A 56,729-nucleotide genomic window follows, 5' to 3' on the forward strand; every position below is an offset into this window, starting at 1 on the left:
GAATCAGGCAGCGAGACAGCGGCCCTGACAGCATCGGGAAGGGGCGTTTCCAGCGTCGCGGCCGGTTCCGGAGACCCAACCATGGAACCGTGGTCTTTCATGCGGAACTCCTAGCGGGTTCAGGTCTAGATGGAAACGAAGTCGGTTCCGGGGACCACCTGGATGGCCAGGTGGGCACCCTCGTGGAACGGGACGTCTTTCGGGAGCAGCATCGAGGTCGAGCGCACGCGCTGGTCCGTGGTGTCGATGCCCGGGAGGGCCCCGTCCTCCATGGTGTCCAGCGCTGCGAGCAGACGGCGCCGCGCCAGGATGATGGCGGCGTCGGAGGTGCCCAGCCGCTCCTTGGTGCGGTCCGCGATGTCGCCCATGCTTTCCTGCAGGGAGAAATCCTGCGCGGCGATGCCCTCGATGCCTGAGAAGGTTTTGTTCTGCTTCTGGGCCTCGCGGTCCATGAGGTAGTCATTGTCCTTGTTGGCGAGGGTCCGATAGGTTCCGGGGATGTATTTGGCGTGGATGCCGTCGCCATTGCGCATCTGCTCCAGTTCGTCCTCGCGCAGGTCGCGGGTCGGGTGGTAGTTCCACGACCAGGCCCAGCACGTGGTGTCGTCGATCGGGACCCAGGCGTGGCCGCCCATGGGGTTGTGGGTGCCGAAGGGGGGAATGATCGTGTAGAAGGGCATGATCCACTGCGTGATGCGCCAGTAGAACTCTTCCTCGTTCGCGTTGCGCCGGGCTCCGATCAGCAGGCCGCCGTCACTTTCGGCGACCTCGAACTTCGGGCGGGTGTCAGCCTTGATGTACTCATTGCCGGCCGTTCCGGAGTGCATCGGGTCATCGTCAAGGTTGAAACGGTGGGCGAAGGAAACGTGGCTGGAGTCGATGCCACCCTCCATGGCCTGGAGGTAGTTGGTTTCCTGGAGGCGCTTGGAAATGAAACGCTGCCCATCACCGAGCAGGGCCCATTCGAGTTCCGGAAGGTCCGGCATCTGCTCCCCGGGACCCATGTATGCCCAGAGCACGCCTCCCCGTTCCACGAGGGGATACGACTTCTGTTTGATCCGGCACTTGAACTTGGAGTCTTCCGGTTCGGACGGCATGTCCGTCAGGTTGCCCTCCACGTCGTACTTCCACCCGTGGTAGGCGCACCGGAGACCGTTTTCCTCGTTGCGTCCGAAGTACAGGGAAGCGGTCCGGTGTGCGCAGAACTCGTCCAACAGGCCCAGCCGGCCGGACGTGTCTCGGAAGGCTATGAGCTTCTCTCCCAGGAGCTGGACGCGCACCGGGGGGCAGTCTGCCTCGGGAAGTTCCTCGGCGAGGAGAGCAGGGAACCAATACCGCCGGAACAGACGCCCCATGGGCGTTTCCGGGCCGGTCTGGGTCAGCAAGACATTCTGATCTGAGGTGAGCACTGTGGGGCCTTCCGATGTAAGTCGAAATCTCTGAAATATCCGATATGCGCGCATCAGCGCGTTATTCGGTCAGTGAAGTGTTGCATGGGTCTCGTTCGTCCGTCAAGCGATGCGCAGCGGCGGCGCCTCCACCCGCCGGACGGGAGATGGTCTAGATTCGACAGTGTGAATGCATCAATGCCGGCCGCCGGAGAGCTGGCGACCACAGACCCGGATTATGTGGACTCTCTGGAACGGGGCCTGTCGGTCCTCCGGGCATTCAGTGCGCGGGAAGAGGCGCTCTCCGTCGCAGACGTGGCATCGCTTGTGGGTATTACCCGCACTGCGGCGCGCAGGTTCGCCCTGACCTTGGAGTACCTGGGTTACACGGGCCAGTCGGCTGAGGGGTACACGCTGACCCCCGGGGTGCTCGAGATCGGCGACGCCTACCTTCGCAGCAGTCCGCTGCCGGACGCAGCCCACCCCCATCTGGACGAGCTCGTCCGGGCGGTTGGGGAAACGGCTTCCCTGACCGTGCTCCACAAGCGTCGCGTCTACTACGCCGCCCGGGTGGCCGCCGACAGGATCGTTACCGCAAACATCACCGTCGGCACCAGCGTCGCCGCACACCGTACGGCCACCGGCCGTGTTCTGCTGGGCGATCTGGCTCCCGATGAACTCGAGGACTACCTTTCGTCGATTGACTCCGGGCCTGGTTTCGAGCCGGACTACGTGCGGGAGCGGATCGAGGAAGCCCGCGGGCGTGGGTGGACCGTGGCCGATCAGGAGCTGACGCCGGGAATCCGGTCAGTGGCCGTTCCCCTGCATGACCCGGAGGGCCGGATCGTCGCCGCCCTGAACATTGCCGCTCACGCCACGCGCGTGGACACCCAGGTACTCGAGAACGACTTCGTTCCCTTGCTCCAGTCCGCCGCGCTGCGGACTGCTGCCGCCCTCTGGCCGGCTTCCGGACCAGCTCCCGTCAGGTCCGTGATGGCACGTGCCACCCCCACTCGCCCCAAGGTGCGTCCATCAGATGTAATCCAATCGGTAGAACGAGGGTTGTGCATTCTCACCGCCTTCGATGAGGGCCACCCGGCCATGAATTTGGCACAGATATCCGAGCGGTGCCGGCTCCCGCGCTCGGCGGCGCGTCGCTTCGTCCTGACCCTGGCCTCACTTGGCTACCTTGAACAGCAGGGGCGCAGTTACGCCCCGACTCCCCTGGTCCTGGAGTTGGGGTACTCCCTGCTGTCCCGGCTTTCGCTCGCAGACGTGGCCAGACCCCGTCTCGAAGCATTGGCGCGAAAGCTCGGAGCCTCGGTTTCCATCGGCGTTCTGGATGGCATGGACCTGCGCTACGTAGCCAGGGCCAGTGCGCCGAGTCCCTTGATAGTGAACATTCGCCCGGGCACGCGGGTTCCAGCAGAGCGCACGGCGATGGGCCAGGTTCTCCTGTCCCTTCTGCCCGCCGCCGCCCTCAAAGACGTCAAGCGTTCGGCGGGCAGGGACAGGGCCGCCAATGGCCTGGCAGACCTCGGGGTCACGCTGGCGGCGGTTCGAGAGCAGGGCTGGAGCTACGTTGACCAACTGCTCGAGGCCGGAATACGCGCCGTTGCGGTCCCCCTTCGGAACCGGCGCGGTGAGGTTGTGGCGGCCATGAGCGCCTCAGTCCACGAAGCCACTACCGCTGACCGGGACATGTCCGAGAATTTCCTGCCGGCCTTACGCGACGCCGCCGATGAGTTCATGATGGATTTGAGGGATGGGTTGAACATCTAGACCGTCCGTCTTACGCGCAAAAAGACACTATGCGGACAAAAAAGGTTGATATCCGGTGCGAGGGATGGTTATATTCATCACACGCAAATTCTTGTTTTCGCGACGTCCCGCGGCAACGACGCCTCCTCAGAATGGGATAAATATGACTGCCCTTGACCGTGCCCGCGTCTCCACTGATCTCGATTCATCCAGGCGCCCCTACCGCTGGCTGGTCCTAGTCCTTTGCTGGCTGGCCTTCACCATGACTTCCGTTGACCGTTCGACGTGGGGTCCGGCATCCATCTTCATTGGAGAAGACCTCGGCGTGCCCCTGGCAAGCCTTGGGCTTTTCGCCACCTTCTACTACATCGGCTACGTCGTCTCGAACGCGGGCACCGGCTTCCTCACCGACAGGGTTGGCGGGCGCCTGCTTATTTCGGTTTCCCTCATAGGCGCCGGGGCGTCCATGATGCTCTTTGGGTCCACGACGTCCGCCTGGATCGGTATGGCCATCCAGGCGGTCATCGGCCTCTTCGCCGGAGCCGAATATGCCGCCGGCATCAAATTGATATCCAGCTGGTTCCATCCCGAGGAACTCGGCAAGGCAATGGGGATCTACACGTCGGCAACTTCGCTGGGGGTCGTGGTGGCGAACACCGCCGTGCCCTACCTCATCGAGCACTATTCCTGGCATGCCTCCTATCTGCTTTTCGGTGGCGTTTCCATCGTGGCCGGCATCGCCTGCTACCTCGTGCTGAGGCCTGGCCCGGTCGTAGCCAAGAGGGCCAACCGCGCGGAGGGCCGGTCCGTCCTTATCGAACTGGGACGCAACAAGAACCTTCTTCTCCTGGCGCTGGCAGGATTCGGCGGCTTCTGGGGGACCTATGGATTCATCACCTGGTCCAACGCCCTCATGATTAAGGGGCACGGCATTGACCCGACGGTCGCCGGCGGCATCGTGGCTATCTATGCAGCCCTCGGCGTTCTCGGCAAGCCTCTCATCGGCTGGATCGCCGATAAGTTCAACGGCGCCCGCAGGGTTCCTGCGATGGTCGTCCTCGGCTGCTTCGCCGTCATGCTCGTTGTCTTCGGCATGCTGGACAACGCCGTGGCCTTCTTCATCGCCGCTCCGCTGCTCGGACTCGGGGCCTACTGCTACCTCCCGCTCATCGTGGCCCTCGTGCCCCGGCTCGTGAGCAGCCGCGTTCTCGGCGGCGCCGCAGGCATAACCAATGCCATGTGGCAGATCGGAAGTGTCCTGGTCCCGTTGGCGGTGGGCGCCGTCTTCGCTGCAACCGACAATTCCTTCATGGCCGCCCTGATCACGCTCGCTGCCGGACCCTTCCTCGGCATGATCATCATGTACTTCGTCAATGAACGCCCCGACGACGTTGAAATCGCTGTGACGGACCCGGAAAAAGCCTAGCGTCCTGTAGCACCCTGCGGCCCATCCCTCGTCCACCCGGGACAGGGGTGGGCCGTCGGCTTTGCGGTCCGGGCGGTCAGCCACCTGCTGGCCCAGCTGTTGGAATAGATGCCAGTACCGCACAGCGAGTGGCGGCCTTAAGGGCCGGTGTGCTTGGGGAAATTGCGGTTGAGCTGCCAGCTTTTTTGGGCGGGGGGCGGGACAATTCGAGCGTGGTCTGTGGGGTTCACGGGCGAAGCAGCTTGGGCAGGCGAAGCGATTTGTTCCGCCGACACCCGGTCCATGAATACCCGTGCATGCCAGCTATAAACGGTCGCGATGTCACGCCAAAAGGAGTGGTCTGCTTCTGGTTTCAGGGAAAGTGAAGGAGAGCCGCAGGCGGTCGGATTTTCAGCGGCTGCAAGTTCCTGTCGGTGCCGGGCCCCGTGCCGCCCACCTGCCGGGCAGGCAGGAGCCTCAAGGGGCCCCTGCCTGTTGTGGCTCGCTAGGAGAAGCGGCCGGGGCGGAAGGTGGCCAGCATCGGGTGCTTCTGTCCGGTCATGATCTCTCCGGAGAGAAGTTCGCCGGTGATGAGACCGAGGGTGGCGCCGGAGTGGGTGAAGGCGACGAAGCAGCCGGGGACTTGGCCGAGTTCACCGAGGACAGGTTCGCCGTCGCCGGGAATGGGTTTGTAGCCGATTTTCCAAGAGGCGGGCTTGAGGTCCGGGTTGCCGGCAATCAGTTTCGATGCTTCGTTGGCGAGTTCCTGGACCACATCGTCAGGGATGGTGAAGGAGCCGTCAGTGTGTTCGGTGATGTGTTCTTCGTACCAGTCGTGGTCCAGTGCAAAGGTGTTCCCCGGGTTGGGCCGGACCGCGGCGCGGGGGGTGTTCATGACGGCCTTCACGTTGTGGTCCACCGGTTTGGTTAGCACCAGCATTGAGACGGGCGAACCATTGGGGATGTTCACGCCGAGCGGGGCGACGGCGGCGGGTGTTGCGGCTCCGCAGGCCACCAGCACGGCGTCCGCCTCGTATGTTCCGCCTGCCGCCGTCTCGACGCCGGTGGCGCGTCCGCCGTCGACCATCACGGAAGCTTTGCCGGCGTTGAGGACGAGCTCACCGCCGCGGGCGTGGAATTCCTCCATCAGGAAATCGATCAGGTCTGGGAGGCTGACCCAGCCTTCGCCGGGGTTGAAGATGGCGTTCTCCGGCACGGCGGTTGCATCGATGCCGGGAGTGGCGGATGCGATGTCGGCCGGCTCGAGCAGCTTGGAGTCGTACCCGATGGACTTCTCGTAGGCATGCCGGGCTTCGGTGGCCTCGCGGTGGCCAGCGGCGTTCCACATCAGTCCGCCGCCGAACTGGAGCCATTCGCGGCTGGGATCGGCGGCGAAGAGGGTGCGATAGCGGTCGATGCCGGCGACGCGGAGCTGGTGGTAGGGGGTAGACCGTTCACCGGCGGAGTTCAGCCAGGACAGCGAACGGCCGCTGGCTTCGCTGGCCAGGCCGCGTTCGCTCAGCAGGATGACGGAAGCGCCTTGGCGGAGGAGGTGCACGGCGGTGGAGACGCCGAGGATGCCACCGCCGATGACGGCGACGCGCTTGGTGCTTGCTGCGGAGGACATGGGTGTCCCTTTCTGTGGGATTTGAACAGAGTTGAAGAGGATGTGCTGACGCGTCGTGGGAATGAAGAGGCTTTGGGCGGGGTGTTACGCGAGGGCGTGGATGCCTTCGATGATCTTGAGGACCTGCAGCGGATCGGCAGGGTCGACGGGTAGCGGCCCTTCTCCGCGGAGGGCTGCAGCGAGTTCCGTGTAGAACCGGGGATAGGCCCCCCGCTCGGCAGGAACGGGGGCTGTGGCGCCGTCCACTCCCAGAAGCCCCCAAGACTCCTGGGGATCGACGCCGTATTTGGGATCCGATGGTGTCATGCCGGCGGCGAGGGCGGGCTCCTGGCTGTCCAGGCCCCACTTGGTGTAGCCGGCAGTGGACCCCAGAACGTGGAAGCGCGGACCTACCTGCGCGGCCATGCCGTTCATCCACAGTCTGGTGCGGACTCCGGACTCGTGGAGCAGGGACACGAAGGCCTCGGTGTCGGCGCCCTCCAGGGCCGGGCTGTGGTTTGCTGTCTCGCCATAGCTTGTCTCCACCGGGCCGAAGAGCTGGATGGCCTGGTCGATCAGGTGCGCGCCGAGGTCGTGGAGGATGCCGCCGCCCTGGGCGAGGGAGGCACTGTCACGCCAGTTGCCGAAGCCCTCGGGCCGCCACCATTCGAACCGTGATTCGAAGGTTCGGACCTCGCCCAGGGCACCATCGCGGACGAGCTTTTGCAGCGTCAGGAAGTCCGCGTCCCACCGGCGGTTCTGGAACACCGTGAGCTGCACGCCGGCGTCGGACGCCAGCGCGATCAGCTCGGCCCCTTGGGGGGAGGTTGGCACGAAGGGCTTGTCCACTACAACGTGGAGTCCGTGCGCAATGGCGGTGGCGGCGAGGTCGAAGTGGGTGTGCGGCGGGGTGCCCAGGATGACGAGGTCCAGGTCCGGCGCCAAGGCGAACATTGCTTCGGGCGTCGGGACGGTGCGGGCCTGCGGGTAGAGCCGGGCTGCCTCCGCGGCCCGCGCCGGGTCCGCCGTCACGATGATGTCCAGTGAGTAGTTGGGATCCGCTTCTATGAGCGGGGCGTGGAAGACCTTGCCGGAGATTCCGAAGCCGACGACGGCGGTCCGGATGGGTGCCGCTGTACCGTTCACCATCACAGCACCTCGGAGAGGAAGCGCTGCAGGCGTTCGCTGCGCGGGTTGTCGAAGAGTTGGGTGGGTGTGCCGGCTTCGACGACTTCTCCTTCGTCCATGAAGACGACCTGGTCGGCGACCTTGCGGGCGAAGCCCATCTCGTGGGTGACGACGAGCATGGTCATGCCGCGGCGGCCGAGCCCGGCCATCAGGTTCAGGACGCCTTTGACCAGTTCCGGGTCCAGGGCGCTGGTGGCTTCGTCGAAGAGCATGACCTCCGGTTCCATGGCCAGGGCACGGGCGATGGCCACGCGCTGCTGCTGGCCGCCGGACAGGTCGCGGGGGCGGTGGTCGGCGCGCTCGGCGAGTCCCACTTCGGCCAGGCTCCGCTGGGCCCGTTCCCTTGCTGCGGCCTTGGACATTCCTTTCACGCTCCATAGCGCGAGGGCCACGTTTTCCAGCGCGGTGTGGTCCGGGAAGAGGTTGAAGTGCTGGAACACCATGCCGATGCGGGCGCGCAGGATATCCGGTTTGACCTGCAGGGCGCTTTCGCCGGCCAGGAGCACGTCACCGCTTTTGGGTTCATGCAGCCGGTTGACGCCGCGCAGCAGGGTGGACTTGCCTGAACCCGAGGGGCCGATGATGCAGGTGGTGGTGCCCGGCGCCACGTTCAGGCTGACGTTGCGGAGCACCTCGACGTCGCCGTAGGCCATGGTCAGGTTCCGCAGCTCGAGGCTCGAGCCGTGGAAGGTTTGGACACCTGCGGCGGTGGTGTTGCTTGCGAGGCTCATGTGTTGCTCCCGGTGATCAGCGGCGAGGCCGCATCCAGTTCTGTGACTTCCTTCAGACCGCTGGTGGGCGGGGTGGGCCGACGGCGGCCGGTGCGGAAGCGGCTGTCAAAGTAGTTCACCAGGTGCGTCAGGGGCACGGTGATGACGAGGTAGAAGATGCCGGCCATGACCAGGGGTGAAAGGTTTCCGGAGAGGACTGCAGCGTCCTGGCCCACCCGGAACAGTTCGCGTTCGCTGACCAGCAGACCCAGGAAATAGACCAGGGAGGAATCCTTAACGATGGCGATGAACTGGTTCACCAGGGCCGGCAGGACACGGCGGACGCCTTGCGGCACGACTACGAGCCGCATGGACTTGGCGTAACTCATGCCCAGGGCGCGGCAGGCCTCGCCCTGGCCCTTGTCCACGCTCTGGATGCCGGCGCGGAAGATTTCCCCGATGTAGGCACTGGCAATCAGGCTCAGCGCAATGATCCCGAGGGGGTAGGGTGAGGGCCCGAAGACCGACTGGCTGAGCCTGGCGAAGCCCTGCCCGATCAGCAGAATGGTGAGGATCGCCGGCAAGCCCCGGAAGAGGTCGGTGTAGACGCGGGCGGGAACGCGCAGCCATTTGGACGGGGAGATGCCCATGACCGCCACGATCATGCCCAGCGCCACACCGATGATGGTGGCGGCGACGGAAATGATCAGCGTGTTGAGAAGGCCAACCCCAAGGAGTTGGGGCAGGACTTCGGCCATTGCGCCGAAATCGAAGAAGGTACGGATGATGGTGTTGAGCCAGTCCATGGTTGCTCTCAGACGTAGTTAGCTGTCGGACGGGCGGGCGGACCGCCGGTGGGTGGTCCGCCCGGCCGCAAGCCGGGTGGCTTTACTTGCTTGGCGCCGGGCTTGCCGTCTGCTCGGCCTTGGGAAGGTACTGCTTCGGCATTGGGGAACCCGGGAACCACTTCTGGTAGAGCTTCTTCCAGGTTCCGTCCTCCATCGCGGCGGCCAGGCCCTTGTTCAGGGCCTCCTTGAAGGCTGTCTTGCCCTTGGCAACTGCGAAGCCCGCCGGGGCATCAAAGGACGGAATGTCCGCGGCGCTGACCAGGCCATGCTGCTTCTCGTAGGCCTTGGCTGCTTCATAGTCCAGGAAGTGTGCGTCCACTGAGCCGCTGTTCACCGCGGCGATGGCGGTGTTGTTGTCCGGGAAGCGGACAAGGTTGGCCGAGGTAAAGTTCTTGACGGCATAGGCTTCCTGAAGGGTTCCCTGCACGACGCCCAGACGCTTTCCGTTGAGGCCGCCAACGTCCTTGATGCCCGAGGTCTTTGTGGTGATGACCGTCAGGTAACCGGCGAGATAGCCGTCGGAGAAGTCCACGGTTTCCTTGCGTTTGTCCGTGATGCCAATGGCGGCCACGCCGACGTCGAACTGGCCGTTGGCCACGGCGGCCAGCAGCCCGGAGAAGTCCTGACCGGTGAAGACCACGTTGTCCACCCCGGCACGGTGGGCCACGTCCTTGAACAGTTCGACGTCGAAGCCGGTGAAATTGCCCTGCGCATCGGCGAAGGTATACGGCTTCGCATCCCCCAGGCTCGCCACCCGGACAGTGCCCGGCTGGATCAGCCCATACGGGTTGTCCTGCGTGGACGAGGACGCGGGAGCGCCGCCACAGCCCGACAATGCCACAAGAGCCGCGACGGCTGCCGCGACGGCCACTCCGGGGCGCACGTTCTTTCGTTTGATCACTTCATCATTCCAATCGTTGGAGCAGGCCGCCTTTGGCCCTAGGGTCTGAAATCCCTTGTTGAGTCCGGTCTCAGCCTGTACGATGAGACCGGACTCACATCGGGGTTGCTAAAAATGTAACCCAAGCCACAACGGCCGTCAAGGCCCTCCGAAAGGCAGCACATGAGCAGCACCAGTTCGAGGCGACGGGACGTCACGGTCGCGGATGTTGCGAAGGCCGCGCAGGTCTCCAAGGCCCAGGCCGCCCGCGCGCTGGGCAACTACGGCGCCGTCAGCGACGACGTCCGCGAGCGTGTCCTGGCCGCCGCGGAGGAGCTGTCTTACCGCCCCAACGAGCTGGCGCGCAGCATGAACACCGGCAAATCCCACACCATCGGGGTGGTCGTGGGAGACATCGAAAACCCCCACTTTGGGCTGGCGACCAGGGGCATCACCGACACTGCCAAGAAGAGTGGCTTCAACGTCATCCTGGTCAATACCGATGAGGACCCGGCAGCTGAAATCGACGCTGTCCGCGTATTACTGGACAAGCGCGTGGACGGCCTGATTGTCGCGCCGGCCTCCTCGGTGGAAACGCAGCATCTGCAACGCGTGCAGGATTCCGGCCGCCCCCTGGTGCTGCTGGACCGAGAGGCCGGACAAATGAACGTGGAGACCATGGCAGTCAACATGGCCGAGATCTCCTACGAGTCCACCCGGTACCTGCTCCAGGCCGGACACCGCAGAATCGCCTTCATCTCCACGATCAGGACCGAATCCCCCTACCGCGCCGGCATGGTACTGGATTCGTCGCAGATCGCCGACCGCCTCGACGGCATGCAGCAGGCGTTCCGGGAGGGCAGTTTTCCCTTCCCGGAGGACCTCGTACGGCTAAACGCCGGCGATGAAGACTCCATCCGCCGCACTACCCGCGAGGTGCTCCGCCTGCCGGACCCTGCCACCGCCATCATCGCTTCCGACGGGCTCATCGCCCTCAGCATCGTAGAAGCGATCCAGGAACTGGGCCTCACCATCCCGGCAGACGTCTCGTTCCTCATGTACGACGACCTGGCTTGGACGCGCCTGACAACCCCGCCTCTGACCGTCATCGCACAGCCCGTCTACAACATGGGCGTCGCCGCGGCGAAAGCACTCATCCGTCAAATCGAAGGCCTGCCCCCGGTGAGTCCCGCACCCAACTTCACCGCGACGCTCGTTCGCCGCGGTTCGGTAGGGACCCATCGGGCCGCCGAGGCCTACAGCTAGCACGGCCGCGTAAGGGTTCCGCGGCCTGGCACCCGACCCACAGCGCCGTCGCCGCCACCCGAGAACACTTATCCCGCCGCCCACGCGACAACCAGCAGCGCCCCCACGCACAGGATGGTGGTGCAGAGGATCACGTCGCGGGCCACCGTCATGCCGCGGCCGTAGGGGGAGGCGAAGAGGAACACGTTCTGCGCGGTGGGCAGCGTCCCCATGATCACGCTGGCCAGCAGGTGCTGCCCCTCCAGGCCGAAGACAAAGCGCCCCAGCAGCCACACAATCAAAGGCATGCCGGCGATCTTCAGGAACGTGGCCACCAGGGTCTCGGTGCGGCCGTCGTCCTTCTGCAGCGGCGCCCTGCCGGCCAGCGACAGGCCAAAGGCGAGAAGCACCATCGGGACAGCGCCGCCGGCCAGCATATCGACCGGTTTCGCCAGCAGGTCCGGCTCCTGCCATCCGGTCAGTGCCACGACGACGCCAAGCGCCGAGGCGATGATCATCGGGTTGGACAGCGGCTGAAGCAGCACCTTCCGCCACGAGATCCGGGAGCCGGAGAACAGCCCCAGCAGCGTGAGGTAGAACGGTGCCATGACCAGGAGCTGCACCAGCAGCACCGGCGCCACGTGCTGGGCCGTTCCGACGGCGTACAGCGAGACCGGGATGCCGATGTTGTTGGCGTTGGCGTAACTGCTGGCCATCGCGCCGACGGCGGTCTCCGCAGCCGGGCGGCGAAAGAACAGGAAGCTCAGCAGCCAGTAAAGAAGCCCCACTGCCGCTGCTGAAAGCAGCGCCAGCGGGGCGTCCGTTCCGAGGGCGGCCCGGATATCGGAACCGGCCACCACGGTGTACAGCAGGGCAGGGTTGGTGATGTAGAAAGCAGTGCGGGTCAGCGCCGCCTGGACCTCGGGCCCCAGAATGCGGAACCTGGCGGCGAAGTAACCCACGGCGATGACTGCAGAAACAATGAGTATTCCGGAGACAACGCCGCCCACTCTTGACCCTTCTGTATATGTGCACTCCGCACGGCCGTCTCCTGTTGCGGAGGGAGGGCCGGCCGTGCGGACGTCTACTGAGCTACCGAACCAGGCAGGGCCGCTTCGGGTCGAAAGACCAGCCGTCGATGTAGTACTGCATGCCGATGCTGTCGTCCCGGGCGTCCAGGCCATGCTGCAGGTACAGCCGGTGCGCCTTGTCCAGGGCCTCGCGGTCGAGCTCGATGCCGAGCCCGGGTGCGGCCGGAACCTCAATGGCGCCGCCCTTGATCTGCAGCGGGTTCTTGGTGAGGCCCTGCCCGTCCTGCCAGATCCAGTGCGTGTCCAGTGCCGTGATCTCGCCCGGGGCCGCCGCGCCGGTGTGGGTGAACATGGCCAGCGAGATGTCGAAGTGGTTGTTCGAGTGCGAGCCCCAGGTCAGGCCGAACTCGTGGCACAGCTGCGCCACCCGGACTGAACCATGCATGGTCCAGAAGTGCGGGTCCGCCAGCGGGATGTCGACGGCGTTGCTGCGGATGGCATGCGCCATTTCGCGCCAGTCCGTGGCGATCATGTTGGTGGCAGTCTTCAGGCCGGTGGCCCGGCGGAACTCCGCCATGACCTCGCGTCCGGAGAAGCGGCCTTCAGCGCCGCAGGGGTCCTCCGCGTAAGCCACAACGCCCTCCATCCGCTTGCCCAGCCGGATGGCCTCCTCGAGCAGCCAGCCACCGTTCGGATCCAGCGTGACGCGGGCATCGGGGAAGCGCTTGGCCAGTGCCTTGACCACGTCCACTTCGTCGTCGCCGGACAGCACGCCGCCCTTGAGCTTGAAGTCGCTGAAGCCGTAGCGCTCCTGCGCCGCTTCGGCCAGCGCGACGACGGCTTCCGGGGTCATTGCCTCCTGGCGCCGCAGTTCCTCCCACCGGTCCGACGGCGCGTCCTCCACGAGGTACGGAAGATCCGTCCGCTTGTGGTCACCGACGAAGAACAGGTAACCGAGCATCGGCACGGACGTGCGCTGCTGGCCGTCGCCCAGCAGCTCCGCCACGGGGACGCCCAGGAACTGGCCGTGCAGGTCCAGCAGCGCGGACTCGACGGCTGTGACGGCGTGGACCGTGGTGCGCAGGTCGAAGGTCTGCAGGCCCCGGCCGCCGGCGTCGCGGTCGGCGAACTCCGCGGCGATCTCCCGCAGCAGCGAGCGGTAGCGGGCCACTGGCTTGCCGGCGATCAGCGCGCCGGCTTCCTCGATGGTGGTGCGAATCTTCTCGCCGCCGGGAACCTCGCCAAGGCCGGTGCGGCCGTCGGAGTCGGTCACGATCACCACGTTCCGGGTGAAGAACGGCCCGTGGGCGCCGCTGAGGTTCATCAGCATGCTGTCGTGGCCCGCCACCGGAACTACTTCCACGCGGGCAATTGTCGGCTGCGCAGTCATGCGTTGACCTCGGCTTTCTCTTCAACAGGAACAACTTCGCCGTCGATGCGGCGGTTCAGCTGCCAGGGGTTGGCGTCCTTGAGCGGTGCGGGGAGCAGTTCCTGGGGCAGGTTCTGGTAGGCGACCGGGCGGAGGAACCGGTTGATGGCCAGCGTACCCACGGACGTGGTGCGCGTGTCGGAGGTGGCGGGGAAGGGTCCGCCGTGAACCATGGCGTGGCCGACTTCGACGCCGGTGGGCCAGCCGTTCACGATGATGCGTCCCACCTTCTGTTCCAAGGCGGGGATCAGTTGTGCCGCCGTCGGGTAGTCCTCTTCGGTGAGCTGGAGGGAAGCGGTGAGCTGTCCTTCCATCCGGTTGATGGCCTCGATGAGTTCCGCGGGGCTGGAGTAGCGGATCACCAGGGATGCAGCACCGAAGATTTCCGCGTGCAGCACCTCGTTGCTGATGAAGTCGCGGATTTCGGTGCCGTAGATGGCCGGGGCCGGGGCGTTCTCGGTGGGCCCGGGGGCTCCGGTCCCGACGACGGTCACGTTCTCGGCGGCGCCGAGCGCCGCCGAGGCGGAGGTCCAGGAGCCGGCGATCCCCGCCGTGAGCATGGTCTGGCCGGCGCAGGCGGAAACCGCGCGTCCGACGGCGGCAGCCAGTTTGTCGCCCGCCTCACCGGCGGGGGCGAACAGCAGTCCGGGAGAGGTGCAGAGCTGGCCGGAGCTGCCGGTCACGGCGGTGACGTACTGCTGCGCCAGCGCGTCGATCTGTTCGGCGGGGCCGTTCAGGGCGCCGGGGAAGACGAAGACCGGGTTGAGCGAGGACATCTCCGCGTAGACGGGGATGGGCTCAGGGCGGGCGGCGGCGGTGCGCATCAGGGCGACGCCGGCGCTCTGGGAACCGGTGAAGCCGACGGCCTTGATGGCCGGGTCGGCGACGAGGGCCTGGCCGATGCTGCTGCCCGGGCCGTAGATCAGGGAGAAGACGCCCGGGTGCAGGCCGAGGTCGGCAACAGCCTTGGCGATGGCCTGGCCCACGAGTTCGCTGGTGCCGGGGTGGGCGTTGTGGGCCTTGAAAACCACCGGGCAGCCGGCGGCGAGGGCCGAGGCGGTGTCTCCGCCCGCCGTCGAGAAGGCCAACGGGAAGTTGCTGGCACCGAACACGGCAACCGGGCCGAGCGGGATCTGGCGCTGGCGGATGTCGGCGCGGGGCAGCGGGGTGCGGTCCGGCAGGGCCGGGTCGATGCGGACGCCGCGGAAGTCGCCCTGCCGGACCACGTTCGCGAACAGCCGCAGCTGGCCGGTGGTGCGGGCCCGTTCACCCTGCAGCCGGGCCGCGGGCAGGCCGGTCTCCTGGCCGGCGCGCGCGGTCAGTTCGTCGCCGATTGCTTCGATGTTGTCCGCGATTGCATCCAGGAACGCGGCGTGGGTGTCGGGGTCAAGGGTGCTGAAGGACTCGAACGCCCCGGCCGCGGCAGCGGTGGCGGCCTTGAGCTGCTCCTCGGTGAGCAGGGTGTAGGCGGGCTCAAGCTGTTCGTTGGTGGCCGGGTTGAACGCGAAGGCGGTCTTGCCTTCGCCGGCAACGGTCTGTCCGGCGATGAGTGAGTGTCCGGTGAGGGTCACGGTTTGTTCCTCCTGGGATAAGGTGTGGGCCGGCGGCTAGGAAACCCTGGCGATGAGTGCCTTGAGGTCGGCCAGGTCCTGTTCCGCCATGTTCTGCAGCGGGGGACGGACGCCGCCGGCGGAGCGGCCGATCGCGTCGAGGCCGCCCTTGACGATGGAGACGGCGTAGCCCTTCACGCGGTCGCGGATGTCCAGGTAAGGGATGACGAACTCGTTCAGCTTCTGGTTGACGGCCACGCGGTCGTTGTTGCGGACGTCCTGGTAGAAGTCGAGGGCGAACTGCGGCACGAAGTTGTACATGGCGCTGGAGTAGGTGCTCATGCCCAGCTGCAGCAGCGGGAGCGCGAACGTCTCTGCCGTGGGGAGGCCGCCCAGGTAGAACAGGCGGTCCCCGAGCTTGGCGTAGACGCGGGCATCGTGCTCGAGGTCGCCCACGCCGTCCTTGAAGCCGATGAGGTTCTCGTGGCGGTCTGCCAGGGTGGCCACCGTGGTGTCCTTGTAGATCGCGTTGGCACGGTTGTAGATGATGACGCCCAGCGAGGTGGCGCTGCAGACGGCGCTGACGTGGTCGATCAGCCCGCCCTGGTCGGCTTCGGTCAGGTACGGCGGCAGAAGCAGGATGCCCTCGGCGCCCGCGGCCTCGGCAGCCTTGGCGTTTTCGATGGCCTGGGCCGTGGAACCGCCGGCGGACGCCAGGACGGGAACGGTGCTGCCGACTTCCTCGACGGCGGCCCGGACCACACGGGCCGACTCGGCGGGGGTGAGCGAGAAGCCCTCACCCGTGCCGCCGGCGGCGAAGAGTCCGGCAACCGGATAGCTGGCCTGCCACGCCAGGTGCTTGCGGTAGTTTTCCTCGTCGAACTGCAGCTCTGCGTCGAAGGAGGTGACGGGGAAGGACAGCAGCCCGTCCTTGAGGGTGTTGGCGAGTTCCTGGGGTGAAAGTTTTGCCACGGGATGTCCTTGGAGTCGGTGCCGGGAGCGGCGAGGGTGGTGTGGTTCCTTTTCAGGTTAGGGACGCCCTTCCATGCCTGTCCAAGTGCATTTTTGTATCTATTGATACCCTCGGCGCATTGAGCGGCGAGGCCGCAGGCTAGCCGGCTGCAAACTCCAGATCGCGCAGCAGCCGCATCAGCGCCGGGTTCTTGGCGTCCCGGTTCCAAATGGCGTGCAGCTCCACAGGTTCTTCTTCGCTGCTGGCCAGCCGCAGGAACGACACCCCGCGGATGCCCAGCGCTGTTGCCGAGTGCGGCACGAAGGCCACGCCGCGCTTGGCGGCTACCAGCGAGACCATGGTGAGGATCTGGCTGACGGTGTGCACCACGTTTTCGTGCCGGACGGCGTGCAAACGGACCACGAGGTCGTAGAAGTACCTGGCCTGGGTGGGGGAGTGCATGATGAGCGGCTCGTCCTTCAGGTCCTCGCTCTGGATTTCCCGCTTGAGGTCCGCGAGGGGGTGTGATGCAGGAACCGCCAGCACCATCGACTCGCGGTACAGCAGGTGGGAGTCGAAAACCTCAGTATCGAACGGCGGGCGCGCGAGGCCGAGATCCAGTTCGCCGGTGAGCAGGCCCTGGATCTGCTCGCCTGTGACCAGCTCCTGGAGGTCTATGTCCACATCGGGCACGACGGCGCCGATCTCCTCCAGCAGGGGGCCCAGGATGCTGAACCCGCTTGCGGCCGTGAAGCCGATGCGGAGATGGCCCTGCCGGCCGGAGGCTATACGCCGTGCTGTCACCGGCGCCCGGCTGGCCAGTGCCATGAGCCTGCGGGCCTCGTCGAGGAAGGCCCGCCCGGCGGCGGTCAGCTCAACCCGGCGGTTGTCCCGCTCGAGGAGTTCGGCCCCCACCGTCTTCTCCAGTTTTTGGATCTGGCGGCTCAGCGGCGGCTGCGTCATGTTGAGGCGCTGGGCGGCCCGGCCAAAGTGCAGTTCCTCGGCTACGGCGATGAACCCCGTCAGCTGGTCGAAGGTAAACGTGATGCCCTCCCGGTATTATTCGATGCATATTTGGGCTTAGACATGCATCATAACGCCTTCCTACACTCGACCTAGCGAACCGGCAGTGACCCGGTTCACACAGACCTACGGGCTGAGGCAGCCCGCAGTGCAAACGAGGAGTTTCAATGATGCACTTCCCCACCCGCCGCGCCGTTCTCGGAGCGGCCTCCGCCATCACCCTGCTGGCCATGACCGCATGCGGCAACGTTGCCGGCGGCAGCAGTGATTCGTCGAAGTACCCCAACGGCCCGGTCACCCTGACCGTGGGACAGGCGCCCGGCGGCAGTACCGACCTCATCGCGCGGGCCGTCTCGGAAGGCGCGGCCAAGACGCTCGGCGCCCCGGTTCCCGTGGTCAACAAGCCCGGTGCCAACGGCGCACTCGCCAGCAAAGAGGTCGCCGGCAAGCCTGCCGACGGCCAGAACCTGCTGCTCCTCACCGCTTCCCTGATCACCATCACGCCGCTGGCCGTGACCCAGGACGAGGCTGTCAACATCGATGACTTCGACATCATCACCGGCCTGTCCCAGGACGACTACGTTCTGGTCGCCAGCGAAAAGTCCGGCTTTAAGTCCATCAAGGACCTGACCTCGGCCGGCCGCAACATCACCTACGGCACCACCGGGGTCGGCACCGGCAGCCAGCTCGCCCAGACCGTCCTGTTCAAGCAGGCCAACGTGAAGGGCACCGACGTTCCGTTCGACAGCGGCAAGCCTGCCCTGACCGCCGTCCTCGGCAACCAGGTGGAAGTCACCACCATCCAGCTTGGTGAAGCGATGCCGCAGATCCAGGCCGGTAAGGTCTCCCCGCTCCTTGTCTTCTCGGAGGCCCGCAACTCCTTCCTGCCGGACACGCCCACCGCCAAGGAATCCGGCTATGACGTTCCGGTCGCCCAGTACCGCGCCGTCGCCGCACCCAAGGGAACCCCCAAGGAAGTCAAGGACAAGCTCCTTGCCGCCATCCAGGACACGCTGAAGTCGGACTCGTACAAGGAATTCAACAAGAAGAACATGCTGACTCCGAAGGAAATCCCGGGTGAGGAAGTTGTCAGCCAGTGGAAGGACTACGCAGCCAAGTACAAGTCCCTGGTGGAGAAGTACGACATTAGCCTCGCCGGGAACAAGTGATTCCAGTGCAGGCAGAATCACCGGTCGAGCCCGACGACCTGACCCCGGAACAGCTGGCGGCCCAGTGGGAGGAAGAAAAGCCGCCGGCCGCCGGTGCGCTGGCCAACGTGGGATCCTCCCTGGTGGTCACCGGCGTCGGCGTCGGAGCCGTGATCCTGTCCATCGCCATGGGCCTGGGCACACCGTCCGCCCCGCAGCCGGGCCTGTGGCCGTTCATGATCAGCTGCATCATGGTGGCCCTCGGGCTGTTCCAGCTGATCATGGGCCGGCACAACCGGGACGCTGAGAAGTTCACCCGCATGTCCATGGCCCCGCTGACCGGCCTGGTCACCCTGGCCGCCATGGTGGCCCTCATGCCGGTCGCCGGCTTCGAACTGCCGGCCCTGGTGCTGTGCATCATCTGGATGCGCTTCCTGGGCGGCGAGACCTGGCGCTCCACGCTCCTGGTGAGTGCCGTCGTCGTGGCAGCCTTCTACGGCATCTTCGTGACTGCGCTCAACACTTCCATCCCCCACCTCTTCTAGGAGACCACAGTGGATTTCCTGAATCCTGTGATCAACGGATTCGCAGTCGTCCTGGAGCCAATGAACCTCCTGTACTGCCTGATCGGCGTCGTCATCGGCATGCTGATCGGCGTATTGCCCGGTCTGGGGCCCGCGGCAACCATCGCCATCCTGCTCCCGCTCACCTACAACGTTGAGCCCGTCACCGCCATCATCATGCTGGCCGGCATCTTCTACGGTGCCCAGTACGGCGGCACCATCACCTCGGTGCTCCTGCGCCTGCCCGGCGAGGCGTCGTCGGTGGTGACGGTCTTCGACGGCTATCAAATGGCCAAGCAGGGACGGGCCGGCACGGCCCTCGGGTTGGCATCGATCGGCTCGTTCATCGGAGGCACCGCGTCGATTGTCGGCCTGACCTTCCTCGCGCCGGTCGTGGCGAGCTTTGCCTTGGACTTCGGTCCCGCCGAATATACCGCCCTGGCACTGCTGGGCATCCTGCTGGTGGCCACCATCAGCAGCGGCTCCAAGACCAAGGCACTCATCGCGGCCGCCCTCGGCCTGCTGCTGGCGACCGTCGGCCGGGACATCTTCACCGGTGAAAACCGGTTCACCTTCGGCAATCTGGAACTGGCTGACGGCATCGACTTCGTGCCGATCGCCATGGGCATCTTCGGCCTCGGCGAGATCATGTACAACCTCGAAGAGCGCCACCGCGCCGCGAAGGCGCCCTCCGCCGTCGCGAACGTCTGGCCCTCCCGGGGCGACCTCAAGCAGGCGTCCGGCGCCATCGGGCGCGGCTCGGTTCTCGGCTTCTTCCTGGGCATCCTGCCCGGCGGCGGCGCCACCATCGCCTCGATGGCCTCCTACGCCATGGAGAAGAAACGTGCCAAGCAGCCCGAGCGCTTCGGCAAGGGTGCGCCGGAAGGCGTGGCCGGCCCGGAAACCGCCAACAACGCCGCGGCGACGTCCTCGTTCATTCCGCTGCTGACCCTCGGCATCCCGGCCAACGCCACCATGGCCCTGATGTTCGGCGCGCTGCTGATCCAGGGCGTCACACCCGGTCCGCAGCTTGTGGAGCAGGATCCGGGACTGTTCTGGGGCGTGGTGAACTCCATGTACATCGGCAACATCCTGCTGCTGATCATGAGCCTGCCGCTGGTGGGGATCTTCGTGAAGATCCTCCGGGTCCGCGCCGCCATCCTGGCGCCGATCACCGCGCTGATCACCCTGCTCGGTGCGTACACGATCAACAACAGCATGTTCGATGTCACGCTCGTGGTGGTCTTCGGAATCGTGGGCTACCTGATGAAGAAGTTCGGCTTCGAACCGGGCCCGCTGGTGCTGGCATTCGTGCTCGGTTCCCTGCTGGAAAGCTCCCTGCGCCGCGCGCTGCTGGTGTTTGGCGGTGATCCGCTGGGCTTCTTCAGCCGGCCCATCTCCGCCACGCTCCTCATCGTGTTCGTCGTCGTGGCCGTTCTGCCGGGCATCCGCTCCGCGCTGGCCGGGCGCAAGGCCACCGTCCCCGCGGGACCCGCCGTCACTGAAATCAAGGAGAAGGTATGAGCATCATCGTTGGATTCGTCCCCACTCCGGCGGGGGAGGCCGCTCTCGCAGCCGGCATTGCGGAGGCCCGCCTCCGCAACCAGGATCTTGTGATCGTCAACTCAGCCCGTGAAGGCGCCCTGGTGGACAAGTCGGTTGCTCCGGACGAAGTGCTGGCCAAGGCCTCCAAGCAGGCAGCGGACGCAGGCGTGACGGCCCGGGTGATCCAGCCGCCGTATCAGAATGACCTCGCGGACGAGTTCCTCGACGTAGCCCGGGATGAAAACGCCTCGCTGATCGTCATCGGGCTGCGCCACCGCACCCAGGTGGGCAAGTTCATCCTGGGCAGCCACGCCCAGCGCATCCTCATGCAGGCTGACCGCCCCGTTTTGGCCGTGAAGGCCGACGGCGGCCAGTTTTAGTTCCAGAATCACCGCTTGGTAAGAGGCGGGCCGGGCTCCCGTTCAGGATTCCGGCCCGCCCCAGCCGTATCCCGGGACGCGCACGTTCCGGCAGGCATAAGCTATGTGAAGAAGGTCCCTTCCAGCGTCGGGGAGCTCTGCATGGACGACAATGAAACCGCAACCGTGATGGGTCATGACGTCACCACCATCACCTGTGTCTGCGGCAACACGGTCAGCCAGGCGGGATTGATACAGGCCAATTCAGACGGCGTCCCCGTTTACGCCGGCGGAGACACTCCCATCCCGGAAAGCCTGGCCGGGTGGCCCTCGGACGAGGATCTCTATACCCTCTGTCCCTCATGTGGCCGCGTGTACCGCGATGCCACCATTGAAGAGACCGGGACCGCGCCCGTTGCTTTCCGGGTGGATGTCACCGCTGCGCCCATTGCAGAGGCAATTCGGGCCCACTGGAATCTCAGTACGTAGGTCCGGCTATCCCCACTCTCCTCTGTGACACATGGGGCGACGAACTGCGGGGACATCTGTGGCCCAACCCCGTGCCGCACCGTTGAGAACTGTTGTTTCCCGCCGTCGTCGGCATAGGGTGGGCGGAGCGGACAAGCGTGAATACTCTCGAAATGCCGGGGTACGGAAAGACTGAAGAACACCCCGGGGGACGTGCCACGCAGGAACCACCGATAAAGGAGCAGTCTGTGCGGGAAGCAAGCTTCAACCAGAGCGTTTCAGCAGCCGACGAGTTTGACGGCGGGACGAACGGATTCGAACCCGGCGCAGGAGCGGTCCCGGCCGGGGAGGTGGACCCGGCTGACTCAGCAGCCGGGGCGGCCGAAGCGCCGGAGGTGGCTGACACACCGGAGGTCGCCGAAGCCAGTGACATCACCTACGACGAGCAGTTCTATCCCGCCCGGCCCAAGGCACTCAGGCCGATCGCCCGCCGTCGGCAGTTCTTTGCGGACCGTCCATCGCTGGAATTCGACGGGCGCAACGCGGCCTATGTTGAGTGGCTGCGCAACCAGGCAATGCTGGGCGACGCGAACGTCATGGCACGGCAGCTCTCCGGCCAGGCCAGCATGTGGCAGAACTCGTATGCCCACCCGAACCCGCGGGCTGCCGTGGAACGCGCCCCCGTCTGGTTTACCGCCTACCCGCTGTCCTTCATCACACGCCCAGGCCAGTCGTTCCTCTCGGCCCTGGGGGACCCTGAGCTGTGGGACGCGTTCCGGGAGATCGGGATCAGGGGGCTCCACACCGGACCCGTCAAGCTCGCCGGCGGCATCAGCGGCTGGTCCCAGACGCCGAGCGTGGACGGGCACTTCGACCGCATCAGCATGGCGATCGACCCGGTGTTCGGGACCGAGGACGAATTCCGCAAGATGTGCAAGGTTGCGGCCGACCATGACGGCACCGTCATCGACGACATCGTTCCCGGCCACACAGGGAAGGGGGCCGACTTCCGCCTGGCCGAGATGAACTTCCGCGACTATCCCGGCATCTACCACATGATCGACATCCCGGAGGAGGACTGGCACCTGCTGCCGGACGTTCCCGAAGGCGAAGACTCGGTCAACATCAGCCCCGACGCGGAGCAGGCGCTGCAAGAGGCCGGATACATCATCGGCCGGCTCCAGCGGGTGATCTTCTACGAGCCGGGCGTCAAGGAGACCAACTGGAGCGCCACGCGGCCCATCGTGGACACGGCCGGCAAGACCCGGCGCTGGGTCTACCTGCACTACTTCAAGGCCGGCCAGCCGTCCATCAACTGGCTGGACCCCACCTTTGCGGGCATGCGCCTGGTGGTCGGGGATGCGCTGCATTCGCTGCTCGACCTGGGCACGGGAGCGCTCCGGCTGGACGCGAACGGGTTCCTGGGCGTGGAGAAGAGCGCCGAGGAGCAGCCGGGCTGGTCCGAAGGGCACCCGCTGTCCGAGGCCGCGAACCAGCTGATCGGGTCCATGATCCGCAAGGTGGGCGGGTTCTCCTTCCAGGAACTGAACCTGACCATCGACGACATCAAGGCCACGTCAGAGGCGGGCCCGGATCTTTCCTACGACTTCGTCACCAGGCCGGCGTATCACTACGCGCTGGTGACTGCGGATACCGAATTCCTGCGCCTGACCCTGCGGCTCGCCATGGAGATCGGCGTCGACCAGGCGTCACTCGTCCATGCCCTGCAGAACCACGACGAACTGACCTATGAGCTGGTCCATTTCGCCGCCGGTCACAAGGACGATGTCTTCGAACTTAACGGCCAGGAGCTCACCGGGGCCGAAGTCGCCGAGCATGTCCAGCAGACCCTGCGGGAGCGGCTGACAGGACCGGACACTCCGTACAACGCCCTGTTCACCACCAACGGCATCGCCTGCACCACCGTCAGCTTCATCATGGCCGCCCTCGGCATCCAGGATCCGGAAAACCTCACGGAGGAACAGCAGGCCCAGGTCCTGGACGTCCACATTCTGCTGTCCATGTACAACGCCCTGCAGCCCGGCGTCTTTGCCCTCTCCGGCTGGGACCTCACCGGCGTTGCCGCCCTTGACCGCCAGAAAGTCCGGGAGCTTACCGCGCAGGGCGATACCCGCTGGATCAACCGGGGTGCCCACGACATCATGGGCACCAGCCCCGCTGCCCAGGCTTCCTCTGCCGGCATGCCGCGCGCCCGCAGCCTCTACGGCGCGCTGCCCGACCAGCTCAAGAACCCGGGTTCCTTCGCCCGCCGGCTGCAGAAAATCCTCGCGGTGCGGGAAGAGAGCGGAATCGCCACGAGCACCCTGCTGGACGTGCCGGACGTTTCCCAGCGCGGCCTGCTGGTCATGGTCAACCGGCTGGGGGACGGGAACCTTCAGGCCACCGTGCTCAACTTCTCCGGCCAGGACATCGCGGGCAGCATCCAGTCCACGCACCTGGTCCCCGGCAGCAGCGTCCACGACCTCTTCAGCGGTGAGCCTGTGGGGCAGGTCGATGACCTGCACAGTTTCTTCCTCGAACTGGGCGCCTACCAGGGTACGGCGCTGGTCCTCAAGGAGGGCGAGAAGGACGACGACGGCGACGCCGAGTAAGCCGGGCTGGATCCGGTTCTCCCCGGACGCCGAGCTGGATGACTGGTTCACCGCGTCCCGGCTGGACAGCGGACTGCCGTTGGCGTGTCCCCTCAGCCGCCGGCTGCGGCCGGTGTCGCAGAGGTCGGTGCTTGAGCGGTCGGTGCTTCAGCAGTTGGCGTTGCAGCACTTGGTGCTGCAGTCGGAGTGGACGACGGCGGCGGGTCCAGTGTGACGGTCACGGTGCCGTCCGCGGCGATGGCAATCCGACCGTGCTGGTAGTCCTGGACGGTGCCCGCTGCGGTGCTGCCCGATGCCGCCTGCCGGGCGTCACCGGTGGGGAAGCCCAGCGGTCCGGTTTCGGCGCCTGCGGTGATCCACGCGGCGCGCAGTGCGGCCGGGGAGATGTGAGCCCCGGTTGTGCGGTGCCAGATGATGAAGCCGTTCCGGAATGCCTGATAGCGGCCGCCGAGCCCTGTGGACAGCTCATTCGTTGTGGCATTCCCAAGGGGGCGGGCAGAGTTGAACTTCGCGCCGATGGCACCGGCAACGATCCGCGCCCCGGTCTGGGCAGTCCACGTGACGGTGCCGCCCTGGAAGTTCTGTGCCGCGCCGCCGCTGAAGGCGTACTCATTGCTCGTGGGGTAGCCGAGCGCCCCATGTTCTGAGCCGGACGCGGCCCAGGCGGTGCGGATGGCACCGCGGGTGATGCGGGCGCCGCTGGCCGGGGACCAGTGGACGATCCCGCCTTGGAAGGTCTGGTAACTGCCGCCGTCCTTCAGGCCGCCGATCTCGTCCGACGTGGGGTAGCCGAGCACCCCGCGCTCGTAGCCGGACGCGGCCCAGGCCGACAGGATTCCACCCCTGGTGACGTGCGCGCCGGTGGCTCGCGACCAGTGCATCCGGCCGCCCTGGAAGGCCTGGTAGGCGCCCCCGTTCCTGAGGCCGCGCCCCTCGTCCGAGGTGGGGTAGCCAAGCCTGCTGTTCTGCGCACCCGTGGAGGCCCATTTGCTGCGGACCGCGCCGCCAATCGTGTGCGCACCTCCCGCCGCCGACCAGTAGATCGACCCGCCCCCGAACACCTGGTACGCCCCGCCCCCACGCAGCCCTGTCACTTCAGGGGAGGCGGGGCTTCCCAGCCAGCCGGCCGGTCCGCCGGTCCGGGCGTATTTGGCGGTGATGGCGCCGAACGGGTTGCTCGAGTACGGCGTGAACACGTCATCCACCGCCCCCATGATGATGCGGTCTCCCGGCCGGCTGGTCCGGAGCAGCCGTGTGACCGCGGCCAGGCTCGTGGAGACGCAGCCGGCGCTGGGGGCGCGGCCGGCGTGGAAGAAAATGGCGTACGAGGCGCCGAGGACGGTCTTTGCGTCCGGCGGCCGGTTGTAGTTGATGACGGCGGCCTGCTTGTAATAGCCCTGGTTCATGAAGGTCCACAAGTTCTCGTCGGCTTCGCCGCCCGTGCCTTCAAAATACTGGTTGTAGTTCCGGTTCCATTCACCGCCCCAGCGGGACCGGGAGTTGATTGTGTAGTACTTCAGGGCGGTGCCGGGGTTGCTGCGTCCCAGGGCCTCCGTGAAACTGAACGAGCCGGTGGGCGACCGGTACGTGTCCTCCCATTCGCGGTTCTGCGCCGCAAACCCGTACTGTCCGCCGTAGCCCCAGTCCTGCCACTCCTGGATGTAGCGGTTACCGGACCGGACGCAGCCCGTGATGGTGAGCAGGCTGGTGTTGCGGGTGGCGGCCGTGGCGAACGTGACCCTGTTGGCCCCGAAACCGGAGAACTTGGTCTGCCCGGCGCTGAGCCGGGCGCAGGGGTTGTAAACCTGCGCTGACGCGCTGGCGGCCGGGGCCAGGGCCACCGCCCCGGCCGGAACGGCCAGCGCCAGAACGGCAGCGACAAGGGCTTTCCAAACAGAGACATTCAGAACAGACACGGCGGAGACCTTTGCCTACGGCGGCGGCCGCATCCCCCCGCGGACGCCATCCGGACACGAGCCTATAGCGCGCCGGGCCCGCGCCGTAGCGTCCGACCCGTCAGGCCAGGATTTTCTTGTGGAAAAACACGAGGTAGTCGCCTGTCGCGTGCTCGAACCCGAAGTCCTGCCAGTACTCCCGCAGCGCCGATTTGGCCTGCTCGTACTCGTCCGAGTCCTCCGGTGCAGAGGCGTCGCCGTCCGCCGGCGCGGCGTGGACCACCACCAGGTTCACGGACCGGCCCACCGTTTCCACGATGGCGTTCAGCACCGAGTAGCCCGTCCTGCCGCCGCGGTACTCGGGGAAGATCTCGAGCGAGGAGACGATCATCAGGTCCCCGCCGTCCTGAAGGTACTCCCTGATCAGGTCCGGGCGGTCCATGGTGAGCATTTCGACGGCCTTGGCCATTTCCTGGTCGGCTTTTCCGGTGGTGAGGAAGAGGTTGATCATGCCGGCTTTGGGGACAACCTGGACGACGGCGCTGCCGAGTTGGCGTTCCACGTCGCCGCCGGGGGTGGGAACCGGGCAGCTGACCGCTACTTCCCAGCGCAGCGGATAGTCCACCGGGTCATGGTCGAGCCCCGGGGTGCCGCGGTACCGGAGCTTGTACTCAAAGAACAGCGATTCCGGGTCGATTACGGTCATGGCGCCGTCCTTGGGCTCGCAACGTTGCGTGTTAAGGAATTTTAGTCGCCCCGGACGGCCTGAGGAATGGGCGGCCTAAGGAATGGGCGGCCTAAGGAATGGGATCAGCCGCGCAGCGCGCCCAGCCCGCTGATCAGCGCCTCCAGTCCAAGGCTGAAGGCGACGTCGGCCGGCCGCTCGTGGCCCTGCTCGGCCAGGCTCCGGACCGCGCCCGTGAAGCTGGGCGTCGCCTCCGCCATGGTTCCGGGATCGAAGATGTCCGCCGGCGCCGTGACGTCGTAGGCCGAGCCGAAGATGAAGGACTCCAGCGCCACGATGGAAGAGACTATCCGCTCCTCCGGGAAACCGGCGTCGCGGAAACCCGCGCTGACCGTCTCATACATGGCGAGGGTCTGCGGCGCGTCGGTCACGGGCAGCACGGCGATGACCGGTATCAGCGGGGTGTGCTGGGAGAACACGTCCCGGTAGCTCCACGCCCACTTCCGCACGGCGTCCTCCCACGGGCCGGTGCCGAAGGCCGAAACGTCCACGAGTGACGCCAGGTGGTCCTCTACGAGCAGGAGCACGTCCCCCTTGGATTTCACGTGGTTATAGAGGGCCGACGGCGCCACGTTCAGTGAGCGGGCCAGTGCGGCCATGGTGAGGCCGTCGTAGCCCTTCTTCTCAATGAGACGCAACGCAGCCTCCGTGATGCCGCCCTTGTCCAGCACGCCTCCCACGGGGCGCCCGGCGCGGCGCCGGTTGCCCCGGCCATCTGTTGCTGAGCCAGCTGATGCTGAACCGGCTGTTGCTACGGCTGGTGATGCCGGCATGGCTGACCTTTCTGCGGGTGAACGTCCTTTCGCATTATTCCATCAGCCTCTTCCGCTCCCTCGCCAAAGGCTCTATAGTTCTTATAAATGAATGGCATTCATTTAGTGGTTCGCATCACTCACGCGGCCACAGAGAGAGGACATCATGCTGAATCTTGACCGCGACGTAGTGATCGTCGGCGCCGGCCCCTCCGGCCTCACCGCTGCCCGCGAACTGAAAAAGGCGGGCCTGACGGTCGCCGTGCTCGAAGCCCGCGACCGCGTGGGCGGCCGGACCTGGACCGACACCGTGGACGGTGCCATGCTCGAGATCGGCGGCCAGTGGGTCTCGCCGGACCAGACCGCACTCCTCGCCCTGCTGGACGAGCTCGGCCTGGACACCTACTCCCGCTACCGCGACGGCGAGTCCGTTTACATCGGGGCGGACGGCGCACCCGTCCGCTACACAGGAGACATGTTCCCGGTCAGCGCCAACACGGCTGCCGAGATGGACAAGCTCACCGCGCTGCTGGACGAACTGGCGGCCGAGATCGGCGCCGCCGAGCCGTGGGCGCACCCCAAGGCCCGCGAGCTGGACACCATCTCCTTCCACCACTGGCTGCGCCAGAACTCCCCGGACGAGGAGGCCTGCAACAACATCGGGCTCTTCATCGCCGGCGGCATGCTCACCAAGCCGGCCCACGCATTCTCCGCCCTGCAGGCAGTCCTGATGGCCGCTTCTGCCGGTTCTTTCACCCACCTGACGGATGAGGACTTCATCCTGGACAAGCGGGTTATCGGCGGGATGCAGCAGGTCTCCCTGCTGCAGGCAGCGGAACTGGGTGCCGACGTCGTCCTTAACAGCCCGGTGCGCACCATCCGCTGGGAGGCCGACGGCGAAAACGGCCACCGCGTCACCGCCGTCTCCGACCGGGCTACGGTGAATGCCCGCTTCGTGATCATGGCCGTGCCGCCCAACCTGTACTCCCGCGTCTCCTTCAACCCGCCGCTGCCGCGCCGCCAGCACCAGATGCACCAGCACCAGTCGCTGGGACTGGTCATCAAGGTCCACGCCGTCTACAGCACGCCGTTCTGGCGCGAGGACGGGCTCTCCGGCACCGGATTCGGCGCCGGCTCGCTGGTCCAGGAGGTCTACGACAACACCAACCACGGCGACACACGCGGAACACTCGTCGGCTTCATCTCCGATGAAAAGGCAGACGCCGTCTTCGAACTGAGCGCCGCGGACCGCAAGAAGGCCGTCCTGGAATCGATCGCCGGCTTCCTGGGCGAGAAGGCCTTGGAGCCCGAGGTGTACTACGAATCCGACTGGGGCTCGGAGGAGTGGACGCGTGGCGCCTACGCCGCGAGCTACGACCTCGGCGGCCTGCACCGCTACGGCAAGGACCAGCACGCGGCCGTCGGCCCCATCTACTGGTGCTCCTCCGACCTCGCCGCCGAGGGCTACCAGCACGTGGACGGTGCGGTCCGCATGGGCCAGGCCACGGCTGCCCGCATCGCCGCGGCCGCAGCGTCCGCCGAGGCCGCAGCGGCGGCCCCGGAACTGGCGGACGCAACGGCCGCCGCCGGCTAATCACTCCGGAGAGGCAATCCCATGAGTACAAAAGCCCCCGTCACCCGGGACACGCACAAAAGCCTGAGTGAAAAGGGCCTCAAAGCCGGTTCCGTCGGGCTGGTCGGCGCCGTAGTGATCGGGGTGTCCTGCATTGCGCCGGCGTACACGCTCACCGCGGCCCTCGGGCCCACCGTGTCCGAGGTGGGCGTGCACCTGCCGGCGGTCTTCCTCGTGGGGTTCATCCCCATGTTGCTCGTGGCGCTCGGCTACCGGGAACTCAACAACGCAATGCCCGACGCCGGGACCTCCTTTACGTGGGCAACGCGCGCCTTTGGCCCGTGGATCGGCTGGATGGGAGGCTGGGGGCTGATCGCCGCCACCATCATCGTGCTGTCCAACCTGGCGGCGGTCGCCGTCGACTTCTTCTATCTGATGCTCGCCCAGCTGCTCGGCAACCCCGGGATCGCTGAGCTGTCAAAGAACCTGCCGCTTAACATTGCCACCACCCTGGTGTTCATCGCGGCGGCGTGCTGGATCTCCTACCGCGGCATGGAAACCACCAAGGGCGTCCAGTACGTCCTGGTGGGGTTCCAGCTGCTGGTGCTGGGATGGTTTGCCGTCTCCGCCTTTGTCCACGTGGCCAACGGCACGGCGTATGACGCCACGGCGATCTCGCCGGACTGGTTCAATCCCTTCGCCGTGGACTCGTTCTCCACGTTCGCGGCCGGGGTGTCACTGTCGATCTTCATTTACTGGGGCTGGGACGTCACCCTGACCATGAACGAGGAGACGAGGAACCCGGAGAAGACCCCAGGGCGGGCGGCGACCGTGACCGTCGCCGTCATTGTGGCCATCTACATGATGGCCGCGCTGGCCACGCTGTCCTTCGCCGGTGTGGGGGAGGCCGGCCTGGGCACCGGCAATCCGGACAACCAGTCCAGCATCTTCGCCGTTCTGTCCGGGCCGGTCATGGGGCCGTTCGCCATCCTGATGTCGCTGGCCATCCTCAGCAGTTCCGCGGCCTCGCTGCAGTCGACGTTCGTCTCCCCGGCGCGAACGCTGCTGGCCATGGGCCACTACAGGGCTCTGCCCGGGAAGTTCGGCAGGGTCAGCCCCACGTTCAAGTCGCCGAGCTACGCCACCATTGCAGCGGCCACCGCGGCGGCAGCGTTCTACGTCGTCACCCGGACCACGTCCGAGAACGCGCTGTGGGACACCATCACCGCGCTGGGCATGATGATCTGCTTTTACTACGGGATCACCGCGCTCGCGTGCGTCTGGTTCTTCCGGGCGGTGGCCTTCAGCAGTGCCCGGGCGTTCCTCTTCAAGTTCCTGGCTCCACTGCTGGGCGGCGTGATCCTGCTGGTGATGTTCGCGAAGACCGCCTACGACTCCATGGATCCGGCGTACGGCTCTGGTTCGTCGGTGGGAGGCGTGGGCATGGTGTTCATCCTGGGCATGGGCGTCATCCTGCTCGGCGTGCTCAGCATGCTGGTGATGGCCCGGATCAGGCCAGAATTCTTCAGGGGCGAGGTGCTGGCACGCGGCCTCTGACTGGAAACTAAGCACACTTACCAATAGGGTGTTTGGCAGGGCATTGACCCGGTTCAACTGAACGTACTGAGAACGTACTCGAACAGAACGAGGTGACAGCATGACGGGCACGGAAAGCATCAGCAAGGTCACGGACATCATCAACCATTCCCACATTGGAATGTTCACCACCGTCAACGAAGAAGGCGCCCTGGTCAGCCGGCCGCTGGCCGTCCAGGACGTGAAGGACGACGGCGACATGTGGTTCTTCACCGGCGAGGGAACCTCCCAGGTGGCCCACGTCGCCGCCGATGCCAGGGTCAACGTGTCTTTCGGCAAGGGCACCGAGTGGGTCTCCGTGGCCGGGACCGCCGAAGTGGTGCGCGACCGGGCCAAGATCCGCGAACTGTGGAACCAGTCCGTCGAGGCCTGGTTCCCGGACGGCCCCGACACGCCCGAGGTGGTCCTGCTGCACGTGGACTCCGACTCCGCGGAGTACTGGGCCAGCCCCGGCGGCACCGCGGCCACCGTCCTGCAGTGGGTCAAGTCGAAGGTCACCCACAGCCGCGTGAGCGTCGGCGAGAGCGGAACCGTCGAGCTGTAACCCCCAGTCAGACGCAGGAGTAGTCGTAGTCGAAGCCGCCGGAGACGTACTGGGTGAGCGAGACTGTGCCGCCGCCGGTCAGCGGCGCGCTCGAGCAGTTGCGGCTGGCCGCGGTCAGGGTCCTTGCCCCGGCCAGCCAGCTGGGCAGCGTGTACAGCGGGCTGGTGGACGGGACGGTGCCGGCGATCTGCGACCACTGGGTGCCGGTGGAGTAGATGCCGGTCTTGGCGTTGGTGCTGCCAAAGAAGGCAACCATTCCCTCCAGATCCGCCCGGTTGGCCGCCTTGTCGCCGGACCAGGAGTTTCCGGTTTCGACGTCCAGCCACCAGGTGTAGCCGGACGGGTTGCTGATGCCGCGGATGTACGCGTCATCGTAAGCCTTGGCCCAGCCGTACATGTAGGAGCAGGCCGGACCGACGTCGTTCGCCTTGCAGTCGCCGTAGGGGTTGAAGACCTTGGTCCCGGCGTAGGTGTTGCTGGTGGGCCACCAGCTGCCGGCCAGTCCCGGGTTGGCGGTGTTGACGTACAGCTGCACCTTGGGCTGGCCCGCGGTACCCGTGGACGACGCTGCCCATGTCAGCTGGGTGGCCAGGCACGGATTCGTGGTGTTTGCCAGGCCATTGTTGACCCCCACGATGCCGAAGGCGGGTCCCTTTGGCAGGGCCTTGCCGCACTGGGGCCACGAAACATCATTGCCGACGCCGGCATTGGCTGCCTCGGCCGGGACGGCCTGAAGCATCAGTACGGCGGTGGCGGCCAATGCTGGAAGCCATCGGAATTTGGACAGGGCAGATCGAGTAGCGGACATCAGCGGCCTTCCTCGCACGGTGACACAACGAAGAAACAAGCATCGGTGCCACGGTCCGCCGGGGTCAAGAGGCGTGTTCACTGCTGCTCCCTGGCAGCCTGCCAGCTGACAGGCAGCTCCTTGACGCCGTAAACGATGGTGCTGTCCATTCGTTCAAGGTGGGCTTCCGGTGTGAGGGCCAGCCCGGGGAGCCGCTCCAGGACGGATTGCAGTGCGATCCTCGTTTCGAGCCTGGCCAGCGGGGCGCCGAGGCAGAAGTGGATGCCGTGGCCAAAAGCGAGATGCCGGTTCGGCGTCCGGTCCAGGTCGAAGTGGTCAGGACGCTGGAACTGGCGCTCATCGCGGTTGGCCGAACCGATCCAGGCCACCAGCGGCGCGCCGGCCGGAACCTGAACGCCGCCCAGCGTAGTCTCGCCGGCGGTTATCCGGTACATGGACTGGACGGGGGAACGGTAGCGCAGCACTTCCTCAATGGCCTGGGGGAGCAGCGCCGGTTCGGCGCGGAGCCGTTCCGTCGTTCCGGGGGCCTCAGTGAAACAAAGGACCGCGTTGCCGATCAGGTTGGTGGTGGTCTCATTGCCGGCCACCAGCAGCAGACTGCAGAAGCCCAGCAGCTCGGCCACGCTCAGCTTCTGCCCGTCGATCTCGGCCGCCAGCAGGCTGCTGACCAGGTCATTCCCGGGCCGGCGCCTGCGGTGTTCGATGAGGGCCATGAAGTACTCGGCCATCTCCCGGTTGGTGGTGCTGTGGTCGGCAGTCCGGGCTCCGGACTGCGTCTGGCTGACGATGACGTCTGACCAGTGTTTGAACCGGTCGCGGTCCTCGGCGGGGATGCCCATGAGCTCGGCGATGACGATCACCGGCAGCGGGTAGGCCAGCTCGGCGATGAGGTCGGCTGATCCCTTGGAAGCGATCCCGTCCAGCAGCTCCTCCGTCAGTGCAGAGATGCGCGGCGCGAGCCCGTCCACTGCCTTCGGGGTAAAGGCCTGGGTGACCAGGGAGCGCAACTGCCGGTGCCGGGGCGGATCTGCCGTGATTAGACTCGCCGCAAACAACTGGCCAGTCTCGGACGGATTGTCCCCTCCCATCTTTGAAGAGAAGGTGCCGTGTTCGGACAAAACCCGCTGGACGTCGTCGTACCTGTAGACATGCCAGCTTCCGGATTGCTCATCGTGGTAGACGGGGGCAGATTCCCGCATCCGTTCGTACTGCGGGAAGGGATCCAGCGAAGACGTATCACTGTTCACGAAGTCCATGGCGCAGTTTATTCCGGGCAGGCGCCCGCCGTCAGTGGTCTGGGCCGGGATCAGCCAAACATCCAGGCCGCCCCCAGAAGGAGCGGGACGGCCAAAGCGGATGTCAGTACCGCCGTGGATTGCGCAAGATTCTGGCCCACACCGTACCGGACGGCGTACAGGACGACGTTCTGGCCGGTGGGAAGGATCGCGCAGGCCGTGACGACGAAGGTGCTGAAGGTATCGAGGTGGAAGACAAACACGGCCAGCAGCCATGCGAGTAACGGCTGGACCGCCGACTTCAGAATCACCGCGAAGAGGGTCGGGACGCGGTCCACCGTGCCCTGGCGCGGTGACAGGCCGTGGAGCGACATGCCGAAGATGATCAGCATCAGGGGAACGGTCAGCTGGGCCACCAGCTTCAACGGATCCAGCACCAGGGCAGGAAGTTCAATCCCGGCCGCGCTGACGATGACGCCGAGAATGGCCGCCACCGTGACAGGGTTGCGCAGGGGAGTGGACAGGATGCTCCACACGGAGGCCTTTTTCCCGGCAGGATCGGTCAGGTCCAGGATGGTCAGCGCCACCGGGGTCACGAGCGCGAGCTGGAACAGCATGATCGGGGTGACGAAGGTGGCACTGCCCAGGATGTACAACGACAGCGGAACGCCGAGGTTCGTGGAATTGACGATTCCCGTGGCCAGCGCGCCTACCGTCGTGCGCCGGACGCCCCACCGGCCAATTGCCCCGCTGAGCGCGAACAGCGCCATGCAGCACAGTGCCGTGACGACGGAGATGAGGCCTGTCTGGCTGAGTACTTCGGAGATGTGCCGGGAAGCGATTGTCGAGAACATCAGGCTCGGCAGTCCGACCATGAATGTCAGGGTGGACAGGACCTTCGTTCCGTGGGGTCCAAGGGCGTTCGTCCTGGCCAATATGTAGCCGACGAGCAGGACCATGCCCACCACAAAGAATCCCTTTAAGACTCCATCCAAGCCGCTGTCCTCAACCGTCTTATGTAGCTATTACGACGCCGAGTGCCCGGCTCTTATCTAAGACTACAGTGTTATTTAGCGGCTTCCGTGTCACGCAATCCCTGCAGGGCGCTCCAATACAGGCGGCTGCACCGCTGCACGAGCTGCTCGTCCGGCATGCCCTCCACGGCCCGGAAATCCATGATTTCCCTGGAGTTGAACATGGCGTTGAACAGCGAAAGTGCGTAGGGAAGCTGGTTTTCGTCAATGTTGGCTTCCTCGAGCAGCTGACGGACGGGTGGTCCCCATACCCGTTCAAGTGCGCAGGCATGGGGTTCGCCCGCCTTCAGCCTCGTCAGGAAGCCTTCGCGGGAACGGACAAGAACCATGGCCGGGCCGTATTCGGCCACCACCTTGAGCCACTGGGCCATGGTGTCCTTGAACAGATCCAGCCCATGGCTGTGCAGGGTCTTCGTGGACTCGTAAAGCTCGTCGATGACGCTCAGCATGAACTTGCGGTGCAGCTCATCGAGCGTGGGAAAGTACCGGTAGGCGGTTGCCAGGGAGAGCCCCGCCCGCTCAGCCACGGCCGGCATGGTTGCCGAGCCCGGGTCCTCGCGGAGAAGCTCGCCCACAGCCGCAACGAGTTCCTGCTGGTTGCGGATCGAATCCTGCCGGAGGCGCCGCTGCCGTGGCGCAGCTGCTGGCTTCATGCGTCTTGCCCCTCCGTCGGTTGCCGTCGATCAGTGCTCTGTTTAGACGATAATCCAGCGTCCGTGCGCACAGAAAAAGACAGGCACCGCGGGAACCTGTCTCTTCGCTGCGCGCCCGCTACAGCCCGAGGCCTCCAAGCTTGTCGCCCAACCCGCCGGGAAGCTTGCCCAGCAGGTCCGCAGGGTTGATGCCGAGCTGGGAGAGCAGCCCGGCGTGCACAGCGCGGCTAGGCCTGCCTGGTCCCGGCGGCAGCGGCCAGCGACGCCAGCCCCTTCTCGAAGTCGCCGCCCACCATCTTGTCCATGTTCATGAACAGTGCAAAGACCTTGCCGATGCCCTTGTGCTCGCCGGTCATGGCCCAGGTGACGCGGGTGCCGCCGCCCTCAGGAACGAACGTAAAGGTGGTGGGGTTCACTCCCGGGAACGGCTTGGTGAACTCCAGCCGGATCCGAATCACATCAGGCTCCTGCGACTCGGCGATTTCCATGTTGCCGGCGCCCGCCTTGCGGTTGCCGCTCCAGGCGTACTTGGCGCCGGCCCCGGATTCCGCGCCGGAGTAGGTGCGCTTCATCTCAGGGTCCACGGTCTCCCACGGCGACCACTTTGGCCACTCGCGGAAGCTGTTGACCAGCGGAAACACATCCTTGGCGGGGGCGGGGATCACTGTGCTGCGCGACACTGAGTATGTTGACATGGCCCCATCCTAAGGCCGCACCCGCCAACCGGCCCGCTGCAACCCGGGGGACACGGCGGGCCGCAGAGTTGCCGGGACACCCGCCGCGGTTTCCGCGCAGTCCAGCGCCAGGCCGAGGCGTTCGACGGCATGCGGGTACTCAGGATCGGCGAGGATTTTCAGCGTCTCGGCCTCCCGCAGGGCCTTGATAAACGCGGCAGTTTCGGGCCGCCGCACGTCCGCCAGGTCCGGGTAGCTGATGGCCAGCGCGGGGTCGAGTTCGTAGCGCGCCCAGCGTCCCACGATCGCCTCATGCACGACGGCGGCCGCCCGGCACCGCGGGCCGTCCACCCGCCGGCGCCGCCGGGCGTCATGCCAGGAAAGCACGGCAGGGCTGCTGCGGTAGGCGGCAATGCCGCTCACACCCGCCACGGCGGCCAGTGCCAGGCCAGCCGGGGGCGAGGCCACCGCGGGGATGAGCAGTGCCGGGGCAATCACCACTGCCCCGCCGAAAAGGTCCCAGAACAGCAGGTCTGAACTGTCGCCGTCGGACGTCTTTAGATGGTGGCGCACCACGAAAACCGTGCAGGCGACGGCGGCCACCAGCACTGCACTCCAGAGGACCAGTTGCAGCAGCCCCAAGGGGGCGGCTTCGGAAACTGCGGGCACCACTGCACCTCCCAAGGACGGGCGCAGCCCGGCAAATCGGGCCGCACTTAAATTGCAGCCCCTGCGGAAGCCCCGGTCAATGGGTGCAGCTGCGGCCAGTGGGCCGGGTTTGCAGCGGCGGCCCCGCGGCGTAGCGTAGGCGCCATGCGACTCAAAATGTGCAGCATCCACGTCCAGGACCCTGCCGCGGCGCACTCCTTCTACACGGAGACCCTCGGCTTCGACACCCTCATGGCCATGCCCGAGCACAACCTCTTCATCGTCAAGGACCCCGGAGCGGCCGGCACCGTGGGCCTGCTGCTGGAGCCCAGCGACAACCCCATCGCCTCCGCCTACAGCAAGGGACTGTACGACGCCGGGATCCCCGCGATCGTCTTTGGCGCACCTGACGTCCGGGCCGAGTATGAGCGGCTGTCCGCCGCCGGCGTCCGGTTCCGGGGCGAGCCGGCTGAGGATCCCTCCGGGCTCTCCGCAGTCTTCGACGACGGCTGCGGCAACTACATCCAGCTGCACCAGGACTGAAAACCGCCGTCGCCGGGAAGGGGCAGAATGGACGCCGCGGACGCCCTCAACGAGATCGCCTTCTGGCTCGAGCGCTCTGCCGCGCCGACGTTCAAGGTCCAGGCCTTCCGGAAGGCGGCCGGCGTCATCAGCGGGCTGACGCCGGACGAGGTGGCGGAGCGCACCCGTGACGGCCGGCTCAAGCGGACGAAGGGGATCGGCGACACCACCTTCACCGTGATCCGGCAGGCTGTGGAAGGCGGGGTCCCCGACTACCTGGAAAAGCTGCGGCAGGGCGGCGCCAAGCCGCTCGCCGCCGGGGGAGACGGGCTGCGCCCGCTGCTCCGCGGCGACCTGCACAGCCACAGCGACTGGTCCGATGGCGGTTCCCCGCCGGAGCTGATGGCCGACGCCGCCCGGCACCTGGGCCGGGAATACCTCGCCCTGACGGACCACTCCCCGAACCTCAAAATCGCGAACGGACTGACCGCCGAACGGCTCACCGACCAGTTGGACGTGGTGGCAGGCCTGAACGCCGACGCGGACGGCGGTTTCCGGCTGCTTTCCGGCATCGAGGTGGACATCCTGGAAAGCGGCGAGCTGGACCAGACGCCGGAGATGCTGGACCGGCTGGACGTGGTGGTGGCCAGCGTGCACTCCAAGCTCCGCTCCGACCGGCGCACCATGACGGACCGGATGCTCGGCGGCATCTCCGATCCCCATACCAACGTCCTGGGCCACTGCACCGGCCGCCTGCTGCAGGGATCCCGCGGGACCCGTCCCGAGTCCGAATTCGATGCCGAGCGGGTCTTTGCGGCCTGCGCGGAAGCCAGTGTCGCCGTCGAAATCAACTCCCGGCCGGAACGCCAGGATCCGCCGGACAACCTGATGCAGCTGGCGCTCGAGGCCGGCTGCCTGTTCAGCATCGACAGCGACGCCCACGCGCCCGGCCAGCTCGACTTCCTGCAGTACGGCGCCGAGCGTGCCGAGCGCAACGGGGTTCCGGCCGAGCGGATCATCACCACGTGGCCGTTGGACCGGCTCCTGGAGTGGCTGAACAGCAGGAACTAGCGAACCTCAAGAATTTAGTAAGCATGATGACTATTTCTGGGCGGGGTGGTACACATTAACTGTTCCGTCGCGGAACCCGGGCGGACCCGTCTCTCCCTGCGAGGTGCACCATGACCGCAATGAATCCGGCGAACCACCTGGACGAACTGGGCAACCGGACCCTTCGGAAAGTCCGCGGCCGCCTCATGCCGCTCATCGTGCTGCTGTACTTCGTGGCTTACCTGGACCGGAACAACGTCGGTTTCGCCAAGCTGACAATGAGCGAGGACATCGGGCTCAGTGCCGCAGCCTATGGCCTCGGTGCAGGCATGTTCTTCATCGGGTATGCGCTCCTGGAAATCCCCAGCAACGCGGGCATGTACCGGTTCGGCGCGCGTAAGTGGATCGCCCGCATCCTCATCTCGTGGGGCATCTTCGCCACTGCCATGGCGCTGGTGAACGGCGAGACCACCTTCTACGTCGTCCGCTTCCTGCTCGGCGCCGCCGAGGCCGGCTTCTTCCCCGCCATCCTCTTCTACCTGACGCTGTGGTTCCCCGCCCCGCAGCGCGTGCTGGTGCTGGGCATCTTCATCCTCGCCCAGCCCGTCTCCAACGCACTCGGCGCCCCCGTGTCCGGCCTGCTGCTCCAGATGGAAGGCGTCGCAGGCCTGCACGGATGGCAGTGGCTGTACATCATTGAAGGCATCCCGGCCATCCTCCTCGGCCTCCTCACCCCGGTCCTCATGACGGACAAGCCAAGCCACGCCCACTGGCTCGCCGCGGACGAACGCGAATGGCTCACCCGGACCATGGACGAGGAACTCGCCCACAAGCAAAAAGGGCAGCCGCACCACTTCCTCGCCGGCCTGAAGGATTCCCGCACGGTCGCCTACTCGGCGCTGTACTTCGGCCTGGTCTGCGGCATCTACGGCCTGGGCCTGTGGATGCCCACCATCGTCGCCGCGCTGGGCAAGTTCAACACCACCCAGGTGGGCTTCATCGTCGCCATCCCGTACACGATCGCCGCGGTGTTCGTGTACTTCTGGGGCAGGCGGTCTGACCGCACCGGCAACCGTGTGCTGCCCGCCAGCATCAGCATGGTGATGGCCGCCGTCGGCCTGGTGGCTGCCGGCAGCCTGGTGCAGGTCAACGCGGTCCTGGCCATGATCGCCCTGACCCTCGCGGCCATGGGCATCTACTCCGCCATCGCACCGTTCCTCGCGATGCCCTCCACCGCGCTGGTGGGAGCCGCCGCCGCGGCCGGCCTCGCGATGGTGAATTCACTCGGCAACCTGGGCGGCTTCGTGGCGCCGTACATCGTGGGCGTGCTCAACGATGCCACCGGCGACAACCGTTCGGGCCTGCTCTTCCTGGCCGCCTGCCTGGCTGTTACGGCCGTCGCCACCTACCTGTACGCCCGCAGGCGTCCCGAGGGACACGTGAAGCCGGGCACGCACGCCGCCGTGGGTGAGGAAGCGGTGGCTGCTGACGAATTCGACGATACGACCTACTGACGACGCCGAGTACTGACGGCACCGTACCAACAACATCAGGCACCAGAAGGGGATCACAGATATGACGCACCACGACACGTTCCCGGCCGAACGCACCGCGGTGCTGACCGGGGCCGCCTCCGCACGGGGCATTGGCCGCGCGACGGCGGAGATGCTCGCCAGCGAGGGCTGGTCCGTTGCCATCCTCGATATCGACGGCGACGCGGCACGGCGCGCGGCGGAGGACATCTCCTCCGTGTATGGCGTCCTGGCCAGGGGCGTCGGGGCCGACGTCTCGGACCAGGCCACCGTGAACGCCGCCATCGACGAGGTGGAGGCCAACATGCCGCCCATCGTGGCGCTCGCGAACCTGGCCGGCATCAGTTCGCCCACCGAGTTCATGGACGAGACGCTCGAGGCCTGGGAGCGGGTCTTCCGGATCAACATGACCGGCACGTTCCTGGTCACCCAGCGCGTGCTCCGCGGGATGATCGAGCGCAGGCTCGGCCGGGTGGTCAGCGTGTCCTCCATCTCGGCGCAGCGCGGCGGCGGCACCTACTCCAAGGTGGCCTACAGCGCCTCGAAAGCAGCCATCATCGGCTTCACGCGTGCGCTCGCGCGGGAGATGGGCCAGTACAACATCACCGTCAACTGCATCGCCCCCGGCCCCGTGGACACCGACATCATGGGCGGCACCCTGACCGACGAACGCAAGGCGGACATGTCCCGGGACATCCTCGTCGGCCGCGTGGGCACGGTCCGCGACATCGCCGCCCTCATGGTGTTCCTGATGGGGGAGGACGCCGGCTACATCACCGCGGCGACGTACGACATCAACGGCGGCCTGCAGATCTCCTAGTACCCACGCTGCCGCGGGGCTGGGCTAGGCTGCCGCGGGGCTGGGTGACATTTCGGCCGCCTGGCGCAGCGCCTCGATCATGCTGCGCACGTCCACGATGCCCTTGCCCGCGATGTCGAAGGCGGTGCCGTGGTCCACGGAAGTGCGGATGACGGGCAGGCCCACCGTGATGTTGACGCCGGCCTCGATGCCTAGGACCTTGATGGGTCCGTGGCCCTGGTCGTGGTACATCGCAACGATGAGGTCGTAGTCGCCGCGTCCGGCCAGGAAGAACGCAGTGTCCGCCGGGAGCGGGCCGCGCGCGTCGATACCGTCGGCCTGCAGCTTCTCGATGGCAGGAGTAATCTTTTCGGCCTCCTCGCCGTAGCCGAACAGGCCGTTTTCGCCGGCGTGCGGGTTGATCGCGCACACGCCGATCTTCGGGTTGGCGATGCCGGCGCGCTGCATGGCGCTGTGGCCGCGGCGCACGGTCCGCTCCACCAGGCCGGGCTCGATCTTGTTGATCGCGTCAATGAGGCCGATGTGCGTGGTGACGTGGATGACCTTGACCTTGGGCGTGGACAGCATCATGGACACTTCCTCGATGCCCATGAAGTGCGCCAGCAGTTCGGTGTGGCCCGGGTAGATGTGGCCCGCCTTGTGCAGCGCGGCCTTGTTCAAGGGCGCCGTGCAGATGCCCTGGACCTGGCCTGCCATGCCCAGCTCGCAGGCGATCCGGATGTAGTGGTAGGCGGCGTTGCCGGCCTCGGCGGACTCCTGGCCCCACGGCAGGTCGGCCGAGAGCAGCTTGGGGTCGATCACGTTGATCCGGCCGGCTTCGAAGACCGCCTCACCCACGGTCTCCACCTCGACGATGTCCGCTTCCACGCCCAGCGCCTTCGTGCCCAACTGCAGCCGGTGGACGTCGCCGATGACCACCGGACGGCAGTCGCGGTAGGCGTTTTCGTCGAGGAGGGCACCGACGGTCACCTCGGGGCCCACGCCGGCGCCGTCCCCCATGGTCACGGCGATGAAGGGCCGGGTGTCCTGTTCGGTTGCGTTCACTGCAGATGTCATGGGTGCTCCAGGTTCGAGGGAGGAATGGGGTGTGCTGTTGGAAGACCGGAGGTCTTTGATGGCGGAGTAAAGCTGGGTGAGGGCGTCGTTGTTGCCGAAGCTGCCGGGCTTGGTGCCCACCAGCCGCCCGTCGTCGGAAAGGCTGACCACGGCGCCGTGCTGCACGGACACCAGCGGGGTCAGCGAGCGTATGCCGAGGGCGTCGAGTACCTCGCGGGCCGTTTCGCCGCCGGTGAGGATCAGGTCCGTCAGCCGCTCGGGACCATTTGCCGCGCCGGCAGCCAGCCGCGCGAGGTTCCGCACGATCCTGCCGGACTCACGCGGATTGACGACGACGGCACTGACAGTCAGGGCGGCAGGCTTGCCTGCCGCCAGCAGCAGCTGCGCCTCGGCGAGCCGTGGGCGGAAACCCTCCGGACGCGTCAGCTCGTCCGGGGCGATGCGCAGCGCGGTGAAGCCACCGGCTTCCAGGTTCCGCAGCTGCGCCGCGGCCTTTGCCGAGGCGGAGCCGACGGCGGCCAGCACCGGCCGGCGTCCGCCCGCGGTCGTCAGGGCTTGTGGCACGTGTTTCTGCGCGTTCCGCGCAGAGTTGCTGCCCAGTTTGGCGGCCAGCAGCAGGGCCATCCCCCCGGTCCCGGCCAGCACGATCCGCCGTCCGCCGGCGCTGAAGGCCAGCTCCAGCAGCGCGTCCGCAACGGCTTCGAGGTCGGCCGGAGTTTCGCCGTCGACAATTACGGTGGCGGGAGTGGCACTCGAAGCGGTCCCGGAAAGTGCGTCCGCAAGGAAGGCCGCCAGGCCGTGCGACCGCACCGCGGACAGCTCCGCAAGCCGCACCGAAGTACCAGCCCCCAGCAGTTGCGCGATCTCCGCGGGCGGAGCGGCCGGCTCTGCCCGCCACAGGTCGGTGCGCACCAGCGGGACGCCGTCCGCAAAGGGCCGTCCGCCGACCACGGTCCTGTTCAGCTGGGGGAGTGCGCCGGCCACCACCACGTGGTGGCCCAGAGCCGAAATCGCGGCGAGTTCCGGGCCGATATTGCCGCGCCACAGGGAATCGATTTTCTTGAACAGAACGCCGGCACTGGCGGCAGCGGCGCTGCCGAAGACGGCTGCCGAAGCCGCGCCTGCGAACTCAGGGGCAACGGCCCGCGAATGCGTGTCCACCACCAGAACGTCCGCTGCACTTTCGGTGTTCGCATCGGGCGACAGGAGGAGCCGCGTGTCCAGCCCGTGGGCTGCAAAGCATTGCCCTACTTCTGCTGCGCCGGAAAAGTCGTCGGCCTGGATAAGTACTGCAGTCACGTCGTCCTCCCTTCTTGGGTTGTCGGTAGCACCATGATGGCATACCTGCGCGAATTGCGCTAGAACAGTTGCGCATTTCGCGCAGGGGTGGCAGAGTGATGCACGTAACACGGCGCAGGCCATCCGGCCGCCAGCCGTCCCATTCAACCGAGAGGTCAGCGATGACCGTTCTTCCTCAAGGAAGTGAGATCTCACGGCGCCGCCTCCTGCAGTTTGGCGCAGCCGCCGGATTTCTCCTGGGCACAGGCTCCATGGCCGGGTGTGCCGGTCCCACCGGCCTGCCGGGACCCAGCACCCTGACGCTGGCCCTCAACAGGTCCCTCGTCAGCCTGGACAACAAGCTCAACCAGTTCGACGCCGCGGTCACCGTCCAGCGCGCCGTGCGGCAGGGACTGACCGCCATCGGCCCCGAAACCAAGCCGATTCTGGTCCTCGCGGACCGGTTCGAGATGACCTCGCCCACCGCGTGGACGGTGCGGCTGCGCGAAGGCGTCAAATACTCCGATGGCACGCCGCTGAAGATCGAGGACGTTGCCACGGCCCTGAAGATGTACCAGCAGGTGCAGGGCTCCTTCGTCGCCGGGTTCTTCCCCGAATTCCCCACTGTGGTCCCGGTGGATGACCGGACGTTCCGGATGGAGTCCAAGAACCCCATCCCCATCCTCGACTCCCTCATGAGCATGATCCTGATCAGCCCGGCAGCCAAGAACAAGCCGGAGGAACTGCAGGAGGGCGTCGGCACCGGCCCCTATGTGGTGACCAAGTTCAACCGCGGCGCCGGCACCTACAGCCTCAAGCGCAACGAGAACTACTGGGGCCCGGCCCCCAAGGTGGACAACGTCGAAGTCCGCTTCCTGCCGGAGGAATCCAGCCGCGTCATCGCGCTGCGAAGCGGCGAGGTGGACGTCATTGACTCCATCACGCCCGACTCACGCGAACAGCTCGCCGGACTTCCCGGCGTCGTCCTGGCCGAGGCATCAAGCCTCCGCCTGAACCAGATCTTCTACAACTTCCGCAAGCCGTCCAGCCACCCGCTGTCCGACGTCCGCGTCCGCCAGGCCCTCAGCTGGGCAGTCGACGGCGAGGCGCTGGTCAAGGACGTGCTGGTTGACTCGGTCAGCGAGGCCGAGGGCGTGGTCCCGTCCAGCCTCACCGGCTTCGCCAAGACCGGCAACTACACCTACGATCCGGAGAAGGCCAAGGCCACGCTGAAGAGCCTCGGGGTCACCGACCTGAACCTGAAGATCATCTGGGAAACCGGCGAGTTCGCCTCCGACACCTCCGTGATGGAGGCGCTCGTGGAGATGTTCGGCAACATCGGCGTGAAGACCCAGCTGCAGCAGTTCGAGCCCGGCGGCAACATCCTGGCCTGGCGCCAGGGCAAGCAGGGCGACTGGGACCTGCTGGGCAACGGCTTCAGCAGCCCCACCGGCCTGGCCATCACCATGATGCAGGGTATGTACGCTGGCACCGCGGAAAAGGAAAAGACCCGCGACACCTACCAGGGCTATGTGGTCCCGGAGGTGCAGGCCAAGATCCAGGCCGCGTCCTCCGAGGTGGATCCGGCACGCCGCGGGCAGCTGCTCGCCGCTGCCCAGAAGGCCATCTGGGACACCTGGCCGTGCGCCTGGGCGTTCGTTCCCAAGTCGGTGCTGGCCCACCAGAAGCGCGTGGCGGACCTGGCACTGGCGCCCACCAACTCCTACCCCCTTGTTGACGTCCGGCTGGAGGCCTGAGTCATGACCACGTACATCCTCAAGCGGCTGGGCCAGGGCCTGCTGACCGTCTTCCTGACGGTCTCTACGGTCTTCGTCCTGATCCGCCTCGCCCCCGGTGACCCGGCCGTGTCCTACGCCGGTCCGCTGGCCACCACCGAGCAGCTGGCCAGGGTCCGCGAACAGTTCGGCCTGGACCGGCCCGTGCTGGAGCAGTACTGGATCTTCCTGCAGCAGCTATTCAGCGGAAACCTCGGCACGTCCTACTCCTTCCAGGCGCCGGCCATGCAGGTGGTGGCGGAGCGGATGCCGTACACGCTGACCCTCGCCACCTCGGCCATCCTCCTCACCGCGGTGGTCGCCATCCCGCTGGGTGTGTGGATGGCCCGCCGCCCGGACACCAACCGGGAACTCGGCGTCAACGTCCTCACCATCGCCGGGCAGTCCATGCCGGACTTCTGGACCGGCATCATGCTCCTGACCGGCTTCGCCGTCCTGATCCCGCTGTTCCCGGCCTCCGGCTTCGCCACCTGGGGCGGTCTGGTCCTTCCCACCGTCACCATCGCCATCCTGCAGATCGCGCTGATCTCGCGGATGGTGCGGCGGGAGATGACCACCAACTTCGCGGCCCCGTACCTGACCGTGGCGCGGTCCAGGGGCGTGGGCAGCCCGGCGCTGACCTGGCGCTACGCCATGGGCAACTCCGCCATCCCGGTCTTCACCGCCCTGGGCACCCGCTTCGCGGCCATGCTGAACGGCGTGGTGGTGGTGGAAGTCGTGTTCGCCTGGCCCGGCGTCGGCTCCCTGATTGTCCGGGCCCTCGAGACCCGCGACTACCCCCTCATCCAGGCGACAGTCCTGCTGACGTCCCTGCTGGCCGTAGCCGTCCAGCTCGTCATCGACCTCGCCTACCCGCTTCTTGATCCCCGCGTTCGTCTTGGAAAGGCGGCAGCAGCATGAGCCTCAGCGACACCGCAACACCGGCGGCCTCCGCCGCACAACCCTCACGGACGCCGTCGCCCAGCGCCGTCACCAAGGAACTCGTCGCCAAGGCCGGCGCCACCCGCCGCCGCAACGCCGCCAAGTGGAAACTGCGCATCGGTGCCGTCTGCACGCTGCTCGTCATCATCCCCATCCTGCTGGCCCAGGTGCTTCCCCTGCCGGACGCCAACCACCAGGACCTCTCAGCCCGCAGGCTTGCCCCGCTGGTGGACGGCCACCTGTTCGGCACCGACCAGCTGGGCCGCGACCTGCTCTCCCGCGTCCTGCACGGCGGCCAGGTCTCCCTGACCATCGGCATCCTGGCCGTGGTGGTCTCCGGCGCCATCGGCATCATCCTCGGTGCAGCCGCAGGCTACTTCGGCGGCTGGGTGGACACGGTGGTCTCCCGGCTCCTCGAAGCCCAGATGTCCCTGCCGCTGCTCATGATGCTGCTCCTGGTGGTGGCCCTCTTCGGCCCGTCCATTCCGGTGATCACCTTCGTCATTGCGATTGCCCAGTGGCCGGAAGTGGCCCGGCTGACCAGGTCCATGGTGCTGGTGGAACGCGAAAAACCATACGTCTCCGCGGCGCGCATCCTTGGGCTGCACCGCATCCAGATCCTCATCCGGCACATCATCCCGAACGTCATCAAGCAGGCAACCCTCGTGGTGCTGCTGCTCCTGGCACAGGCCGTCCTCCTCGAGAGCGCCCTCAGCTTCCTCGGCGCCGGCCCCCAGCGGCCGTTCGCCACCTGGGGGCGCATCATCTCCGACGGCCAGGACTACATCACCACCTCCTGGTGGATGGTCACGCTGCCCGGCCTGGTGATCGTGCTGATGGTGGTGGGCGTGAACCTGCTGGGCGACGGACTCCGCGACCGTCCCCGCCGCAAGAAGAAGGGTGCCTGACATGAACGCACAAGCTGGGCAGGCACTGCTCGAGGTCCGCGACTTCCAGGTGGAGCTCATCACGGACGCGGGCATCATCCGGGCCGTGGATTCGGTGAACTTCAGCATCCACCGCGGTGAAACGGTCACCATTATCGGTGAGTCCGGTTCCGGCAAATCGACGACGGCGATGGGCATCCTCCGTTTGCTCCCGGACGATCTGGCGGTGCTGTCCGGCACCGTGCTCATCGACGGCGTGGACGTGGTGGCCACACCCAAGGCCATCGACAAGGTCCGCGGCCGCACCCTCGCGCTCATCCCGCAGGACCCGATGACCGCGCTGAGCCCCGTGCACTCCATCGGCAGCCAGCTCTCGGAGGCGATCCGGATCGCCGGCGCCGCCTCCAAGGACAAGGACGCCGTCCGGTCGCGCGCCATCCGGCTGCTGGAACAGGTGCACATTCCCACACCGGAGGTGCAGCTGAAGAAGTACCCGCACCAGCTCTCCGGCGGCATGCTCCAGCGCGTGCTGATCGCAATCGCCCTGGCCAGCGAACCGCAGCTGCTGGTGGCCGACGAACCCACCTCGGCGCTGGACGTCACCGTGCAGGCCGGCATCCTGGACCTCCTGCTGGAACTCCAGGAGCAGCGCGGGATCGGCATCCTGATGATCACGCACGACCTCGGCGTGGCCCGGCTCATCTCGGACCGCATCCACGTCATGAAGGACGGCTCCTTTGTGGAGTCCGGCGACGTCCAGCAGATCGTGGAGCACCCGGCCACGGAGTACACCCGCAGCCTGCTGGCCGCGGTGCCCGTCCTGGGCCCGTGGGACGAAACTCCCGCCGGAAGCACCGACCCGAAATCCACTACGGCCACGGCCGGCGACGCCGCCCTGACCAGCACCGGAGGCCAGCATGACTAAGCCGTTCCTGTCCGTCGAGAACCTCGTGGTGGACTACCACGTCCCCGGCGGCACGTTCCGCGCCGTGGATGACGTGTCCTTCTCCGTGGACAAGGGCAAGACGATCGCCGTCGTCGGGGAATCCGGCTGCGGAAAATCCACCATCGCCAAGGCGCTAATGCGCCTGGTGACGCCGGCCAGCGGCCGGATCGAACTTGACGGCACGGACCTGGCCGCGCTCAGCGAAGCCAAGCTGCGGCCGCTGCGTGCCAAGTTCCAGATGGTCTTCCAGGACCCCTACGGCTCCCTGGACCCGCACCTCACCGCCCAGGAGATCGTGGCCGAGCCGCTGAAGCTGCAGGGCGTCCGGTCCAAGGCCGAACGGCACAGGGAAGCCGCGACGCTGATCGACCAGGTGGGCCTGCCGGCCAGGTCCCTGGACCGCCACCCTGCCGAGTTCTCCGGCGGCCAGCGGCAGCGCATCGGCATTGCCCGCGCGCTCGCCTCCAAGCCTGAACTGCTGGTCTGCGACGAAGCCACAAGCGCACTGGACGTCTCCGTCCAGGCCCAGGTGCTGCGGCTGCTGAAGTCCATCCAGGACGAAACCGGCATCACCTACGTGTTCATCTCGCACAACCTTGGCGTGGTGCAGGAGATCAGCGATAGCGTCATGGTCATGCAGCGCGGCAAGCTCGTGGAGTCCGGCAGTACTGCATCCGTGCTGACCGCGCCCAAGGAGGACTACACCCGCAAGCTCCGCCGCGCCGCCCTCGACCCGTCCACCATGCGCGGCCTCAAGCCGCGCCACGTGGTCCGGTCGCTGGCCTGAAAGGCACCTGAACGGCTTCCTGATCCCGCCCCGAACCCAACCGATACTGCAACCACGGAGAATCAACGCATGAGCAAGCAGCCAGAAGGCACCCCGGTGGAAGGACTGAAGCTTCCCATCTCGCGGCTGGTCCTGGGCACCATGACGTTCGGCGACACGGCCGATGAGGCCACCGCCGGACGCATGGTGGAGGAGGCGCTCGACGCCGGCATCACCACGATCGACACCGCCAACGCCTACGTGGGCGGCGTGACAGAGGAAATGCTCGCGCGTCTTCTCAAGGGGCGCCGCGACGAGGTCATACTCGCGTCCAAGGCCGGCATGCCGCACGCCGATCACGGCCAGCACTCGCCGCTGTCCCCGCAAGGGCTGCGCAGCAGCGTGGAAGGCAGCCTGCGCCGGCTCGGCGTGGACAGCATCGACCTGTTCTATCTGCACCAGCCGGACCGGGCCACCCCGCTGCAGGACACCCTGCGCACCGTGGCCGAACTGACGGCGGAAGGGAAGATCGGGGCGCTGGGCGTCTCCAACTTTGCGGCCTGGCAGATTGCCGACGTGATCCATGTGGCCCGCGAGGTGGGTGCGCCCGCCCCGGTCGTGGCGCAGCAGCTCTACAACCTGGTGGCCCGGCGGGTGGAGGAGGAATACCTCGAGTTCGCCGCCACGCACAACGTCCACACCATGGTCTACAACCCGCTGGGCGGCGGCCTGCTCACCGGCAAGCACAGCTTCGAAGCCAAGCCATCGGAGGGCCGCTTCGGTGATTCCAAGCTGGCCGCCATGTACACCCAGCGCTACTGGGACAAGCAGCTGTTCGACGCCGTCAACGCCCTGGCCGGCATCGCTTCGGACGCAGGAATCAGCCTCGCCGAGCTGTCCCTGCGCTGGCTCGCCTACCGGGACGGCGTCGGCTCGATGCTGCTCGGCGGTTCCAAGGTGGAGCAGCTGCGCTCCAACATCACCGCCGTAGCCAAGGGCCCGCTGCCCGAGGACGTCACCGCCGCGTGCGACGCCGTCGGTTCCGGGCTCCGCGGTCCCATGCCGGCCTACAACCGCTGATTCCCCGCTGATTTCCCGAACTGAAGGCAGAAGACACCACATGACATCTGAACTCGCTACCGAATTCGCCCGCAAGGTCCGCGCCCGCGAGCAGGCCGTCGGCTACTGGGCAGTCCTGGACGCGCCCGTCGCCACGGAACGCATCAGCCGGCTCGGCTACGACTACGTCGCCCTGGACGCGCAGCACGGGCTGCTCGGCTACTCCGGCGTGTTGAACGGCCTGATGGCCATCGACGCCGGGCACACCGCCGTCGGCATGGTGCGGGTGGAGGCCAACGACTTCACCGCAATCGGCAAGGCGCTCGACGCCGGCGCCGTCGGGGTGATCGTCCCGCTCATCAACAACGCCGCCGACGCCGCCGCGGCCGTCGCGGCGGCCAAGTACCCGCCGCTGGGCGGCCGGTCCTACGGGCCCATGCGCTCGGCCCTCCGGATCGGACCCGTGCCCGCCGAAGCCAACGCCGCCACCCTGGTTTTCGCCATGATCGAGACGCCCGAGGGGCTGGCCAACGTGAAGGAGATCTGCGCGACGCCCGGCCTGGACGGCATCTACGTGGGCCCCTCGGACCTGGCCATCGCCGTCGGCGGTGCCTTCCCGGGCGACCCCGCCATCGAGGCCGAGTTCAACGCAGCGCTGGAAACCATTGCCGAAGCTGCCGCCTCGGCAGGCATCGCCGCGGGCATCCACACCGCTGCCGGGGAGATCGCCGCCCAGCGGCTGCGCCAGGGCTACACGTTCACCACCGTCGCGTCGGACCTGACCCACCTGGAGCTGGCTGCCAAGGCGCACCTGGCCGCCGCCAGGTCGGAGGGCTGAGGCATGCAGACCACCAACGCCGGCTACAGCACCATCACGCCCGACGGCGCCGTGAAACGTGCGGACGGCGCAGACTTCGCCTACCTGCCGGCGCCCACCGTGCAGAGCCATGCCGCCAACCTGCTGACCCTGCCCGACGGCCGCCTCGGCTGCGTGTGGTTCGGCGGGACGCAGGAGGGCGTGCCGGACATCTCCATCTGGTTCTCCACCCTGGAGCCGGGAAGCAGCCAGTGGTCACCGGCCCAGCAGCTGTCGGACGACTCCACCCGCTCCGAGCAAAACCCGATCCTGTTCACCGTGCCGGGCTCTGCCGGCCAGGACGGAACGCTCTGGCTCCTGTACACCGCGCAAAAGGCCGGCAACCAGGACACGGCGGAGGTCCGCCGTCGTACTTCCACGGACAGCGGGCGCACCTGGGGGCCGGTGGAAACGCTGTTCCCCGCCAACGAAACGGGCGGCGTGTTTGTCCGGCAGCTGCCGGTGCTGCTCCCGTCCGGCCGCCTGATCATCCCGATCTTCCGCTGCATCACCACGCCGGGGGAGAAGTGGGTGGGCAACAGCGACGACAGTGCCGTGATGATTTCCGACGACGGCGGAGCCTCCTGGAGCGAGCACCTCCTGCCGGGGAGCCTGGGCTGTGTCCACATGAACATCCAGCCCGTGGCCGACGGCTCACTGCTGGCGCTGTTCCGCAGCCGCTGGGCAGACTCGATCTATGAATCCCGTTCCCCCGACGACGGCACCACCTGGAGCGAACCCGTCCCCACCGAGCTGCCCAACAACAACTCCTCCATCCAGTTCACGGCGCTCGCCGACGGGCGCCTGGCGCTGGTCTACAACCACAGCCGCGCGGAGGAGAACACCGAACGGCGCCTTTCGCTCTACGACGAGATTGACGACGACGGCCTGGCCGCCGAACAGGGCCAGCCCGCCGAACCTTCCCCTTCTGTTGGCGACGGGACTGACGACGGCGGGCGGCGCGCCTTCTGGGGAACGCCGCGCTCGCCCATGACGCTGGCCCTCTCCGAGGATTCGGGCCGCAGCTGGCCCATCCGGCGCAACCTCGACGTGGGGGACGGCTACTGCCTCTCCAATAACTCCCGCGACGGCCTGAACAGGGAATACTCCTACCCGTCCATCCACCAGGGCCCCGACAGTGCGCTGAACATCGCGTACACCTACTTCCGGCAGGCCATCAAGTATGTCCGCGTGGATCCGCAGTGGGCCTACGAGGGCAGCACGACGCCCGGAGGGGACAACGAAGCCGGCGACGCACAATGACCGGTTCCCGCCATGCGGTTGTTACGGGTTGCAGCTCCGGCATCGGCAAGGCGATCGCCGAGCGGCTGCTGGCCGACGGCTGGACGGTCACCGGGCTGAGCCGCAGCGAGACCTCGCTGGGGCCCGGCTTCCGGTGGCTGCGCGCGGACCTGTCCGACCCGTCGTCGCTGGCGGAAACCGTTGCCGGGATTGACCCGGCGGACGGGCTGGTGCACGCCGCCGGATACCAGCGCACCGCCCCGCTGGGCGAGCTGGACCCCGGGGCGCTCGCGGGGATGTTCGCCGTCCATGTGGGGGCGGCCAGTGCGCTGGCCAACGAGGTGGTGCCGCGGATGCCCGACGGCGGCCGCGTGCTGCTGATCGGCAGCCGGACCTCCACGGGCGAGGCGGGCAAGAGCCAGTACGCGGCCACGAAGGCGGCGCTGATGGGCATGGGCCGGACATGGGCGCAGGAGCTTGCCCCGCGCGGCATCACCGTGAACGTGCTGTCGCCGGGACCCACGGACACACCCATGCTGGGGGACCCCGGACGGGCGGCCACGCCGCCGAAGCTGCCGGCGCTGGGCCGGCTCGTGGACCCCGAGGACGTTGCAGCGCTCGCCGGTTTCCTGCTCGGTCCGCACGGAAAGTCCATCACGGGCCAGAACTACGTGATCTGCGGCGGCGCTTCGCTGTAAGGCTTGGGACGGACCGGACCCCTACGATGGTGACAGCAAAGGAGAGCTACAGATGACCACCGCCAAAGCCAGGCGCGAAGAGATCTACCACCTCGCCGTCACCACAGGGCTGGCGTCTGTGGAGGAGCTGTCGCGGCATTTCCGGGTCACCGCCTCCACCATCAGGCGCGACCTCGCGCACCTCAACGAACAGGGGAAGTTGGCCCGGACCTACGGCGGGGCCGTAGCGCTGGGGGCGCACCCGGAACCGTCCCTGCGGCAGCGGACCGGCGTGGCGTACGAGCAAAAGCACGCCATCGCGGCTTGGGCTGCGGCCGAGGTGAAGGACGGCGAGAACCTCCTGCTCGACGGCGGTTCCACCGTCGGTGCCCTGGCGCACGCCCTGCGTGGCCGGGAAAACCTGTCCGTCACCACGCCGGGAATCAACACCCTGCAGGAACTCGCCGACTCGCCGGGGATCCAGGTGGACTGCCTCGGCGGCCGGCTGCGGGGCGTGAGCCAGACGTTCGTCGGTCCCCTCGCTGAGGCCACCCTGGAGCGCATGAGCTTTGACCGCGTGTTCCTGGGCGCGGACGCCGTCACCGCCGACGACGGGCTCTGCGAGGCGGACCATGCGCAGACCAGGCTGAAGGAGCTTATGGCCCGGCGCGGCGACGCGGTTTACGTCCTGGCCGATTCCGGCAAGCTGGGGAAGCGTCCCTTCCACGCCTGGGCAAAGCTTGCCCAGCCGTGGACCCTGGTGACGGATTCCGGCGCAGACCCGGCCCAGGTGGCGCTGTTCCGGGAGGCAGGGGTGAAGGTGCAGCTGGTTCCAGTAGAGCAGCAGGCTTCGGCGTAGGGACGGCCGCCTGACGGGAACAGCGGGGGGCGCGCGGTTGTTATAAAGAATGACCAAAGATGAGCACTACACATACCGCACTGATAGTCCCGCCCCGCCTGGGCGAACCTCTCCGGGTTGTACCTGTGGAAGGGGCGGACAGCCTGAAGGACCTGCTCGGGGGCGACTTCGAGTCCGTCGCCCGGGGTGACTGGCACCTTTACCTGAACGCCGAGGGGACCTCGGCCAATCTGCCGGTGAACCTCCGCGCCGGCCAACTTATGCACGACTGCGGCCTTGACCTTGCAGGCGCCGCCCGCGGCCCGGCGGTTATCGTTGGCCGCGACGCCAAGGGCAAGGACACCAGCATCCCGGAGCACCTGCTGCGTCTCGCCGCAGAACTCTTCGGGACGCCGCAGGCAGCTTAGGGACGAGGTACATATTGCTCCTTTGGCGCTTAGCATTGTGGAATGACTGAAGCGAGCGAAGATTCGGCCGTCCTCCAGCTGCAGGACATCCTGATTGGCGCCGAAAGCGTTGACGGCTTCCTCGACGGGCTGGCCTCGTTTGCCGCTTCCACGCTCACCGGTCTGGCGGGTCACGGTATCGAGTGCGCCGTGACGTTGAAGCGGCACCGGCACACCGCCACTGTGGCCGGAAGCAGCCCCCGGGCAGTGGAGCTGGACCAGATCGAGCAGGCCGTCGGGGACGGTCCTTGCATCCGGGCGCTGTTCACCATGGCCCCCGAACTTCTGGACGATGTCCGCACGGACGACCGGTGGCCGGAATACCAGAAGCAGCTGGCTCACCACGGCGTGTATACGACGCTGGGCGTTCCCCTGGACATCGGGGAGGGTGCCAGTGCGGCGATAAACTTCTTCGGCCCTGCGCCAGGCCTGTTCACGCCCGAGCTCTTCGACAGGGCGGTCGGTTTCGGCGTGCTGGCCAGCCGCACCCTGCACCTGTCAGTGCGGATCGAGTCCGCCCAGACCCGGGCGCAGAACCTTGAGGCTGCGATGCAGAGCCGGACTGCGATCGACGTCGCCTGCGGCGTCATCATGGCGCAGAACAGGTGCTCGCAAAAGGAAGCGATGGATATCCTGGCCAAAGTCTCCAGCAACCGGAACCGGAAGCTGCGCGACGTGGCCGTGGAACTCCTGGGCAGGCTCTCCGGATCAGGTGTCGAGACACACTTCGATTAGGCCTTCAGCCTGCCACTACGCTACTTGCCGCCCTTGCCGATCATGGACGCCGGCGGTTTGGGGAACGGTTTGGCCGGATACATCTTGGCCACCTTCAGCATGTAGTTGGCCCACTGCGGTCCGGCGATCATGTAGCCGTCAATCCGGTCGTAATGCTTGCCGTTGACGGTGATGTTCCTGCCCGGCCGTTTCTGGCCGTTCAGTGCGTCACCGAAGAAGGATGCGGTGACGATGCCGCTGGTGTAGCCCAGCACCCAGGTGGCGCCGTTGCTGTTGTTGGTGCCTGTCTTGGCCGCCACAGGGACCTTGCTCTGGACTTTGGGGTTGATGTAGACGCCTGAACCTTTTTTGAGCACGTCCTGCAGGACCGAGTTCACACCGCGGGCAATATCCGGCTCCACGGCGTTCCGGCACGCGGGCTGCTGGCTGGCCAACGCCCGCCCGCTGAAATCAGTCACGCGCTGGATGGCTATCGGTGCGCAGTAGCGGCCGTCCGCGGCGAAGGTGGCGAAGGCGGTGGCCATGGTCAGGGGTGACACTGCGGTTCCGCCGAGCACGTTGCCCAGCTGGTGCATGTTGATCCCGGACCCGTCCAGGCCGCTGTGCAGGCCGACGGCGTCAACCATCTTTTGGATGCCGCAGATGTCCAGCTGCGCCACCTCGGCGAAGGTGGCCGTGTTGATGGAGTTGTACAGCCCGTAGTTGGCGGGCATCCTGCGGTAGTAGCCTTCCGAAGCGTTCTGCAGATCGTCGGCAGCCTCAAGGCCGGCGGCGCGCTGTTTGCTGCTGTAGCCGCCAACCACCTTGGCGCACGAGTCCCGCCAGCGGAATCCCAGGGGGTACTCCCGCCGGGAGGCGTCCACCTCGTCGGTGATCTTCCGTCCCTGGTGCAGCCACTCAGCGAACGTGAACGGCTTCATGGTGGATCCGGGCTGGAACCCGCCCGCACCGTTGAGGTCGTTGCCGTTGGCGTCCTTGGCGTCCACGTTGAAGTTCAGCTGGGTGTCGAACTTGCCCGGCAGCGGGAGGAACACCGTGTTCTGCGCCATGGACAGGATTTTGCCGGTGCCCGGCTGGAGTGTCAGCAGCGAAGCACCCCACTTGGCCGGGTTGGCCCCTGCCGTGGAGTTCACCTGGGCCTGGGCCGCCGCCTGCAGCCGGCTGTCCAGGGTGGTGGTAATGGTGAGGCCGCCCCGGAACAGCTTCTGCTCCCGGGCTTCGGTGTCGGCGCCGTATGCACGGTTGTTGAGGATCAGATGGGACACGTAGTCGCAGAAGTACGGGGCCATGGCCGCGGCGGCGCAACCCTGCTTGGAGCTCCGGAGCTTCAGGCCCAAGCCGCTGGCGGCGGCGGTGTCGTGCTGCTTCTGGGTGATCTTGTCCTGGGCCAGCATGGCGTCCAGAACCAGGTTGCGCCGCTTGAGCGAGTTCTCCGGATTGGTCACGGGGTCGTAGCGGCTGGGGCTGTTGACGAGCCCTGCCAGCATGGCGGCCTGGGGGAGGCTGAGCTTGCTGGCCGGAACGCTGTAGAAGTGCTGCGCGGCAGCCTCGATGCCGTAGGCGTTGCGGTTGAAGAAAACGATGTTGAGGTAGCCCTCGAGGATCTGGTCCTTGGTGAATTTCTTCTCCAGCTCGATGGCGAGCTTCATTTCCCGCACCTTGTCGCCAATTGTCTTCTCGCCGCTGAGGACCACCTCGTCCTCGCGTCCGGCGGCAACTTTTGATTCATTGGCCACGTTAGTGACGTACTGCTGGGTCAGCGTGGAGGCCCCCTGCCGGTCCCCGCCGGATACGTTGGTCACCAGCGCCCGCAGCACACCCACGGGGTCGACGCCGCTGTGCTCATAGAAGCGGCTGTCCTCGATGGCGACCACGGCGTCCTTGATGTACGGCGACATCTCTTTCAGCGGCACCCGCACCCGGTTTTCCTCATAGAACGAGGCGATCAGTTTCCCGTCCGAGGTCAGGATCCTTGTGGTCTGCGCCGGGGGCCGCACGGCGAGGTCGGACGGCAGGCCTTTGTAGAAGTTGAGCGAGCCGTTCACGGCGGCACCGGCAGCGGCGATTTGGGGAACGAAGTAGGCCGCAACGAGGGCGCCGCAGACGCAACTGAGGACCACGAACCCGAGCAACCTTGCCAGGGCCGTGTGCGATCGAGCTGCCAAGCTTCTGCGTACCATCACTGCGGTTCACACCCCAAAAAAGCGTGTCTCCAGAATACGCTTCACGCGTCGGCCGGGCCAGAGCGGGTCCGGTCGAAAAGAACGGCCGGCGCCTGGCTGCTCAGAGAGGAAGGCCCCAACCTCGGTATACGGGTCATCGATGTTCCGCAGTGCTCCTGCCGACGAACGCACACGTCCTATTTCCTCCACAAGGCGAAAGGCCATCGTTCCGGGAAATTAATAAGTATGCTTGCCAACACCATGCTAAGCATGCTTATCGTATTCGAGTGCAGCGTCCTGCAGGGAGGCGTTGCGAACCCCCAAAGGATTTGAAATCCAAGGAGACGCCATGCTCACCACGGAAAATATTGATGGCCTGCTGCAGCGCAACGGAAACGTCCTGTCTGCAGACGGGGACAAGATCGGGTCCGTAGGCCAGGTCTACGCAGACGACGCCGATGGCCAGCCGACCTGGGTCACAGTCAAGACGGGCCTGTTTGGGACGTCCGAATCATTTGTCCCGCTGCAGGGCGCCCGTCTTGAAGGCGACGATGTCGTGGTTCCGTACACCAAGGACCAGGTGAAGGACGCACCCAGGGTGGACACTGACGGCCACCTCGAACCCTCGGAAGAGGACCGGCTCTTCGGCCACTACGGCCTCGACGGGCACCGGAATTACACGGAAACGGGAACCCGCGGAGACGCCGCCGGAACCGTTGGACGTGACACGTCCGGTCCCACCACCGATGGCGCGATGACCCGGTCCGAGGAGCGGCTGAACGTCGGTACGGAAAGGCAGGCCGCCGGGCGGGCCAGGCTTCGCAAGTACGTCATCACCGAAAACGTCACCAAGACCGTTCCGGTACAGCGCGAAGAGGTCCGGATCGAGCGCGAGCCCATCACGGACGCGAACCGCGGGGCGGCCTTGTCCGGTCCTGATATCAGCGAGGAGGAGCACGAGGTGACTCTTCACGAGGAGCGTCCCGTGATCGAGAAGGAGACCGTCCCTGTTGAGCGCGTCCGCCTGGAAAAGGACACGGTGACCGATGAAGTGACCGTCGATGAGGAAGTCCGGAAGGAACGCATCGAAACCGACGGCATGGACGACGTCCGGCGGTAGCAGAATTCGAAAGCCAGGGCCGGTTGCCGGCCCTGGCTTTCGCGCTCTGCAGTCACGCCCTGCCCGCCTCGGTCCCGGAGGGACGAACCGAGGGACGCTACGGCAGGTCAACGCTGGTGAGCTCTGACCGT

General features: G+C 66.5%; 52 protein-coding genes and 1 pseudogene (2 of these 53 running past the window's edge). 29 read left to right on the plus strand and 24 right to left on the minus strand.

What is annotated here, in order from left to right; genetic code table 11:
• Together ACFTSA_RS16325 and ACFTSA_RS16330 are read right to left on the minus strand one after the other, a co-directional pair.
• Window positions 1–101 carry the 5' end (the start) of a zinc-binding dehydrogenase gene (locus tag ACFTSA_RS16325; protein WP_377952599.1) on the minus strand. 1,069 nt of this gene lie to the left of the window's left edge, so 101 of the gene's 1,170 nt are visible here — the first part of the coding sequence; it begins with the start codon at window positions 99–101; the stop codon falls past the left edge of the window.
• Window positions 102–125: 24 nt separating this feature from the next.
• The gene (locus tag ACFTSA_RS16330) at window positions 126–1,409 is read right to left on the minus strand and encodes a Rieske 2Fe-2S domain-containing protein (protein WP_377952601.1); all 1,284 of its coding nucleotides are present in this window, start codon (window positions 1,407–1,409) and stop codon (window positions 126–128) included.
• Window positions 1,410–1,574: 165 nt separating this feature from the next.
• On the opposite strand from ACFTSA_RS16330, the gene ACFTSA_RS16335 reads away from it, so the two are divergent.
• The gene (locus ACFTSA_RS16335) at window positions 1,575–3,170 is read left to right on the plus strand and encodes an IclR family transcriptional regulator C-terminal domain-containing protein (protein ID WP_377952602.1); all 1,596 of its coding nucleotides are present in this window, start codon (window positions 1,575–1,577) and stop codon (window positions 3,168–3,170) included.
• A 142-nt stretch (window positions 3,171–3,312) separates the two neighbouring features.
• Window positions 3,313–4,575, plus strand: a complete 1,263-nt coding sequence (locus ACFTSA_RS16340; RefSeq protein ID WP_377952604.1) for a nitrate/nitrite transporter — start codon at window positions 3,313–3,315, stop codon at window positions 4,573–4,575.
• Between the two features lie 484 nt (window positions 4,576–5,059).
• On the opposite strand, the gene ACFTSA_RS16345 is transcribed toward ACFTSA_RS16340, so the two are convergent.
• The 5 genes from ACFTSA_RS16345 to ACFTSA_RS16365 form a co-directional block, all read right to left on the minus strand.
• Complete coding sequence (locus tag ACFTSA_RS16345) at window positions 5,060–6,181, minus strand: NAD(P)/FAD-dependent oxidoreductase (protein WP_377952605.1); 1,122 nt, start codon at window positions 6,179–6,181, stop codon at window positions 5,060–5,062.
• An 84-nt stretch (window positions 6,182–6,265) separates the two neighbouring features.
• Entirely contained in the window at window positions 6,266–7,309 is a 1,044-nt protein-coding gene (locus tag ACFTSA_RS16350; RefSeq protein ID WP_377952607.1) for a Gfo/Idh/MocA family oxidoreductase, read from the minus strand.
• Window positions 7,309–8,079: an amino acid ABC transporter ATP-binding protein gene (locus ACFTSA_RS16355; protein WP_377952608.1), complete on the minus strand. Its 771-nt coding sequence runs from the start codon at window positions 8,077–8,079 to the stop codon at window positions 7,309–7,311. The genes ACFTSA_RS16350 and ACFTSA_RS16355 overlap by 1 nt, the downstream gene beginning before the upstream one ends.
• Window positions 8,076–8,864, minus strand: a complete 789-nt coding sequence (locus tag ACFTSA_RS16360) for an amino acid ABC transporter permease (protein WP_377922956.1) — start codon at window positions 8,862–8,864, stop codon at window positions 8,076–8,078. The genes ACFTSA_RS16355 and ACFTSA_RS16360 overlap by 4 nt, the downstream gene beginning before the upstream one ends.
• Window positions 8,865–8,946: 82 nt before the next feature.
• Window positions 8,947–9,804, minus strand: coding sequence for an ABC transporter substrate-binding protein (locus ACFTSA_RS16365; protein ID WP_377952673.1), 858 nt, complete (start codon window positions 9,802–9,804; stop codon window positions 8,947–8,949).
• Window positions 9,805–9,969: 165 nt separating this feature from the next.
• Here ACFTSA_RS16365 and ACFTSA_RS16370 point away from each other — a divergent pair, with 165 nt between their 5' ends.
• Entirely contained in the window at window positions 9,970–11,052 is a 1,083-nt protein-coding gene (locus ACFTSA_RS16370; protein ID WP_377952610.1) for a LacI family DNA-binding transcriptional regulator, read from the plus strand.
• A gap of 68 nt (window positions 11,053–11,120) precedes the next feature.
• Here ACFTSA_RS16370 and ACFTSA_RS16375 read toward each other — a convergent pair whose 3' ends face one another.
• The 5 genes from ACFTSA_RS16375 to ACFTSA_RS16395 all read right to left on the minus strand — a co-directional run bounded on the left by ACFTSA_RS16375 (window position 11,121) and on the right by ACFTSA_RS16395 (window position 17,040).
• A complete protein-coding gene (locus ACFTSA_RS16375) occupies window positions 11,121–12,041 on the minus strand; it encodes an AEC family transporter (RefSeq protein WP_377952611.1) in 921 nt (306 codons plus the stop codon).
• An 82-nt stretch (window positions 12,042–12,123) separates the two neighbouring features.
• Window positions 12,124–13,452 (minus strand): enolase C-terminal domain-like protein, encoded by a 1,329-nt coding sequence (locus tag ACFTSA_RS16380; protein ID WP_377952613.1) that lies wholly within the window; start codon window positions 13,450–13,452, stop codon window positions 12,124–12,126.
• Window positions 13,449–15,062, minus strand: a complete 1,614-nt coding sequence (locus ACFTSA_RS16385) for an aldehyde dehydrogenase (NADP(+)) (RefSeq protein WP_377952614.1) — start codon at window positions 15,060–15,062, stop codon at window positions 13,449–13,451. The genes ACFTSA_RS16380 and ACFTSA_RS16385 overlap by 4 nt, the downstream gene beginning before the upstream one ends.
• Before the next feature lie 36 nt (window positions 15,063–15,098).
• Window positions 15,099–16,013 (minus strand): 5-dehydro-4-deoxyglucarate dehydratase, encoded by a 915-nt coding sequence (gene kdgD, locus ACFTSA_RS16390; RefSeq protein ID WP_377952616.1) that lies wholly within the window; start codon window positions 16,011–16,013, stop codon window positions 15,099–15,101.
• 139 nt (window positions 16,014–16,152) lie between these two features.
• Window positions 16,153–17,040: a LysR family transcriptional regulator gene (locus tag ACFTSA_RS16395; RefSeq protein ID WP_377952674.1), complete on the minus strand. Its 888-nt coding sequence runs from the start codon at window positions 17,038–17,040 to the stop codon at window positions 16,153–16,155.
• Window positions 17,041–17,183: 143 nt separating this feature from the next.
• On the opposite strand from ACFTSA_RS16395, the gene ACFTSA_RS16400 reads away from it, so the two are divergent.
• The 6 genes from ACFTSA_RS16400 (at window position 17,184) to treS (ending at window position 23,711) form a co-directional block, all read left to right on the plus strand.
• Window positions 17,184–18,185 carry a Bug family tripartite tricarboxylate transporter substrate binding protein gene (locus tag ACFTSA_RS16400; protein ID WP_377952618.1) on the plus strand — a complete coding sequence of 334 codons (1,002 nt, stop codon included), beginning with the start codon at window positions 17,184–17,186 and terminating at the stop codon, window positions 18,183–18,185.
• A gap of 5 nt (window positions 18,186–18,190) precedes the next feature.
• Window positions 18,191–18,709, plus strand: coding sequence for a tripartite tricarboxylate transporter TctB family protein (locus tag ACFTSA_RS16405; protein ID WP_377952620.1), 519 nt, complete (start codon window positions 18,191–18,193; stop codon window positions 18,707–18,709).
• Window positions 18,710–18,718: 9 nt separating this feature from the next.
• Window positions 18,719–20,251 (plus strand): tripartite tricarboxylate transporter permease, encoded by a 1,533-nt coding sequence (locus ACFTSA_RS16410; RefSeq protein WP_377952621.1) that lies wholly within the window; start codon window positions 18,719–18,721, stop codon window positions 20,249–20,251.
• On the plus strand, window positions 20,248–20,652 hold the full coding sequence (locus ACFTSA_RS16415; protein ID WP_377952623.1) for a universal stress protein: 405 nt from the start codon (window positions 20,248–20,250) through the stop codon (window positions 20,650–20,652). The genes ACFTSA_RS16410 and ACFTSA_RS16415 overlap by 4 nt, the downstream gene beginning before the upstream one ends.
• A 141-nt stretch (window positions 20,653–20,793) precedes the next feature.
• Window positions 20,794–21,120 (plus strand): hypothetical protein, encoded by a 327-nt coding sequence (locus tag ACFTSA_RS16420; RefSeq protein WP_377952625.1) that lies wholly within the window; start codon window positions 20,794–20,796, stop codon window positions 21,118–21,120.
• 329 nt (window positions 21,121–21,449) lie between these two features.
• Window positions 21,450–23,711, plus strand: coding sequence for a maltose alpha-D-glucosyltransferase (treS, locus tag ACFTSA_RS16425; protein WP_377952675.1), 2,262 nt, complete (start codon window positions 21,450–21,452; stop codon window positions 23,709–23,711).
• Window positions 23,712–23,803: 92 nt separating this feature from the next.
• On the opposite strand, the gene ACFTSA_RS16430 is transcribed toward treS, so the two are convergent.
• The 3 genes from ACFTSA_RS16430 to ACFTSA_RS16440 form a co-directional block, all read right to left on the minus strand.
• Complete coding sequence (locus tag ACFTSA_RS16430) at window positions 23,804–25,627, minus strand: hypothetical protein (RefSeq protein WP_377952627.1); 1,824 nt, start codon at window positions 25,625–25,627, stop codon at window positions 23,804–23,806.
• A 100-nt stretch (window positions 25,628–25,727) separates the two neighbouring features.
• Window positions 25,728–26,312 carry a hypothetical protein gene (locus ACFTSA_RS16435; RefSeq protein WP_377952628.1) on the minus strand — a complete coding sequence of 195 codons (585 nt, stop codon included), beginning with the start codon at window positions 26,310–26,312 and terminating at the stop codon, window positions 25,728–25,730.
• A gap of 104 nt (window positions 26,313–26,416) precedes the next feature.
• Window positions 26,417–27,124, minus strand: coding sequence for a TetR/AcrR family transcriptional regulator (locus ACFTSA_RS16440; RefSeq protein WP_377952629.1), 708 nt, complete (start codon window positions 27,122–27,124; stop codon window positions 26,417–26,419).
• A 133-nt stretch (window positions 27,125–27,257) separates the two neighbouring features.
• On the opposite strand from ACFTSA_RS16440, the pseudogene ACFTSA_RS16445 reads away from it, so the two are divergent.
• The 3 genes and pseudogenes from ACFTSA_RS16445 to ACFTSA_RS16455 all read left to right on the plus strand — a co-directional run.
• Window positions 27,258–28,697: pseudogene (locus ACFTSA_RS16445) on the plus strand (flavin monoamine oxidase family protein); the annotation flags it as partial.
• Window positions 28,698–28,718: 21 nt separating this feature from the next.
• Window positions 28,719–30,233, plus strand: coding sequence for an APC family permease (locus ACFTSA_RS16450; protein WP_377952631.1), 1,515 nt, complete (start codon window positions 28,719–28,721; stop codon window positions 30,231–30,233).
• Between the two features lie 100 nt (window positions 30,234–30,333).
• Window positions 30,334–30,816 carry a pyridoxamine 5'-phosphate oxidase family protein gene (locus tag ACFTSA_RS16455; protein WP_377952633.1) on the plus strand — a complete coding sequence of 161 codons (483 nt, stop codon included), beginning with the start codon at window positions 30,334–30,336 and terminating at the stop codon, window positions 30,814–30,816.
• A gap of 7 nt (window positions 30,817–30,823) precedes the next feature.
• Here ACFTSA_RS16455 and ACFTSA_RS16460 read toward each other — a convergent pair whose 3' ends face one another.
• The 6 genes from ACFTSA_RS16460 to ACFTSA_RS16485 form a co-directional block, all read right to left on the minus strand.
• On the minus strand, window positions 30,824–31,624 hold the full coding sequence (locus tag ACFTSA_RS16460) for a hypothetical protein (RefSeq protein ID WP_377952634.1): 801 nt from the start codon (window positions 31,622–31,624) through the stop codon (window positions 30,824–30,826).
• A 77-nt stretch (window positions 31,625–31,701) separates the two neighbouring features.
• The gene (locus ACFTSA_RS16465) at window positions 31,702–32,880 is read right to left on the minus strand and encodes a cytochrome P450 (RefSeq protein WP_377952636.1); all 1,179 of its coding nucleotides are present in this window, start codon (window positions 32,878–32,880) and stop codon (window positions 31,702–31,704) included.
• 50 nt (window positions 32,881–32,930) lie between these two features.
• A complete protein-coding gene (locus tag ACFTSA_RS16470; protein ID WP_377952638.1) occupies window positions 32,931–33,854 on the minus strand; it encodes an AEC family transporter in 924 nt (307 codons plus the stop codon).
• Window positions 33,855–33,925: 71 nt separating this feature from the next.
• Window positions 33,926–34,546 carry a TetR/AcrR family transcriptional regulator gene (locus ACFTSA_RS16475; RefSeq protein WP_377952639.1) on the minus strand — a complete coding sequence of 207 codons (621 nt, stop codon included), beginning with the start codon at window positions 34,544–34,546 and terminating at the stop codon, window positions 33,926–33,928.
• A 227-nt stretch (window positions 34,547–34,773) separates the two neighbouring features.
• The gene (locus tag ACFTSA_RS16480; protein ID WP_377952640.1) at window positions 34,774–35,241 is read right to left on the minus strand and encodes an SRPBCC family protein; all 468 of its coding nucleotides are present in this window, start codon (window positions 35,239–35,241) and stop codon (window positions 34,774–34,776) included.
• A gap of 9 nt (window positions 35,242–35,250) precedes the next feature.
• Window positions 35,251–35,889, minus strand: coding sequence for a hypothetical protein (locus ACFTSA_RS16485; protein WP_377952641.1), 639 nt, complete (start codon window positions 35,887–35,889; stop codon window positions 35,251–35,253).
• Window positions 35,890–36,033: 144 nt separating this feature from the next.
• Between ACFTSA_RS16485 and ACFTSA_RS16490 the strand changes: the two genes are divergently transcribed.
• From ACFTSA_RS16490 to ACFTSA_RS16505, 4 genes are all read left to right on the plus strand, one after another.
• Window positions 36,034–36,411: a VOC family protein gene (locus ACFTSA_RS16490; protein ID WP_377952643.1), complete on the plus strand. Its 378-nt coding sequence runs from the start codon at window positions 36,034–36,036 to the stop codon at window positions 36,409–36,411.
• A gap of 27 nt (window positions 36,412–36,438) precedes the next feature.
• A complete protein-coding gene (locus tag ACFTSA_RS16495; RefSeq protein WP_377952644.1) occupies window positions 36,439–37,461 on the plus strand; it encodes a PHP domain-containing protein in 1,023 nt (340 codons plus the stop codon).
• A 110-nt stretch (window positions 37,462–37,571) separates the two neighbouring features.
• On the plus strand, window positions 37,572–38,954 hold the full coding sequence (locus ACFTSA_RS16500) for an MFS transporter (protein ID WP_377952645.1): 1,383 nt from the start codon (window positions 37,572–37,574) through the stop codon (window positions 38,952–38,954).
• 61 nt (window positions 38,955–39,015) lie between these two features.
• Window positions 39,016–39,792 (plus strand): SDR family NAD(P)-dependent oxidoreductase, encoded by a 777-nt coding sequence (locus ACFTSA_RS16505; RefSeq protein WP_377952646.1) that lies wholly within the window; start codon window positions 39,016–39,018, stop codon window positions 39,790–39,792.
• A 24-nt stretch (window positions 39,793–39,816) separates the two neighbouring features.
• Here ACFTSA_RS16505 and pdxA read toward each other — a convergent pair whose 3' ends face one another.
• The gene (gene pdxA / locus ACFTSA_RS16510) at window positions 39,817–42,147 is read right to left on the minus strand and encodes a 4-hydroxythreonine-4-phosphate dehydrogenase PdxA (protein WP_377952648.1); all 2,331 of its coding nucleotides are present in this window, start codon (window positions 42,145–42,147) and stop codon (window positions 39,817–39,819) included.
• 161 nt (window positions 42,148–42,308) lie between these two features.
• Here pdxA and ACFTSA_RS16515 point away from each other — a divergent pair, with 161 nt between their 5' ends.
• The 12 genes from ACFTSA_RS16515 (at window position 42,309) to ACFTSA_RS16570 (ending at window position 53,316) form a co-directional block, all read left to right on the plus strand.
• A complete protein-coding gene (locus ACFTSA_RS16515; protein ID WP_377952649.1) occupies window positions 42,309–43,883 on the plus strand; it encodes an ABC transporter substrate-binding protein in 1,575 nt (524 codons plus the stop codon).
• A 3-nt stretch (window positions 43,884–43,886) separates the two neighbouring features.
• Entirely contained in the window at window positions 43,887–44,822 is a 936-nt protein-coding gene (locus tag ACFTSA_RS16520; protein WP_377952650.1) for an ABC transporter permease, read from the plus strand.
• A complete protein-coding gene (locus ACFTSA_RS16525; RefSeq protein ID WP_377952651.1) occupies window positions 44,819–45,751 on the plus strand; it encodes an ABC transporter permease in 933 nt (310 codons plus the stop codon). The genes ACFTSA_RS16520 and ACFTSA_RS16525 overlap by 4 nt, the downstream gene beginning before the upstream one ends.
• A 1-nt stretch (window position 45,752) precedes the next feature.
• Window positions 45,753–46,655, plus strand: a complete 903-nt coding sequence (locus ACFTSA_RS16530) for an ABC transporter ATP-binding protein (protein WP_377952652.1) — start codon at window positions 45,753–45,755, stop codon at window positions 46,653–46,655.
• Window positions 46,648–47,463, plus strand: coding sequence for an ATP-binding cassette domain-containing protein (locus tag ACFTSA_RS16535; protein WP_377952653.1), 816 nt, complete (start codon window positions 46,648–46,650; stop codon window positions 47,461–47,463). The genes ACFTSA_RS16530 and ACFTSA_RS16535 overlap by 8 nt, the downstream gene beginning before the upstream one ends.
• 69 nt (window positions 47,464–47,532) lie before the next feature.
• Window positions 47,533–48,522 (plus strand): aldo/keto reductase, encoded by a 990-nt coding sequence (locus tag ACFTSA_RS16540; protein WP_377952654.1) that lies wholly within the window; start codon window positions 47,533–47,535, stop codon window positions 48,520–48,522.
• Between the two features lie 40 nt (window positions 48,523–48,562).
• On the plus strand, window positions 48,563–49,339 hold the full coding sequence (locus ACFTSA_RS16545) for an HpcH/HpaI aldolase/citrate lyase family protein (RefSeq protein ID WP_377952656.1): 777 nt from the start codon (window positions 48,563–48,565) through the stop codon (window positions 49,337–49,339).
• 3 nt (window positions 49,340–49,342) lie between these two features.
• On the plus strand, window positions 49,343–50,620 hold the full coding sequence (locus ACFTSA_RS16550) for an exo-alpha-sialidase (protein ID WP_377952657.1): 1,278 nt from the start codon (window positions 49,343–49,345) through the stop codon (window positions 50,618–50,620).
• Window positions 50,617–51,297: an SDR family NAD(P)-dependent oxidoreductase gene (locus tag ACFTSA_RS16555; RefSeq protein ID WP_377952658.1), complete on the plus strand. Its 681-nt coding sequence runs from the start codon at window positions 50,617–50,619 to the stop codon at window positions 51,295–51,297. The genes ACFTSA_RS16550 and ACFTSA_RS16555 overlap by 4 nt, the downstream gene beginning before the upstream one ends.
• A 52-nt stretch (window positions 51,298–51,349) precedes the next feature.
• Window positions 51,350–52,135, plus strand: a complete 786-nt coding sequence (locus ACFTSA_RS16560) for a DeoR/GlpR family DNA-binding transcription regulator (RefSeq protein ID WP_377952659.1) — start codon at window positions 51,350–51,352, stop codon at window positions 52,133–52,135.
• Window positions 52,136–52,194: 59 nt separating this feature from the next.
• On the plus strand, window positions 52,195–52,542 hold the full coding sequence (locus tag ACFTSA_RS16565) for a hypothetical protein (protein ID WP_377952660.1): 348 nt from the start codon (window positions 52,195–52,197) through the stop codon (window positions 52,540–52,542).
• A 42-nt stretch (window positions 52,543–52,584) separates the two neighbouring features.
• Window positions 52,585–53,316 (plus strand): GAF and ANTAR domain-containing protein, encoded by a 732-nt coding sequence (locus tag ACFTSA_RS16570; protein WP_377952661.1) that lies wholly within the window; start codon window positions 52,585–52,587, stop codon window positions 53,314–53,316.
• A 20-nt stretch (window positions 53,317–53,336) separates the two neighbouring features.
• Here the strand turns inward: ACFTSA_RS16570 and ACFTSA_RS16575 are convergent, their stop codons facing one another.
• Complete coding sequence (locus ACFTSA_RS16575) at window positions 53,337–55,496, minus strand: transglycosylase domain-containing protein (protein WP_377952662.1); 2,160 nt, start codon at window positions 55,494–55,496, stop codon at window positions 53,337–53,339.
• Window positions 55,497–55,827: 331 nt separating this feature from the next.
• On the opposite strand from ACFTSA_RS16575, the gene ACFTSA_RS16580 reads away from it, so the two are divergent.
• The gene (locus ACFTSA_RS16580) at window positions 55,828–56,598 is read left to right on the plus strand and encodes a DUF2382 domain-containing protein (protein ID WP_377952663.1); all 771 of its coding nucleotides are present in this window, start codon (window positions 55,828–55,830) and stop codon (window positions 56,596–56,598) included.
• Window positions 56,599–56,695: 97 nt separating this feature from the next.
• On the opposite strand, the gene ACFTSA_RS16585 is transcribed toward ACFTSA_RS16580, so the two are convergent.
• On the minus strand, window positions 56,696–56,729 hold the end of the coding sequence (locus tag ACFTSA_RS16585) for a hypothetical protein (RefSeq protein WP_377952664.1). 680 nt of this gene lie beyond the right edge of the window; the window shows 34 of its 714 coding nt (coding positions 681–714); the start codon falls outside the window, past its right edge — the gene reads right to left on this strand; the stop codon is at window positions 56,696–56,698.

The sequence above is a fragment of the Arthrobacter sp. NPDC057013 genome (assembly GCF_042674585.1).
Taxonomy (GTDB): domain Bacteria; phylum Actinomycetota; class Actinomycetes; order Actinomycetales; family Micrococcaceae; genus Arthrobacter.

Excerpts from the sequence above, each read along its gene's own strand:
- ACFTSA_RS16340 (WP_377952604.1), top strand. The coding sequence starts at position 3,313 with ATGACTGCCCTTGACCGTGCCCGCGTCTCCACTGATCTCGATTCATCC.
- ACFTSA_RS16345 (WP_377952605.1), bottom strand. The coding sequence starts at position 6,181 with ATGTCCTCCGCAGCAAGCACCAAGCGCGTCGCCGTCATCGGCGGTGGC.
- ACFTSA_RS16350 (WP_377952607.1), bottom strand. The coding sequence starts at position 7,309 with ATGGTGAACGGTACAGCGGCACCCATCCGGACCGCCGTCGTCGGCTTC.
- ACFTSA_RS16355 (WP_377952608.1), bottom strand. The coding sequence starts at position 8,079 with ATGAGCCTCGCAAGCAACACCACCGCCGCAGGTGTCCAAACCTTCCAC.
- ACFTSA_RS16360 (WP_377922956.1), bottom strand. The coding sequence starts at position 8,864 with ATGGACTGGCTCAACACCATCATCCGTACCTTCTTCGATTTCGGCGCA.
- ACFTSA_RS16370 (WP_377952610.1), top strand. The coding sequence starts at position 9,970 with ATGAGCAGCACCAGTTCGAGGCGACGGGACGTCACGGTCGCGGATGTT.
- ACFTSA_RS16380 (WP_377952613.1), bottom strand. The coding sequence starts at position 13,452 with ATGACTGCGCAGCCGACAATTGCCCGCGTGGAAGTAGTTCCGGTGGCG.
- ACFTSA_RS16400 (WP_377952618.1), top strand. The coding sequence starts at position 17,184 with ATGATGCACTTCCCCACCCGCCGCGCCGTTCTCGGAGCGGCCTCCGCC.
- ACFTSA_RS16415 (WP_377952623.1), top strand. The coding sequence starts at position 20,248 with ATGAGCATCATCGTTGGATTCGTCCCCACTCCGGCGGGGGAGGCCGCT.
- ACFTSA_RS16420 (WP_377952625.1), top strand. The coding sequence starts at position 20,794 with ATGGACGACAATGAAACCGCAACCGTGATGGGTCATGACGTCACCACC.
- ACFTSA_RS16435 (WP_377952628.1), bottom strand. The coding sequence starts at position 26,312 with ATGACCGTAATCGACCCGGAATCGCTGTTCTTTGAGTACAAGCTCCGG.
- ACFTSA_RS16440 (WP_377952629.1), bottom strand. The coding sequence starts at position 27,124 with ATGCCGGCATCACCAGCCGTAGCAACAGCCGGTTCAGCATCAGCTGGC.
- ACFTSA_RS16450 (WP_377952631.1), top strand. The coding sequence starts at position 28,719 with ATGAGTACAAAAGCCCCCGTCACCCGGGACACGCACAAAAGCCTGAGT.
- ACFTSA_RS16455 (WP_377952633.1), top strand. The coding sequence starts at position 30,334 with ATGACGGGCACGGAAAGCATCAGCAAGGTCACGGACATCATCAACCAT.
- ACFTSA_RS16460 (WP_377952634.1), bottom strand. The coding sequence starts at position 31,624 with ATGTCCGCTACTCGATCTGCCCTGTCCAAATTCCGATGGCTTCCAGCA.
- ACFTSA_RS16465 (WP_377952636.1), bottom strand. The coding sequence starts at position 32,880 with ATGGACTTCGTGAACAGTGATACGTCTTCGCTGGATCCCTTCCCGCAG.
- ACFTSA_RS16475 (WP_377952639.1), bottom strand. The coding sequence starts at position 34,546 with ATGAAGCCAGCAGCTGCGCCACGGCAGCGGCGCCTCCGGCAGGATTCG.
- ACFTSA_RS16480 (WP_377952640.1), bottom strand. The coding sequence starts at position 35,241 with ATGTCAACATACTCAGTGTCGCGCAGCACAGTGATCCCCGCCCCCGCC.
- ACFTSA_RS16490 (WP_377952643.1), top strand. The coding sequence starts at position 36,034 with ATGCGACTCAAAATGTGCAGCATCCACGTCCAGGACCCTGCCGCGGCG.
- ACFTSA_RS16495 (WP_377952644.1), top strand. The coding sequence starts at position 36,439 with ATGGACGCCGCGGACGCCCTCAACGAGATCGCCTTCTGGCTCGAGCGC.
- ACFTSA_RS16500 (WP_377952645.1), top strand. The coding sequence starts at position 37,572 with ATGACCGCAATGAATCCGGCGAACCACCTGGACGAACTGGGCAACCGG.
- ACFTSA_RS16505 (WP_377952646.1), top strand. The coding sequence starts at position 39,016 with ATGACGCACCACGACACGTTCCCGGCCGAACGCACCGCGGTGCTGACC.
- ACFTSA_RS16515 (WP_377952649.1), top strand. The coding sequence starts at position 42,309 with ATGACCGTTCTTCCTCAAGGAAGTGAGATCTCACGGCGCCGCCTCCTG.
- ACFTSA_RS16520 (WP_377952650.1), top strand. The coding sequence starts at position 43,887 with ATGACCACGTACATCCTCAAGCGGCTGGGCCAGGGCCTGCTGACCGTC.
- ACFTSA_RS16525 (WP_377952651.1), top strand. The coding sequence starts at position 44,819 with ATGAGCCTCAGCGACACCGCAACACCGGCGGCCTCCGCCGCACAACCC.
- ACFTSA_RS16530 (WP_377952652.1), top strand. The coding sequence starts at position 45,753 with ATGAACGCACAAGCTGGGCAGGCACTGCTCGAGGTCCGCGACTTCCAG.
- ACFTSA_RS16535 (WP_377952653.1), top strand. The coding sequence starts at position 46,648 with ATGACTAAGCCGTTCCTGTCCGTCGAGAACCTCGTGGTGGACTACCAC.
- ACFTSA_RS16540 (WP_377952654.1), top strand. The coding sequence starts at position 47,533 with ATGAGCAAGCAGCCAGAAGGCACCCCGGTGGAAGGACTGAAGCTTCCC.
- ACFTSA_RS16545 (WP_377952656.1), top strand. The coding sequence starts at position 48,563 with ATGACATCTGAACTCGCTACCGAATTCGCCCGCAAGGTCCGCGCCCGC.
- ACFTSA_RS16550 (WP_377952657.1), top strand. The coding sequence starts at position 49,343 with ATGCAGACCACCAACGCCGGCTACAGCACCATCACGCCCGACGGCGCC.
- ACFTSA_RS16555 (WP_377952658.1), top strand. The coding sequence starts at position 50,617 with ATGACCGGTTCCCGCCATGCGGTTGTTACGGGTTGCAGCTCCGGCATC.
- ACFTSA_RS16560 (WP_377952659.1), top strand. The coding sequence starts at position 51,350 with ATGACCACCGCCAAAGCCAGGCGCGAAGAGATCTACCACCTCGCCGTC.
- ACFTSA_RS16565 (WP_377952660.1), top strand. The coding sequence starts at position 52,195 with ATGAGCACTACACATACCGCACTGATAGTCCCGCCCCGCCTGGGCGAA.
- ACFTSA_RS16570 (WP_377952661.1), top strand. The coding sequence starts at position 52,585 with ATGACTGAAGCGAGCGAAGATTCGGCCGTCCTCCAGCTGCAGGACATC.
- ACFTSA_RS16575 (WP_377952662.1), bottom strand. The coding sequence starts at position 55,496 with ATGGTACGCAGAAGCTTGGCAGCTCGATCGCACACGGCCCTGGCAAGG.
- ACFTSA_RS16580 (WP_377952663.1), top strand. The coding sequence starts at position 55,828 with ATGCTCACCACGGAAAATATTGATGGCCTGCTGCAGCGCAACGGAAAC.